General features: G+C 68.3%; 52 protein-coding genes and 2 pseudogenes (1 of these 54 running past the window's edge). 33 read left to right on the forward strand and 21 right to left on the reverse strand.

What is annotated here, in order from left to right:
* Positions 1-39 precede the first annotated feature (39 nt).
* Positions 40-1,155: an FHA domain-containing protein gene (locus tag OZ403_RS16370; RefSeq protein ID WP_237078327.1), complete on the reverse strand. Its 1,116-nt coding sequence runs from the start codon at positions 1,153-1,155 to the stop codon at positions 40-42.
* A gap of 145 nt (positions 1,156-1,300) precedes the next feature.
* Between OZ403_RS16370 and OZ403_RS16375 the strand changes: the two genes are divergently transcribed.
* Entirely contained in the window at positions 1,301-3,523 is a 2,223-nt protein-coding gene (locus tag OZ403_RS16375; RefSeq protein WP_140790979.1) for a RelA/SpoT family protein, read from the forward strand.
* A 70-nt stretch (positions 3,524-3,593) separates the two neighbouring features.
* Positions 3,594-3,989: a RidA family protein gene (locus OZ403_RS16380; protein WP_171410346.1), complete on the forward strand. Its 396-nt coding sequence runs from the start codon at positions 3,594-3,596 to the stop codon at positions 3,987-3,989.
* Positions 3,990-4,075: 86 nt separating this feature from the next.
* On the opposite strand, the gene OZ403_RS16385 is transcribed toward OZ403_RS16380, so the two are convergent.
* Positions 4,076-6,055, reverse strand: coding sequence for a DsbA family protein (locus tag OZ403_RS16385; protein ID WP_268784575.1), 1,980 nt, complete (start codon positions 6,053-6,055; stop codon positions 4,076-4,078).
* Between the two features lie 196 nt (positions 6,056-6,251).
* Here OZ403_RS16385 and OZ403_RS16390 point away from each other — a divergent pair, with 196 nt between their 5' ends.
* Positions 6,252-6,482 carry a sulfurtransferase TusA family protein gene (locus OZ403_RS16390; RefSeq protein WP_268784576.1) on the forward strand — a complete coding sequence of 77 codons (231 nt, stop codon included), beginning with the start codon at positions 6,252-6,254 and terminating at the stop codon, positions 6,480-6,482.
* 30 nt (positions 6,483-6,512) lie between these two features.
* On the opposite strand, the gene OZ403_RS16395 is transcribed toward OZ403_RS16390, so the two are convergent.
* Positions 6,513-7,421: an ABC transporter ATP-binding protein gene (locus tag OZ403_RS16395; RefSeq protein ID WP_140790987.1), complete on the reverse strand. Its 909-nt coding sequence runs from the start codon at positions 7,419-7,421 to the stop codon at positions 6,513-6,515.
* On the reverse strand, positions 7,418-8,335 hold the full coding sequence (locus tag OZ403_RS16400) for an ABC transporter permease (RefSeq protein ID WP_140790989.1): 918 nt from the start codon (positions 8,333-8,335) through the stop codon (positions 7,418-7,420). Before OZ403_RS16400 ends, OZ403_RS16395 begins: the two co-directional genes overlap by 4 nt.
* A gap of 120 nt (positions 8,336-8,455) precedes the next feature.
* Between OZ403_RS16400 and OZ403_RS16405 the strand changes: the two genes are divergently transcribed.
* Entirely contained in the window at positions 8,456-9,916 is a 1,461-nt protein-coding gene (locus OZ403_RS16405; protein WP_268784577.1) for a penicillin-binding transpeptidase domain-containing protein, read from the forward strand.
* An 8-nt stretch (positions 9,917-9,924) separates the two neighbouring features.
* On the opposite strand, the gene OZ403_RS16410 is transcribed toward OZ403_RS16405, so the two are convergent.
* Positions 9,925-11,079, reverse strand: coding sequence for a DUF4388 domain-containing protein (locus tag OZ403_RS16410; RefSeq protein WP_268784578.1), 1,155 nt, complete (start codon positions 11,077-11,079; stop codon positions 9,925-9,927).
* Between the two features lie 21 nt (positions 11,080-11,100).
* Here OZ403_RS16410 and OZ403_RS16415 point away from each other — a divergent pair, with 21 nt between their 5' ends.
* From OZ403_RS16415 to OZ403_RS16450, 8 genes are all read left to right on the forward strand, one after another.
* Positions 11,101-11,379 (forward strand): glutaredoxin family protein, encoded by a 279-nt coding sequence (locus OZ403_RS16415; protein ID WP_140790994.1) that lies wholly within the window; start codon positions 11,101-11,103, stop codon positions 11,377-11,379.
* A gap of 45 nt (positions 11,380-11,424) precedes the next feature.
* Complete coding sequence (locus OZ403_RS16420) at positions 11,425-12,453, forward strand: GGDEF domain-containing protein (protein WP_140798288.1); 1,029 nt, start codon at positions 11,425-11,427, stop codon at positions 12,451-12,453.
* A gap of 44 nt (positions 12,454-12,497) precedes the next feature.
* Positions 12,498-14,159: a sigma-54-dependent transcriptional regulator gene (locus OZ403_RS16425; protein WP_140790998.1), complete on the forward strand. Its 1,662-nt coding sequence runs from the start codon at positions 12,498-12,500 to the stop codon at positions 14,157-14,159.
* Positions 14,160-14,212: 53 nt separating this feature from the next.
* Positions 14,213-15,526 (forward strand): GNAT family N-acetyltransferase, encoded by a 1,314-nt coding sequence (locus OZ403_RS16430; RefSeq protein WP_268784579.1) that lies wholly within the window; start codon positions 14,213-14,215, stop codon positions 15,524-15,526.
* 113 nt (positions 15,527-15,639) lie between these two features.
* Positions 15,640-16,449, forward strand: coding sequence for an ActD protein (locus tag OZ403_RS16435; RefSeq protein WP_140874925.1), 810 nt, complete (start codon positions 15,640-15,642; stop codon positions 16,447-16,449).
* Positions 16,449-18,698 (forward strand): caspase family protein, encoded by a 2,250-nt coding sequence (locus OZ403_RS16440; RefSeq protein WP_268784580.1) that lies wholly within the window; start codon positions 16,449-16,451, stop codon positions 18,696-18,698. The genes OZ403_RS16435 and OZ403_RS16440 overlap by 1 nt, the downstream gene beginning before the upstream one ends.
* Positions 18,699-18,834: 136 nt before the next feature.
* Positions 18,835-19,401 (forward strand): tetratricopeptide repeat protein, encoded by a 567-nt coding sequence (locus OZ403_RS16445; RefSeq protein WP_140791007.1) that lies wholly within the window; start codon positions 18,835-18,837, stop codon positions 19,399-19,401.
* A gap of 159 nt (positions 19,402-19,560) precedes the next feature.
* Positions 19,561-20,679, forward strand: coding sequence for a 3-deoxy-7-phosphoheptulonate synthase (locus tag OZ403_RS16450; RefSeq protein WP_140791009.1), 1,119 nt, complete (start codon positions 19,561-19,563; stop codon positions 20,677-20,679).
* Between the two features lie 7 nt (positions 20,680-20,686).
* On the opposite strand, the gene pheA is transcribed toward OZ403_RS16450, so the two are convergent.
* The 5 genes from pheA to OZ403_RS16475 all read right to left on the reverse strand — a co-directional run bounded on the left by pheA (position 20,687) and on the right by OZ403_RS16475 (position 23,862).
* On the reverse strand, positions 20,687-21,508 hold the full coding sequence (pheA, locus tag OZ403_RS16455; RefSeq protein ID WP_140791011.1) for a prephenate dehydratase: 822 nt from the start codon (positions 21,506-21,508) through the stop codon (positions 20,687-20,689).
* Positions 21,501-22,640, reverse strand: coding sequence for a bifunctional chorismate mutase/prephenate dehydratase (locus tag OZ403_RS16460; RefSeq protein WP_140791013.1), 1,140 nt, complete (start codon positions 22,638-22,640; stop codon positions 21,501-21,503). Before OZ403_RS16460 ends, pheA begins: the two co-directional genes overlap by 8 nt.
* Positions 22,640-23,095, reverse strand: coding sequence for a GNAT family N-acetyltransferase (locus tag OZ403_RS16465; protein ID WP_140791015.1), 456 nt, complete (start codon positions 23,093-23,095; stop codon positions 22,640-22,642). The genes OZ403_RS16460 and OZ403_RS16465 overlap by 1 nt, the downstream gene beginning before the upstream one ends.
* Positions 23,096-23,143: 48 nt before the next feature.
* The gene (locus tag OZ403_RS16470) at positions 23,144-23,572 is read right to left on the reverse strand and encodes an EVE domain-containing protein (protein ID WP_140791017.1); all 429 of its coding nucleotides are present in this window, start codon (positions 23,570-23,572) and stop codon (positions 23,144-23,146) included.
* Between the two features lie 92 nt (positions 23,573-23,664).
* On the reverse strand, positions 23,665-23,862 hold the full coding sequence (locus tag OZ403_RS16475) for a hypothetical protein (protein ID WP_237078328.1): 198 nt from the start codon (positions 23,860-23,862) through the stop codon (positions 23,665-23,667).
* A 373-nt stretch (positions 23,863-24,235) separates the two neighbouring features.
* Here OZ403_RS16475 and OZ403_RS16480 point away from each other — a divergent pair, with 373 nt between their 5' ends.
* The 9 genes from OZ403_RS16480 (at position 24,236) to OZ403_RS16520 (ending at position 34,444) form a co-directional block, all read left to right on the forward strand.
* Entirely contained in the window at positions 24,236-24,808 is a 573-nt protein-coding gene (locus tag OZ403_RS16480; protein WP_140791021.1) for a polysaccharide biosynthesis/export family protein, read from the forward strand.
* Between the two features lie 65 nt (positions 24,809-24,873).
* Entirely contained in the window at positions 24,874-26,022 is a 1,149-nt protein-coding gene (locus OZ403_RS16485) for a hypothetical protein (protein ID WP_174258793.1), read from the forward strand.
* Between the two features lie 14 nt (positions 26,023-26,036).
* Positions 26,037-27,464, forward strand: coding sequence for a GumC family protein (locus OZ403_RS16490; protein WP_140791031.1), 1,428 nt, complete (start codon positions 26,037-26,039; stop codon positions 27,462-27,464).
* Between the two features lie 29 nt (positions 27,465-27,493).
* A complete protein-coding gene (locus tag OZ403_RS16495) occupies positions 27,494-28,231 on the forward strand; it encodes a CpsD/CapB family tyrosine-protein kinase (protein WP_013939805.1) in 738 nt (245 codons plus the stop codon).
* 93 nt (positions 28,232-28,324) lie between these two features.
* Complete coding sequence (exoE, locus tag OZ403_RS16500; protein ID WP_140798294.1) at positions 28,325-29,692, forward strand: polyisoprenyl-phosphate hexose-1-phosphate transferase ExoE; 1,368 nt, start codon at positions 28,325-28,327, stop codon at positions 29,690-29,692.
* Between the two features lie 93 nt (positions 29,693-29,785).
* Complete coding sequence (locus tag OZ403_RS16505; protein ID WP_140791037.1) at positions 29,786-30,865, forward strand: gluconeogenesis factor YvcK family protein; 1,080 nt, start codon at positions 29,786-29,788, stop codon at positions 30,863-30,865.
* Positions 30,866-30,904: 39 nt separating this feature from the next.
* A complete protein-coding gene (locus OZ403_RS16510; RefSeq protein ID WP_140791039.1) occupies positions 30,905-32,023 on the forward strand; it encodes a GNAT family N-acetyltransferase in 1,119 nt (372 codons plus the stop codon).
* Positions 32,020-33,189 carry a DegT/DnrJ/EryC1/StrS family aminotransferase gene (locus OZ403_RS16515; protein ID WP_140791041.1) on the forward strand — a complete coding sequence of 390 codons (1,170 nt, stop codon included), beginning with the start codon at positions 32,020-32,022 and terminating at the stop codon, positions 33,187-33,189. Before OZ403_RS16510 ends, OZ403_RS16515 begins: the two co-directional genes overlap by 4 nt.
* Positions 33,190-33,241: 52 nt before the next feature.
* Entirely contained in the window at positions 33,242-34,444 is a 1,203-nt protein-coding gene (locus OZ403_RS16520) for a GNAT family N-acetyltransferase (RefSeq protein ID WP_268784581.1), read from the forward strand.
* A 92-nt stretch (positions 34,445-34,536) separates the two neighbouring features.
* Here the strand turns inward: OZ403_RS16520 and OZ403_RS16525 are convergent, their stop codons facing one another.
* The 4 genes from OZ403_RS16525 to OZ403_RS16540 form a co-directional block, all read right to left on the reverse strand.
* Positions 34,537-35,505, reverse strand: coding sequence for a tetratricopeptide repeat protein (locus OZ403_RS16525; RefSeq protein ID WP_140854508.1), 969 nt, complete (start codon positions 35,503-35,505; stop codon positions 34,537-34,539).
* A 12-nt stretch (positions 35,506-35,517) separates the two neighbouring features.
* The gene (locus OZ403_RS16530) at positions 35,518-36,042 is read right to left on the reverse strand and encodes a cytochrome c-type biogenesis protein (RefSeq protein WP_268784582.1); all 525 of its coding nucleotides are present in this window, start codon (positions 36,040-36,042) and stop codon (positions 35,518-35,520) included.
* 99 nt (positions 36,043-36,141) lie between these two features.
* A complete protein-coding gene (locus OZ403_RS16535) occupies positions 36,142-37,053 on the reverse strand; it encodes a macrolide 2'-phosphotransferase (protein WP_268784583.1) in 912 nt (303 codons plus the stop codon).
* 155 nt (positions 37,054-37,208) lie between these two features.
* On the reverse strand, positions 37,209-37,970 hold the full coding sequence (locus OZ403_RS16540; RefSeq protein WP_268784584.1) for a hypothetical protein: 762 nt from the start codon (positions 37,968-37,970) through the stop codon (positions 37,209-37,211).
* A 140-nt stretch (positions 37,971-38,110) separates the two neighbouring features.
* Here OZ403_RS16540 and OZ403_RS16545 point away from each other — a divergent pair, with 140 nt between their 5' ends.
* Positions 38,111-39,307, forward strand: a complete 1,197-nt coding sequence (locus tag OZ403_RS16545; RefSeq protein ID WP_237080379.1) for an acyltransferase family protein — start codon at positions 38,111-38,113, stop codon at positions 39,305-39,307.
* A gap of 49 nt (positions 39,308-39,356) precedes the next feature.
* On the opposite strand, the gene OZ403_RS16550 is transcribed toward OZ403_RS16545, so the two are convergent.
* Complete coding sequence (locus tag OZ403_RS16550; RefSeq protein ID WP_140798300.1) at positions 39,357-40,115, reverse strand: 2OG-Fe(II) oxygenase; 759 nt, start codon at positions 40,113-40,115, stop codon at positions 39,357-39,359.
* Between the two features lie 120 nt (positions 40,116-40,235).
* Positions 40,236-40,676 (reverse strand): MarR family winged helix-turn-helix transcriptional regulator, encoded by a 441-nt coding sequence (locus OZ403_RS16555; RefSeq protein ID WP_140791057.1) that lies wholly within the window; start codon positions 40,674-40,676, stop codon positions 40,236-40,238.
* 68 nt (positions 40,677-40,744) lie between these two features.
* Between OZ403_RS16555 and OZ403_RS16560 the strand changes: the two genes are divergently transcribed.
* Positions 40,745-41,482 (forward strand): DUF1428 domain-containing protein, encoded by a 738-nt coding sequence (locus tag OZ403_RS16560; protein WP_268784585.1) that lies wholly within the window; start codon positions 40,745-40,747, stop codon positions 41,480-41,482.
* A gap of 90 nt (positions 41,483-41,572) precedes the next feature.
* On the opposite strand, the gene OZ403_RS16565 is transcribed toward OZ403_RS16560, so the two are convergent.
* Together OZ403_RS16565 and OZ403_RS16570 are read right to left on the reverse strand one after the other, a co-directional pair.
* A complete protein-coding gene (locus OZ403_RS16565; RefSeq protein WP_268784586.1) occupies positions 41,573-41,851 on the reverse strand; it encodes a hypothetical protein in 279 nt (92 codons plus the stop codon).
* A gap of 127 nt (positions 41,852-41,978) precedes the next feature.
* A complete protein-coding gene (locus OZ403_RS16570; RefSeq protein ID WP_140798302.1) occupies positions 41,979-42,722 on the reverse strand; it encodes a hypothetical protein in 744 nt (247 codons plus the stop codon).
* Between the two features lie 106 nt (positions 42,723-42,828).
* Between OZ403_RS16570 and OZ403_RS16575 the strand changes: the two genes are divergently transcribed.
* The 3 genes from OZ403_RS16575 to OZ403_RS16585 all read left to right on the forward strand — a co-directional run bounded on the left by OZ403_RS16575 (position 42,829) and on the right by OZ403_RS16585 (position 46,502).
* Entirely contained in the window at positions 42,829-43,944 is a 1,116-nt protein-coding gene (locus OZ403_RS16575; protein ID WP_268784879.1) for a TPM domain-containing protein, read from the forward strand.
* Positions 43,945-44,490: 546 nt separating this feature from the next.
* Complete coding sequence (locus tag OZ403_RS16580) at positions 44,491-44,694, forward strand: hypothetical protein (protein ID WP_268784587.1); 204 nt, start codon at positions 44,491-44,493, stop codon at positions 44,692-44,694.
* A 701-nt stretch (positions 44,695-45,395) separates the two neighbouring features.
* Entirely contained in the window at positions 45,396-46,502 is a 1,107-nt protein-coding gene (locus tag OZ403_RS16585) for a PAS domain-containing sensor histidine kinase (protein WP_140791069.1), read from the forward strand.
* 289 nt (positions 46,503-46,791) lie between these two features.
* Here the strand turns inward: OZ403_RS16585 and OZ403_RS16590 are convergent, their stop codons facing one another.
* Entirely contained in the window at positions 46,792-46,914 is a 123-nt protein-coding gene (locus OZ403_RS16590; protein ID WP_268784588.1) for a hypothetical protein, read from the reverse strand.
* A gap of 1,092 nt (positions 46,915-48,006) precedes the next feature.
* On the opposite strand from OZ403_RS16590, the gene OZ403_RS16595 reads away from it, so the two are divergent.
* Positions 48,007-49,077, forward strand: a complete 1,071-nt coding sequence (locus tag OZ403_RS16595) for an acyltransferase family protein (protein ID WP_268784589.1) — start codon at positions 48,007-48,009, stop codon at positions 49,075-49,077.
* A 192-nt stretch (positions 49,078-49,269) separates the two neighbouring features.
* Positions 49,270-49,629, forward strand: a pseudogene (locus OZ403_RS16600) (transposase); the annotation flags it as partial.
* Here OZ403_RS16600 and OZ403_RS16605 read toward each other — a convergent pair.
* Positions 49,627-51,224, reverse strand: a protein-coding gene (locus OZ403_RS16605; RefSeq protein ID WP_268784590.1) for an ISNCY family transposase whose coding sequence is annotated in 2 segments (ribosomal slippage) — positions 49,627-50,258 and positions 50,258-51,224 — 1,599 coding nt in all. Because the reading frame shifts where the segments join, the coding sequence is not laid out codon by codon here. The pseudogene OZ403_RS16600 and the gene OZ403_RS16605 sit on opposite strands and share 3 nt — an antisense overlap.
* Before the next feature lie 106 nt (positions 51,225-51,330).
* On the opposite strand from OZ403_RS16605, the gene OZ403_RS16610 reads away from it, so the two are divergent.
* From OZ403_RS16610 to OZ403_RS39735, 5 genes and pseudogenes are all read left to right on the forward strand, one after another.
* Complete coding sequence (locus tag OZ403_RS16610) at positions 51,331-52,155, forward strand: IS3 family transposase (RefSeq protein ID WP_268784591.1); 825 nt, start codon at positions 51,331-51,333, stop codon at positions 52,153-52,155.
* Between the two features lie 81 nt (positions 52,156-52,236).
* On the forward strand, positions 52,237-52,761 hold the full coding sequence (locus OZ403_RS16615; RefSeq protein ID WP_268784592.1) for a DUF1993 domain-containing protein: 525 nt from the start codon (positions 52,237-52,239) through the stop codon (positions 52,759-52,761).
* Positions 52,762-52,825: 64 nt separating this feature from the next.
* Positions 52,826-53,230 carry a transposase gene (locus OZ403_RS16620; RefSeq protein WP_442929784.1) on the forward strand — a complete coding sequence of 135 codons (405 nt, stop codon included), beginning with the start codon at positions 52,826-52,828 and terminating at the stop codon, positions 53,228-53,230.
* A gap of 345 nt (positions 53,231-53,575) precedes the next feature.
* A complete protein-coding gene (locus OZ403_RS16625; RefSeq protein ID WP_140791077.1) occupies positions 53,576-53,833 on the forward strand; it encodes a YjhX family toxin in 258 nt (85 codons plus the stop codon).
* A 606-nt stretch (positions 53,834-54,439) separates the two neighbouring features.
* Positions 54,440-54,583 (forward strand): annotated as a pseudogene (locus OZ403_RS39735) (IS3 family transposase); the annotation flags it as partial.
* A gap of 242 nt (positions 54,584-54,825) precedes the next feature.
* Here OZ403_RS39735 and tnpC read toward each other — a convergent pair.
* A protein-coding gene (gene tnpC, locus OZ403_RS16630) for an IS66 family transposase (protein WP_140795584.1) crosses the window boundary here: on the reverse strand, positions 54,826-55,862 show its 3' portion. It continues 484 nt past the right edge of the window; only the last 1,037 of its 1,521 coding nucleotides appear in the window; the start codon falls outside the window, past its right edge — the gene reads right to left on this strand; the stop codon is at positions 54,826-54,828.

The following is a 55,862-nucleotide window of genomic DNA, read 5'->3' on the forward strand; positions in this document are numbered from 1 at the left end:
GCTTCAGGGCGTATGCCCCACGGCACAGCCTGCCCCGCGTCAGCCCAGCGTCTCCACCTGAAGCACGTGCTGTCCCAGGCGGACGCGGTCTCCCGGACGCAGCGGACGCTCGACGCCGCTCGCGAGGCGCACATAGGTGCCCAGGCCTCCGGACAAGTCCCTCAGCAGGGCACCGGTGGGCGTGGGGGACAGCTCGCAGTGGCGGCCCGCGAGGCCCTCGTCGCCGGGGAAGCTCAAGTCACAGTGGGCCAGTCCGATGGTGAGCAGCGGCGCCGCCGTCATCACCGCGCGTCCCGCCCGGCCACCGACGAGCATCTCCTCCACACCGTAGACGGCCTGCCCCAGTGGCACCGGGGCGCCATAGATGACGGGTCGTCCCGTCACGGGGGGCTGGGGCTCCAGTCGGCCCGTGAAACGGAACAGCCGCTGGCCCGCGCTGAAGAGGGTGCGCGGGGTGAGGGCTTCCGTGCCCCCAACAGTGACGAAGACGCCCGAGGCGCTGGACTCGTCCCGCACGTACAGCGCGCCATCCTTCACCAGGAAGGTGGCGTGTAGGGGCGACACGAAGGCGTCGTCCGCGAAGAGGATGGCGCCGCGCTGGCGGCCCACGACGCACCCGGTGACAGGCAGCTTGTAGCGCTGACCCCGGGCGGAGCCCGCGATGACCGCGAGCCCGAACCGGGAGGCGGCCGGAGGGGCAGGGCGGGGCGCCGTGGTGGCCGCGCCGGCCCGGCCGGGCATCGCGCTGTCCGGAACCGGCGGGGGCGGACGGGTGGTGGCCGGGCCTGACGTGCCGCCCGTGCGGGCCATGATGCCCGGGGGCGCCGTGGGGGTGCGCTGCTGCGGCGGCCGTTCCACTGTCAGGCCCGCGGCGGTGGGGGGCGGCGTCCGGGCAGAGGGGCGCAGGCCCGGCGGAATGGCGCTGGGAGCGGGCGGAACCACCGGCTCCGCCACCTTGCCGCCGGGGAAATTGGACACCGCGACCGGCCGGCTGCCGGTCGGCGTACCCGGCCGGGCGACGGCCAGGGGCGGCTTCGTGGCGGCGGGTTCGCCGAGCGCCTGGCCGCAGAGCACACATGCAGCCGCGCGAGGTGAGTTGTACCCGTCACAGTTCGGGCAGACCACGGCGAGGGAGGACAGCAGGAGCTGTGACATGAGCGGAGGCGAATCTACGGGGCCGTAAAACACCGGGTCAACGAAAGCGAACGCACCAACTGGGGTGTCCCAGAGGGATGTGACGTCCAGGTGTGGGGCAACGTTGCCCCTCCGTTGGTGCAAAGTTACGATTGCTCCTCATTCGATGATTCGCCTGAACGACATCCTCCAACGGGTTTCCCAGTACCACCCCGACCCCGACCTGGACATCATCAAGAAGGCCTACGTCTATTCGGCCAAGGTCCATCAGGGTCAACTTCGGAAGTCAGGCGAGCCCTACCTCGTCCACCCGCTCGAGGTCGCCGGCATCCTGGGCGAGCTCAAGCTGGACGAGGCGTCCATCGTCACCGGACTCCTTCACGACACCATTGAGGACACGCTGGCCACCGCGGAGGAGCTGACGGAGCTCTTCGGTTCGGAAGTGGCCAATCTGGTGGACGGCGTCACCAAGCTGTCCAAGTTCTCCGCGTCCGCCAGCCTGTCGCAGGAGGAGAAGCAGGCGGAGAACTTCCGGAAGATGATCATCGCGATGGCGCAGGACATCCGCGTCATCCTGGTGAAGCTGGCGGACCGCACGCACAACATGCGGACGTTGGATCACATGTCGGAGGAGAAGCAGGCCCGCATCGCGCAGGAGACGCTGGACATCTACGCGCCGCTGGCCAACCGGCTCGGTATCTCCTGGATCAAGACGGAGCTGGAGGACCTGAGCTTCCGCTACGTCAAACCGCAGGAGTTCTTCGCGCTCCAGGAGAAGCTGAACAAGCGCAAGAAGGAGCGGGAGAAGTACATCGAGGACACGTGCGACCTCATCCGCTCCAAGCTGGCCGAGCGCGGGCTGAAGGGCGAGGTGAGCGGCCGCTTCAAGCACGTCTACAGCATCTACAAGAAGATCAAGTCACAGGGCATCGACTTCGATCAGATCCACGACATCATCGCCTTTCGCATCATCGCGCCCACCGCGCCCTCCTGTTACGAGGCGCTCGGTCTGGTGCACGAGATGTGGAAGCCGGTGCCGGGGCGCTTCAAGGACTTCATCGCGATTCCGAAGCCCAACATGTACCAGTCGCTGCATACGACCATCATCGGTCCGCTCAGCGAGCGCGTGGAGGTGCAGATCCGCACCTCGGAGATGCACAAGATCGCCGAGGAAGGCATCGCCGCGCACTGGAAGTACAAGGAGGGCAAGGCCGTCATCTCCAAGGATGACGAGAAGTTCGCCTGGCTGCGGCAGCTGATGGAGTGGCAGCAGGACCTGAAGGACCCGAAGGAGTTCCTGGAGACGGTGAAGGTGGACCTCTTCACCGACGAGGTCTTCGTCTTCACGCCCAAGGGCGACGTGCGCTCGCTGCCTCGCGGCGCCACGCCGGTGGACTTCGCCTACGCCATCCATTCGGACGTGGGCAACCGGTGCGTGGGCGCCAAGGTGAACGGGAAGATCGTCCCGCTCCGCTACAAGATGAAGAACGGGGACACGGTGGAGGTGCTCACCAGCCCCCAGCAGCACCCGTCCAAGGACTGGCTCACCTTCGTCAAGACGAGCCGGGCGCAGCAGCGCATCCGTGGCTTCATCAAGCAGCAGCAGCGGGAGAAGAGCCTGCAACTGGGACGCGAGCTGGCGGACCGCGAGCTCAAGCGCTTCCAGCTCAACTTCAACCGGTTGCTCAAGTCCGGCGAGATGAAGAAGGCCGCCGTGGACCTGGGCTTCCGCGTGGAAGACGACATGCTGGTGGCCATTGGCTACGGCAAGGTGACGCCGCAGCAGCTGTCGCACCGGCTCGTCCCTCAGGAGAAGCTCAACGCCGCGGAGGCGGGGACTCGCGGGGACGCCAACACCGCCGTCTCGGCGTCCTCCGGTGGAACGGGCAACTCGGTGCTGCCGGGCCTGTCCCGCGTCACCGACCTGGCGAAGCGGCTGGTGGGCCGCAGCAACCGCAGCGGCGTGCAGATTGGCGGCGTGGACGATGTCCTCGTGCGCTTCGGGCGGTGTTGCAACCCCGTCCCCGGAGATCCCATCGCTGGCTTCATCACCCGGGGACGGGGCGTCACGGTTCACACGGTCGGCTGTGAAAAGGCGCTGGCAACGGATCCCGAGCGGCGCGTGGACGTGTCGTGGGACGTCCGGGGCGACTTCAAGCGCCCCGTCACCTTGCGCATCCTCACCGCGGACCGGCCGGGCCTGCTGGCGGACATCACCAACACCTTCTCCAAGAAGGGCGTCAACATCTCCCAGGCCAACTGCCGGGCCACCGGAGATGACCGGGCGGTGAACACTTTCGAGGTCATCATCTCCGACCTCAAGCAGCTCACCGACCTGATGCGAACCATCGAGCGGCTTCAGGGCGTCTACTCGGTCGAGCGCATCTAACCGCCTTCGTCTTTCGTGGTAGAGCGCCCGGAAACCCCGGCGGCCCGATTCGGGCCGCTCTCACCCCGAGGTGCGCCGCATGGCTCGCAAGGCAATCCATTCCGACCAGGCCCCCAAGGCCATTGGCCCGTATTCCCAGGCGGTGCAGGTGGACGCCGGGAAGATGACCTTCCTCTCCGGTCAGATTCCCCTCGACCCCGCCACCATGGAGATGGTGCAGGGCGACGTCGTCGCGCAGGCGGAGCGGGTGATGGAGAATCTGAAGGCCGTGCTCGCCGCCAGCGGGCTGGACTTCTCCCACGTCGTGCGCTGCACCATCTTCCTCATCGATTTGGGCGACTTCGCCCGGGTGAACGAAGTCTACGGCCGCTACTTCACCGGCGCGCCGCCGGCCCGCGCCACCGTGCAGGTGTCCGCGCTGCCGCGTGGCTCCAAGGTGGAGATTGACGCCATCGCCGTCTCCTGAAGCAAGGGCTGGAATGACGAAGGCCGCCGGACTCAGAGGAGTCCGACGGCCTTTGTCGCGTCAGGGCACCAGGGCCCCAGCGGGAACTACTTCGAGTCGGCCACCGCGCCGCCGGTCTTCTTCAGCTCCTCGTCGATGACGCGCTTGAACGCGTCGACGGGCTGGGCGCCCACGAGCGTGCGGCCATTGATGAAGAACGTCGGGGTGCCGTTGGCGCCCACGCTGGACGCCTGCGCCATGTCGGCCTCGATCTGCGCGTTGAACTTGCCCTGGTCCAGCGCGGCCTTGAACTTGTTCATGTTCAGGCCCAGCTCCTGCGCGTACTTCTCCAGCGAGGCGCGGTCCAGCGCGCGCTGATTGGCGAAGAGCTTGTCGTGGTACTCCCAGAACTTGCCCTGCTCGTGCGCGGCCAGCGCGGCGGCGGCGGCCGGCTTGGCGTTGGCGTGGAAGGGCAGCGGCTGGTTCTTGAAGGCGACCTTGATCTTCCCGCCGTACTGGTCCTCCAACTGCTTCAGCGTGGGCACCACGCGGCTGCAGAAGGGGCACTCGAAGTCGGAGAAGGCGACGATGGTGACCGGCGCGTTGCTGGCGCCCTTCACCGGGGCGTTGCCCACGTCCACCTTCTGGACCGGGGGCTCGGCGGGGGCGCCAGGGGCCGCGGCGGCCGCCGTCGGGGCGTTGGCGACGTTCTCCGCGTTCAGCTTGGCGTAGAGCTCCTCGGGCTTGGTGCCGGCGGCGAGCAGCTTGTCCGCCTTGCCAATCTCCTCGTCGATGACGCGCTTGAAGGCCTCGAAGGGCTGCGCGCCGACGAACTCACGGCCGTTGATGAAGAACGTCGGGGTGCCGTTGGCGCCCAGGGCGCTGCCGGCGGCCATGTCGGCCTCGACCTTCGCCTTGAACTTGCCCGAATCCAGGGCGGCCTTGAACTTGGCGACGTTCAGACCCAGCTCCTGCGCGTACTTCTCCAGGGAGGCGCGATCCAGGGCCTTCTGATTGGCGAAGAGCTTGTCGTGGTACTCCCAGAACTTGCCCTGCTCGTGCGCGGCGTGCGAGGCCTCGGCGGCCACCTTCGCGTTCGGGTGGAAGGGCAGCGGCTGGTGACGGAACACCACGCGCACGTCCTTGGCGTAGCCGTCCTTGATCTTCGACAGGGTGGGGCCCACGCGGCTGCAGAAGGGGCACTCGAAGTCAGACCACTCGACGATGGTCACCTTGGCGGTGGCCGGGCCGAAGGAGGGCGAGTCCGAGGGGACCTCCACCTTGCGGACCGTGGCGGCGGGCTGCTGCTGCTGCTGCTGCGCCTTGGGCGCGGCGCGCTCGGAGCCCTTCTCGATGATCTTCGCGTACACCTGCGAGGCGGGCACGCCGCCCTTCACCAGGTTCTCCGCCTTGACCAGCTCCTCGTCGATGAGGGCCTGGAAGTTGGCGATGGGCTGCGCGCCCGACAGGAAGCGGCCGTTGATGAAGAAGGCCGGGGTGCCGCTGGCGCCCAGCTGGGTGGCCAGGGCCTGGTCGCGGGTGATGATGTCCTGGAACTTGGGGTTGCCCAGCTCGGCCTTCCACTTGTCCAGGTTCAGGCCCAGCTCCTTGGCGTACTGCTCCAGGGACGCGTCATCCAGCTTCTTCTGATTGGCGAAGAGCTTGGCGTGGTACTCCCAGTACTTGCCCTGCTCGCCGGCCGCCATCGCGGCGATGGCCGCGGGCTTGGCGCGCGGGTGGAAGGAGAGGGGGTTCTGCTTCATCACCACGCGGAGCTTCTTGCCGTACTGCTCCTGGATCTTCTCGATGGTGACGTTCGCCCGGCTGCAGAAGGGGCACTCGTAGTCGGAGAACTCGACCACGGTGATGAGCGCGTCGGCGCTACCGTGGGTCGGCGAGTTCTCGATGGGCACCTTGAACACGGTGGGATCCACCGGTCGGCGTCCACCGGGCGCCGGGGCGGCGGCAGGAGAGTTCGGTGCGGCCTTGGCGACTTCGGACTTCGTGGACGGGCCGGTGGTGACGCGGCCGCCAACGAACCCGAGCACCAGGCCGACCAGCAGGGCCACGATGACATTGGGCTTCATGAGTGGGTCTTGCTCCTTCGCCATGGGGCCGGCATTGTGGGCCCGAGCGGGTTTTCAACGAGGGCAGAGGGCGGCGGTCTTAACAGAGGGAATTCCAGACGCGCAAGCAAGCCGCTCTGGCCTTCCAGGGAGCCGCGCCCCCTCAGGGGCCCCAAAACTTGGGAGACTTCGGAAAAATTCCGTCAGAGTCTCGATCATGGACGCCGCCGTGCGCATCGACACTCGGGGGGCCTTGTGTCCCATGCCCATCCTGGAACTCGCCAAGGCCATGAGAGCCCTGGCGCCAGGGACGCTCGTGGAGCTCATCTCCACGGATCGCGGGTTGGAGGCGGACCTTCCCGCATGGTGCGAGGCTACGGGGAATCCACTGGTCCGCATGGAGCGCCGGGAGACCCTCTACGTGGGCTGGGTGCGCAAGGCGGGGTGAGCCGCCTGCCGCCACAGCCCACGCCTTGCTTCAGAGCATCTGCAGGACGCGGTCTTCCAGGCGCTGGCCGCGGCTGACGCCCAGGATGAGCACGTCGTGCTGCAGCAGGTGACGCACCACCTGGCTGATGACCTCTTCTGGCGCGATGCCGCCACTGAAGCGCACGCGCAGCACGGTGTCGCTCTCCATGCGCGCGTCCGTGACATGGGGCATCATGGTGAGCTCCGGGATGATGACGCTGCCACGGGCGATCTGGACGCGGAACTCGGCGCCCTGGCCGGTGAGCTCATTCATGCTCCCCGCCTGGGCGAGCGTGCCCTTGTCGAGGATGGCGGCCGCGTCACACAACTCCTCCAGCTCCTGGAGGTTGTGGCTGGAGACCACCACCGTCTGGCGGCCCTTCATGTCGCGGATGACCTGACGCACCTGGGCGGCGATGCGTGGATCCAACCCGGCGGTGGGCTCGTCCAGCAGCACCAGCGGCGGGCTGCCCATGAGGGCCTGGGCCATGGCGGCGCGCTTGGCCATGCCGTGACTGAGCGCCTGCGTCTGGACGTTCCAGGCCTCCATGAGGCCCACCTTGTCCAGGGCCTCGCGCGCCTCACGCTCCGGCTCGGCCAGGGCGGACAGCCGCGCCCAGTACGTCAGCAGCGCGCCCACTTCCCATCCGGGCGGCAGCACCGCGTCCTGCGGCAGCGCGCCCAGGCGGCCCTTGAGGGCGCCCGGGGTGGTGGGGTCCACGTCCATGACCTTGAGCGAGCCCTCGGACGGGTAGAGGTAGCCGCACATCATGGAGAAGGTGGTCGTCTTGCCGGCGCCGTTGGGGCCGATGAGCCCGTACACCGCGCCCTTGGGCACGGAGAAGCTGACGCCGTTGACGGCGACCTTGGGGCCGAAGCGCTTGGAGACGCCGAACAGTTCAATGGCCACGTCGCTCACAGGTCCCTCGCGCGCAGGATGCCGTAGGCCGCCATCAGGAAGACGAACGCGAAGACCGCGTAGGCGGCTCCGCTCGCGCCGAACTGCGCCAGGCCCGGATGCAGCAAGTCACTGGCGTAGTACGACGGGGACAGGTAGCGCAGGAAGCGCAGGTTGCCCGTGTCACCCGAGGCCCGGCCGATGGTGTCCATCAGCCAGAAGACGAACAGCAGGATGAAGTTGAAGACCAGGCTCACCGCTGGCGAGCGGAACATGCTGGAGCACAGCGTCGTGAGGGCCACGTAGGCCAGCGAGAAGACGATGGCCGCCAGCCAGAACTTCAGCAGGTTGAGCGCCACGGCGGCGAAGCTGAAGTCCGGGTTGGCCACGCGGGCGTAGACGAAGATGGCCAGGTCGATGATGAGCACCAAGCCGAGCAGCAGCGTCGCCTGCGTCAGGAACTTGCCCAGCAGCACCGACGAGCGCCGCGCGCGCACCGTGAGGTATCGCATGGAGCGTGGGCCCACTTCACCGCTGATCTGATCGAAGCCCATCAGCGCGATGTAGGCGGGCAGGAAGAAGAGGGTGATCTTGAAGACGATCAACACCTCCAGCGGCACCTGCGCCAGGGCCTCGATCATCGCGGAGTCGTTGCTGGTGAGGAATCCCAGCACGCCCTTGCGCATCTCCTCGTTGATCTGCACGGAGGCGCTCGAATCCGCGCCCGCGCCTTCCAACTGCTTGGCGACGGCGCTGCGGACTTCGCCCGCGAGCCAGCCGACCACCAGCAGCACCAACGCGGAGAACATGCTGTAGAGGCCGAGCAGCACCACCGTCCGGCCACTGCGCACGGCCCGGCGGAGCTCGGCGCTCCAGATGACCACCGTTTCTTTCAATCCGTCCAAAGTGTGGGCGAACCTAGCGGAGATGCACACCCCTCCGCCAAGTTTCTGATTTCACCGAGTGGCGGAAGCGACCAGGGAGGCATCCGTGGACAGCGCGCCCCCAGCCGGTAGGATCCAGGCGTCGCTCACCCCCCGGAGCCCCCCGTAGCAATGCGCTTCCACCGCCGTCTCCTGTCCGCCGCCGCGCTGCTCCCCCTGGTCCTCGTCATTGGAGCGACCGAGCCGGAGCAACCCACGTCCGCCGGTGCCTCCGAAGACGGTGGGGCAGGGGCGGTGGTCGCCGCCCCTGGCACGGCGTCGCAGGCCGCCCAGACGGACGCGGGTATGTCGGGCTCCGCCACGGCGTCCCAGGATACCGCCCAGACAGACGCGGGGACTTCAGGTTCCGTCGCCGTCTCCGCCGCCGCGGTGCTCGGGGGCGAGTCGCCGGACGGAGGACTGGCGGCGCTGGCCGCGGAGCCGGGGATGGTTCCCCCGATGCCCGTACCCTCGCGCGAGAAGGCGCCGCCCATCGCCACGGTGAAGCCGCTGGCCAGGTCCGCGGACCTCATGGCCCGCGCGACGCTGGAGGGCGGGAAGCTGGTGGTGAAGGAGAAGGGCGGCAAGAAGAAGCAGCTCACCATCGACCCGGTGCTGCAAGCGTCGCTGACGCAGATCCTCCGCAACTACGAGACGCCCTACGGCGCGGCCGTGGTGCTGGAGCCGTCCACCGGGCGGGTGCTGGCGCTGGCGGAGCACTCGGCGGCGCGGCCGGAGCTGCGAGGGCTGCCGGTTCGCGCGGTGTTCCCCGCGGCCAGCGTCTTCAAGATCGTCACCGGCGGCGCGCTGCTGGAGGCCGGCGTCACACCGGAGACTGAAGAGTGCTTCCACGGCGGCAAGCGGCGCATCTCCGAGAAGCACCTGCAGGACAGCGAGCGGGACGGCTCCTGCTATTCGCTGGCGCTGGCCATGGGCAAGAGCGCCAACGTCATCTTCGCCAAGCTGACGAACAAGCACCTCACGGTGGACTCGCTGCGCCGCATGGCGGCCCGCTTCCGTTTCAACCGTGAGATTGAGTTCCCCGTGCCGACGGATGTGTCGCTCGCCGCCATCCCCGAGGAGACGTTCAGTCTGGCCAACACGGGCGCGGGCTTCGGGGACGTGTACCTGTCCCCGCTGCACGGCGCGCTCGTCGCCGCGGTGGCCGCCAACGAGGGCCGCTGGGTGGACCCCATCCTCTTCGAGCCCGAGGGCCCGGCGCCGCTGCTCCCGGTGGAAGGCGAGCCCGTCCTCACGCCCGAGGCCGCGAAGGCCCTCACGGTGATGCTGGAGGAGACTGTCACCAGCGGCACCGCGCGCGCCGTGTTCCGCGAGCGCGGCTTCCGCGTGGACGCCGCCGTGGGCAAGACAGGCTCACTGGCGGACCGCGAGCCCTTCCGCGACTACTCGTGGTTCGTGGGCTTCGCGCCCAAGGACAACCCGCGCGTCGCCGTGGCGGCCATCATCGTCAATGACCCGAAGTGGCGCATCCGGGGCACCTGGCTGGGACGCGAGGCGCTCCGGCTGGGCCTGGAGCGGCTGCCCGCGCCGGTGGAGATGACGGCCCCGGCCTCCGCCGCCGGCAAGCACTGAGGCGTCCGTCAGCGCGGCGTCAGCTTCACCAGCCCCGCGTCCACGAAGCCGGCGAAGAACTTCAGCGCATCCAGCTCCTGCAGCGGCGACACGTGGACGATGGCGGCCACGTCGCGCCGTCCATCGATGCGTGACAGCAGGTAGCGCTCCGGCGCGGCGAGCTGGAGCGTCTTCAGATGCCCAGGCGCGACCTGGAGCGTGGGGACCCTGGGCGGGTCGGCCAGCTCCCGCCGCAGGTGCACCAGGAGCTTCTCCTGGGCCGACTTGACGAACTCCGCCGTGCGGGGGGAGGGCGACATCTCATGCGCCCGCCGCGCCAGCGCCTCGCCGTCCCGCGCGTTGCCCGCGTCGAGGAAGAGCTGCGCGGCCTGGAGCACCTCGTCCGACGACGTCTCCGAGCCGATGATGCCCCGCTCTCCGCCCTCCTCCTCCACCACGGACATCTCGGACTCGGGCGGCTCGTCGGACACCTTCACCGCGTCCAGGCGGTAGAGCGCATACAGCCGCTGGTAGAGGAAGAAGTCCGTGGCGTGCAGCGCCAGCGCGATGCCGTCGATGGTGAGGCCTTCCTTGATGAGCTGGACGATGCGCTCGTCCATGCTCCCGGGCTTTCGCTCGGGCAGCTTGCGCTCGTCCACCGTGAGCCGGACCGCGCCGGACGGGAAGACGGCGCGGATGGCCTGCCAGGCCGTCTCCCGGAACTCGCCCTCGCGGTGGACGTCCAGCAGGTCCACGCTGACTTCCAGGCCCGCGACCTCCGGCGCCGTGTCCGCCGCCTCGAAGACGAAGTCGCCGTCCTCCCAATGGAAGGCGTCGAGAATCATCTCCCGGAACTTGTGGCTGAGCGTGCCGCGCACGGTGGCTTCCGGCACCAGCCCCGTCATCACCAGAATCTTCCCCAGGAAGATGCGCGTCTCCGCCTGGGTCGAAAAAGCCTTCTCCAACTGGTCCTCAGTCAGGTGCCCCATATTGATGAGGAACTGACCGAAGAACTCGCGCGGCTGGTTGGAACTGGCGCTGACCACATGGCCTTCGCGCAGTTCGAGTTGCTTGCGCACGTCCCCACGCTCCACCTTCAGGGACCCCGTCGCTCGCCGGTTCCCGAGATAGACGACGAGGTCCTTGAGAGGCATCGTCGAGAAGTCGCCAGACAAGCCACGCATTAACCGTTCATCCTGCCCCGCATGCGCGTCGATATCTACTCGAAACCCAATTGCTCTCTCTGTGACAAGGCGGCCGCCGTCGTGGAGTCCGTGCGCGCTCGCATCCCCTTCGAGCTGCGGATCATCTCCATCCTGGAGGACGCGGAGGCCTTCACCGCCTGGCGTTACGACATCCCCGTGGTCGTCATCGAGGGGGTGCCTGCCTTCAAGCACCGCGTGGACGCCGCGGAGTTCGAGGCGCGGCTGCATGAGGTCAAAGGTGGCACAGCCATTGCTAAATCCGCTGCCCAGAATGGGTAGCCAGCTTCCCTTCTCTAGTAAATCCGAGGGGATGAGGAAGTCAGGATGGGGTTCGAGGCTGTAAATCCGGGGTGGGCCTCGAAAAGCGGCAGAGAAAAGTTCACGCGGGAAGGTGGAACGGTGGGTGTGCGAAGGAAGCGAGTGGGCAAGGCCGGACAGCCGCCCACCGTGCTCGTCGTCGAGCCACGAGCAGCAGACCTGGAGCGGACCCGGTTGCTCCTGGCGGAGGCCGGCTTCCGGGTGGTGCCGGTGACGCGCTTCGACGCGGCGGTGCCACTCTTCGAGGTCATCCGCCCGGCAGCGGTGTTGCTGGCCGCGCAGGCGCCTGACTTCGCGGCCGTCCAGGTCGCGCGCCGGTTGCGGCAGCTCAGCCATGGCGCGGTGCCGCTGCTCTACCTGGTGGATGAGCGGGACGCCGAGGCCCGGCAGTACTGCCTGGAGCGGGGGCAGTGCGTGGACCTGGTGCCTCGTTCGGGCAGTGGCTCGGAGCTGGCGACGAAGCTTCACGCCCAGCTGAAGCTGAAGGACGCGGTGCTGCGGGCCGCGGCGGGGGAGGAGGCCGGCACGGCCCAGGCGCTTCATGACCCGGTGACGGGGCTCTACAACCGGCCCTTCCTGCTGGAGTTCATCAGCCTGGAGGCTCGGCGGGCGGAACGCTACGGCGGCGGATTCTCCGTGGTGGCGGCGGAAGTGGGGGGCTGGTCGGCCTTCCGCAAGGAGTTTGGACGAGGCATGGCGGAGCGTCTGCTCGTGTACAGCGCGGTGGTGTTGGGGCAGACGGTGCGCGACGCGGACGCAGTGGCACGGGTGGGTGACTGTCAATTCGCGCTGATGCTCCCGGGAACGCCCGCGGAGTCGGTTCAGGAGGTGGTATCCCGCGTGGCGGCGCGCTTCGACACGGCCCGCTTCCAGGTGGAGGGGAAGGTGGTGCGCACGTCACTGGAGCTGGGAACGGTGAGCTTCCCGGATTCGGTGGGCACGCCCACGCAGCTGTTGAGCGCGGCGCAGCAGGACATGCGACGCGTGCGTGAGTTTCGCCGGATGGTCGGGAGCACCTCCCGGTTGTCGGTGTGAGGGTGGGTAGGACTTCGATGCAGCGGGCGAGTGGAGGCGAGGGGATGGACCGGATCGCGGTGCTGGTGGTGGATGACGAAGAGGCGGTGCGCACGTTTCTGTCCGAGCTGCTCGGAAGTGCGGGGTACCAGGTGCGCTGTGCCGCGAGTGGCGCCCAGGCGCTGGAGATGCTCTCAGGGGGCTCCTTCGACGCGGTGTTGCTGGACGTGGTGATGCCGGAGATGAGCGGCCTGGAAGTGCTGCGCCGTTACCAGTCCATGGGCGGCGGCGCGCCCGTCATCGTGCTCAGCGCGCTGGCGGGGGCGGACGACGCCGTTCGGGCGATGAAGATGGGCGCCAGCGACTACCTGGCCAAGCCGTTCGGCAACGACGAGCTCCAGGACGCGCTGGCCCGGGCCCTGGGGACGCGGGCGCCGGAGCGTCAGGCCGTGGCGCCCGTCCTGCCCTCACGCACGGTGATGCCGGTGGTGGATTCGGCGCAGGAGCAGCGCGTCCTCATCTCCACCTCGCCGGCCATGCGCCGCGCGCGTGCGCTGGTGGAGCGCATCGCCGACACGGACGTCCCCGTGCTGCTGCTGGGGGAGTCCGGCACGGGCAAGGAGGTCATCGCGCGGGAGATTCACGCGCGCAGCCAGCGGCGCAACCGTCCGTTCATCAAGGTGAACTGCGCGGCGCTGCCCGGCGAGCTGCTGGAGAGCGAGCTGTTCGGCCACGAGCGCGGCGCCTTCACCGGCGCCACCGCCGAGAAGCCGGGCAAGTTCGAGCTGGCCGACCAGGGCACCATCTTCCTGGACGAGATTGGCGAAATGGCCATCCGGCTCCAGGCCAAACTGCTCCAGGTGCTCCAGGACGAGGAGTTCTTCCGCGTCGGTGGCAAGAAGAGCGTGCGCGTGGACAGCCGCGTCGTCGTGGCCACCAACCGCGACCTGGAGAAGGAAATCGCGCTGGGCAACTTCCGCGAGGACCTCTTCTATCGCCTCAACGTGGTGGCCATCCGCCTGCCGGCGCTGCGCGAGCGCCGCGAGGACGTGGTGCCGCTGACGGACCACTTCCTCAAGAAGTACGGCCGCGGCTACCTCAGCGGCGTGTCCGAGCTGCCCACGGAGGTGCTGCACGCCTTCGCGGACTACGACTGGCCGGGCAACGTGCGCGAGCTGGAGAACATGGTCCGCCGGCTGTGCGTGCTGAAGGACCCGACGCTGGTGCTCGACGAGCTCCGGGCCGCGGTCCGCGCACCCGCGAGCGCGCCGTCCCTGCCCACGTCCTACGCGGGTGACGACGGTGGCCCCTTCGGCCGCGCGCACGACGAGGGCTTCCGCACGCCGCCGCCCGCCGTGCAGGTGCTGGAGATGCCGTCGCGCGGCGCCGCCTTCGGGCTGGCGTCCGTCGCGCCACTGGCTCCGCCCGCGCACGCGCCCATGGTGATGGAGTCCGCGAACGCGGTGGTGCCCGCGCCGCGCTACGTCAATCCCTTCGACGTGCCGCAGCCGCCGCCGCCGCCCGCGCCCACCGGTGAGCTGTCGCTGAAGGACATCGGCAAGCGGGCCGCGATGCTGGCCGAGCGCGAGGCGATTCTCGCCATGCTCCAACGCACCGCGTGGAACAAGCGGCGCGCGGCCACCAAGCTGCGCATCAGCTACAAGGCGCTCCTCTACAAAATCAAGGAGTGCGGCATCATCGACCCGCGCGCGAGCGCTGAGCTGTAGGCGAGCCGTAACCGTCGCTTGCACTGTCCCCGCGGTCTCGCTATCGCGGGGACATGACGCCTCCTCTCGTCCTTCTGGGGTCTGGGTACACGCTCACGCGGCTCGCCGTGGCGGAGGCCCGCGCCGGGCGCGACGTGCTGGCGGCCACTCGCGACGCCGTGCGCCGCGCCGAACTTGAGCGCGCCGGGGCCCGCGTCACCGACCTGGAAGACGCGCTGACTCGCACAGCGGGGGCTCACGTCGTCGTCTCGGTGCCGCCCGACGCGGGGTTGGACACGCGCATCGCCTCGGCGCTGGCCGGCCAGGTTCCAGCGCGGCTCGTCTACCTGTCCTCCACCGGCGTCTATGGCCGCGCGCGGGGCCACGTGGACGAGGACACCCCGGTGGAGTTGTCCACGCCGTCGTCGCGCGAGCGCATCGAGGCGGAGTCGCGCTACCTGCCGCTGGGCGCCATGGTGATGCGCATCGCCGGCATCTACGGGCCCGGGCGCGGCATTCACACGCGCCTGCTGTCGGGGGCGCTCCGGCTGCCCGAAGGTGGCGGCGGACGCATCTCCCGCATCTACGTCGATGACCTGGTGGAGTCCATTCGCGTGGTGCTGACGCGCGGCGAGCCCGGCGCTTTGTACTGCGTCGCGGATGACCGCTCCGCGCCCACCGAGGAGCCGGTGGCCTGGCTCAGCCAGCGCCTGGGCGTGCCGATGCCGCCCCGCATTCCCCTGGAGCAGCTCAACGAGACAGTGAGAGGCGACCGCGACATCTCCAACGCGCGCCTGAAGTCGTTGGGCTGGGCACCGCGCTACCCGGACTTCATCTCGGGGTACACGGCGCTCCTGAAGGCGGAGGGCCACGGCGCCGGACCGACGCAGCTCGTCATCCGCAGGCTGGTGGCGGAGGACGCGGAGGCGTTCAAGGCGCTGCGGCTGCGGGGGCTGCGGGACAACCCGGAGTCCTTCGCGGCCTCGGTGGAGGAGGATTCGGCGCTGTCCCTGGAGGCCGTGCGCGGCTGGCTGGTGGGGGCGTCCCAGTGTGTCCTGGGCGCCTTTGACGGTGGGCAGCTCGTGGGCGCGCTGGGGCTGAAGCGCGAGTCCCGGGCCCGGCTGGCGCACAAGGCAGTGGTGTGGGGCATGTACGTGGCGCCGGAGGTCCGCTCGCGGGGCGTGGGCCGGCGGCTGCTGACCGCGCTCATCGACGAGGCGCGGAAGATGGGCGGCCTCAAGTGCCTGCTGCTCGCAGTCTCGGTGGGGAACGCGCCCGCGCACGCGCTGTACCGCTCGCTGGGGTTCCGGACCTATGGCGTGGAGCCCAACGCGCTGAAGGTGGGGGAGACGTTCCTCGACGAGGAGTTGATGGTCCTCTCCCTGTGAGCCGAGGCGGGTGACAGATTCTTGAGGGGCCGGTGTTCCAGGAGACGCGCGAGGCCGGAGGCGGCAGGACACGGGAACCGAGGGCTTTTCGCCGCGCTGGAGACGCACTGCGCATGGCCCCTGGCACCCCTGACTGGCTTCTGGAGCGAATCATCCTGCGCGAGCTGCCGCCAGAGGCGCTGTCGGCCGCGCGAGCCCGGCTCGAGCGTGAGCCCGGTGGCGCCGCGAGGCTGGCCCGGCTGGAAGCGGACTCCCGCCAGACGCTGGCGCGTCATCCGCCCGCCGAAGTCGCCGCCGAGGTGGCCCGGCGCGAGCGCGAGTCCCAGGTCCGCACGGAGACAGCGCGGCGCGACAACTCGCAGGGGTGGCATGGGCTGTCACTCAGCGTCCCCGTGGCCGCCTCGCTGGCGCTGCTCTTCATGTCCGCGCCGGAGGAGCAGCCGGAGCCGCCCGAGTCACCGGTGCCGCTCATCGTGATGCTGGATACCGTGCGCATCAAGGGTGGGCCGCGCCTGCGGGTCCACCGCCAGGGCGCGGGCGAGCCGGAGTTGCTCGGTGAACAGGCCTGGGCGCGCCGCGGTGACGTCCTGCAACTCAGCTACGTGTCGGGTGGAAGCCGCCATGGTGTCGTGGTGTCGGTGGATGGGCGTGGCGCCGTGACGCTGCACCATCCCTCGACGCTGTCGGGAAGCACGGAGCTGGGCCCTGGCGAGGCGGTGCCGCTGGCCCATGCCTACGAGCTCGATGACGCACCGGACTTCGAGCGCTTCCTCTTCGTCACGTCCGATGCACCCTTGGAGGTGGCGTCGGTCCTGGAGGCGGCGCGCGCGCTTGCTCGGCAGCCCACCGACGCGCGCACCCTGCCGCTGCCACTTCCGGATACCCTGGGCCAGACGTCCTTCACGTTGGAAAAGGTGCGGTGATGACGCGGTCCCTCCTGTTTTCGCTCCTGCTCGTGCCCGCCCTGGCCGCCGCGGCTCCCGCGTCCTCGGCGCCGCAGGCGTCGGTGCGCCGCTTCGCGCTGCTGGTGGGCGTCAACGACGGGGGCGAGGGACGTGCCCGGCTCCGGTACGCCGTCACGGATGCGCGCTCGTTCGGCGACGTGCTGGAGGAGCTCGGAGGGGTGCAGCCGCAGGACAAGCTGCTGCTGATGGAGAGCGACCGCGCGGCGCTGGAGTCCGCCCTGGTTCGCTTCAAGGCGATGCTGGCGGCGGCGACCACGCCGGGCACGCGCATCGAGGCGCTCATCTACTATTCGGGCCACTCCGACGAGCAGGGGTTGCTCCTCCAGAAGGACCGCTTCGGCTACCGCGAGCTGCGCAAGGCGCTGGAGTCGCTTCCCGCCGACGTGCGCATTGCCATCCTGGATTCGTGCGCGTCCGGCACGCTGGCCCGCCAGAAGGGCGGAGTGCGGCGTCCAGCCTTCATGGTGGATGCGTCCTCCGCGGTGCGAGGCCATGCCATCCTCACGTCGTCTTCCGAGGACGAGGTGTCCCAGGAGTCCGACCGCATCGGCGGCTCGTTCTTCACCCACAACCTGGTGTCCGGCCTGCGCGGCGCGGCGGATGTCTCCGGGGACGGCCGGGTGACGCTGCACGAGGCCTACCAGTTCGCCTTCCACGAGACGCTGGCCCGCACGGAGGAGACGCGGGCCGGGGCGCAGCACCCCGCGTATGACATCGAGCTGGCGGGAACGGGCGACCTGGTGATGACGGACCTGCGCTCCACCGCTGCGGTGCTCGTCCTGGGGGACCTGGTGGATGGGCGGCTCTACGTCCGTGATTCCCAGGGACGCCTGGTGGTGGAGCTGAAGAAGTACGCGGGCCGCACCACCGAGCTGGGGTTGCAGAAGGGCCGTTACTCGGTGATGCGCAAGGTGCTGGACCAGACTTCGCAGGCGGAGTTCGAACTGGGGGAGGGCGGCCGTACGGTGCTGGCGGCCTCCGCCTTCCGTGCGGTGCAGGGGGAGCTGACGGCCATGCGCGGCGGTGGGCCCCTGCCTGAGACACTCTCCGCGGGCGCTGGCGTGTCGGAGGTCGCGGCGGCGAGCAGCGGTCGCCGGTCGCGCTTCGTCAACGTGGGCCTGTTCCCCGGCCTCCAGACGAATGACCTCATGACTTCCGGCGTGCCCGTGGACAACCACGTCTCCCTGTCCATGGGCGTGTCCCGCATGGCGCGGCTGGACGGCGTGGCGATGGCCCTGGGCGCGAACGTGGCCACGGACAAGGTGGATGGGCTGCAACTGGCCCTGGGCGCCAACGTGGTGCGGGGCGACATGTCGGGCACGCAGCTGGCCGTGGGCGGCAACTGGACGCACGGAAAGGCGGAGGGCATCCAGGCGGCGATCGGGCTCAATGTGGCGCGGACCAGCGGCTCGCTCGGGCAGCTCGCGGTGGGCGCCAACGTGTCCGGCACGTCGCTGGTGGGAGCGCAGCTGGCCGTGGGCGGCAACTGGACGGCGGGGAGCGTCGACGGTGTGCAGGGCGCGGTGGCGTTCAACCAAACGCGGGACCGGATGACGGGCCTCCAGGTGGCCGTGGGCCTGAACTGGGCGGCGGAGGCCCGGGGCGCGCAGCTGTCCCTCGTCAATGTGGGCGGTGACGTGAAGGGCGCGCAGGTGGGGATCGTCAACGTGGCGGGGCGGATGAGCGGCCTCCAGCTCGGGCTCGTGAACGTGTCGCGGGAGCTGGATTCCGGTGTTCCGGTGGGCCTGGTGAGCATCGCGCGCAACGGCCAATTCCACGTCGAGGCCTTCGGTAATGACTTCAACTACGCCAACACCGCCATCAAGGTGGGCAGCCGCTACCTCTACACGACGCTCGTGTTGGGCATGGGCACCATGGAGGGCGCGCGTGGCCCCAGCCACTGGTCGCTGGGACTGGGGCTCGGCGCGCACATCCCAATCTCCGAGCGCTTCTTCCTGGACGTGGACGCGGTGTCGAACACCCTCTACGACTGGAACGTGTCCTTCGAAGGCAACCGCCGCCTGCACCAGCTCCGGTTGGTGGCGGGGTTCCAGGTGGCGCGGAACCTGGCCATCATCGGCGGGCCCACGCTCAACGTGTTGCACGACTCCAACGGTGAGCCCGTGGCGAACCTGAGCCGTCTGTCGAACCTGGACGCGGGGGGCGTGCTCCTGTGGCCCGGTGTACAGGTGGGCCTGCGCATCTGACGCAGGGGCCAATGGCTCCCATCAGCGATACGAAAGCGCGCCCGGCAATGACGTCTTTCCATGGGGACTTCCCCGGTGACAGGCTGACCCTCCGGCCCGGGAGCGTGGCCGGTGTCACCCATTCGCTGGGGGAGAGATGTCCAAGTTGCTGTTCGCGGCCTTCAATGACGGCGTGAGCCTGTCCATGGCGGGCAATCACGAGGCGGCCATCCTCGCGTTCGACAAGGTGCTCGCAGTGGACCCCAAGCACGTCCCCGCGCTCACGGGGAAGGGGGCCTCGCTGGCCACGCTGGAGCGCTTCGAGGAGGCGCTGCGCTGCTTCGAGCGCGCCATCGAAGTGGACCCCACCGAGGCCGAGGCCCACCGCGACGCCGCCCTCTGCCAGTTGGAGCTGGGGGAGCCGGAGGCCGCCGCGCAGCTGCTCCAGCGCGCCATGCAGCTCAACCCCACGCCGGGCTACCGCGAGTCCGCCGCCGTTCAAATCTACAACCTGGGCAATTCGCTGCTGACGCGGGGCTCCCGCCGCCCGGACAAGGCCCGCTACCGCCAGGCACGCCACGTCTTCGAACTGGCGCTGACGCTGTCTCCCGGCTCCGCCGAATGCGCCCGGGCCCTGGCCGACGTGTGGGAGCACCTGGGCGACACTGCTCAGAGAGACCACTACGCCCAGCTCGCCACCCGGCTCCGCCCCGTGCCGGCCTAGCAGGCGGCCCGCCGGGGCCTGGACGACACGAATCCCCACTCCGGTTTCAAGTCCGGACGCGGCAAAGCGGTTCGAAGTGTTACATGTGACGCGGCCTTTTTCCGCCATACTTCACGCAATTCGCGTAAAGTCCGACAGCGCCGCCCGGGAGAACCGAAGATGATTGTCATGCTCGAGCCGGACTCGCCGGAGTCCGTGGTGTCCGCCGTCCTCCAGGTTGCTTCCCAGTACAAGGGAGTGACGCCTCGGACGCACGTCATCGGGGGCTCCGAGTACACGATTACGGAGGTCTACCTGCTGGGTTCCACCGCGCAGGTGCCCGTGGAGCCCTTCGAGCAGATTCCCGGCGTGCGGCAGGTGGTGCGCGTGTCACAGAAGTACCGCGTCATCGGCCGGCACAAGGGCCAGCGGACGTCCGCGGGCTTCGAGTACAACGGCATCAACTTCGACGAGCGCTCCGTGAATGTGTTCGCCGGCCTGTGTGCCGTGGACAACCCGGAGAATGTGGACACGATGATGGCGGCGCTTGCTCGCTGCGGCATCCGCACCACGCGCATGGGCGCCTACAAGCCCCGCACCAACCCCTACGAGTTCCAGGGCCTGGGCGCCGCCTGCCTGCCCTGGGTGTTCGAGTCGGCGGGCAAGCACGGCATCAAGGTCATCGCGATGGAGGTGACGCACCCGCGTCACATCGACGAGATTCGCGACGCGCTGGAGCGCTCCGGCAATGCCACGGGCGTCATGCTCCAGGTGGGCACGCGCAACGCGCAGAACTTCGAGCTGCTCAAGAGCATTGGCCAGCAGCGCGTCTTCCCGGTGCTCTTCAAGCGAGGCATGGGCATCACCCTGGAGGAGTCGCTCAACGCGTGTGAGTACGTGGCGAGCGAGGGCAACCCGAAAATCATCTTCTGCCTCCGCGGCGTGAAGACGCACCTGGGTGACCCGCACCGCAACATGGTGGACTTCGCCCACGTGCCCGTGGTGCGCCGGCTGACGCGCCTGCCGGTGTGCGTGGATCCGTCGCACGCCATTGGCCAGGCCGCGCCGCCGCCGGACGGGCTGCCGGACGTCTTCCACGCCATTGGCCAGGGCATCATCGCGGGCGCGTCCATGGTGCTGGTGGACTTCCACCCGCATCCGGAGGCCGCCCTGTGCGACGGCCCCCAGGCCCTGCGCATGGAGCAGCTCTCCGCGCTGCAGCGCTACGTCCAGTTGGTGCGCACCGCGTACGAGACGGCCGTGCAGCACGGTGACGGGCTCCAGGCGACCAGCGCCTGAGCGCGCCTCACACCACGCCGTAGCTTCCGAGCACCCGCAGGGTGATGCAGGCGGCCTGGGCCGCGGCCACCGCCTCGCGCACCCGCGGGTCCTCCAGCGCGCCGTCCACGTCCAGGCACCACACGTACTCCCAGGCGCGGCGCTGTGGCCGGGACTCCAGCCTCGCGACGTTGAGGCCGCGCGAGGAGAAGGCGCTCATCACGCGGTACAGCGCGCCCGGCCCGTTCTCCACGGTGAAGGCCAGCGCCGTCTTCCGCCGCGTCCACGTCCGCTCGGGCGCGGGCCCCAGGGCGATGAAGCGCGTGAAGTTGTCCGGCGAGTCCTCCACGCCTTCCTCCAGCACGGCCAGTCCGTACAGGCCCGCGGACATGCGGCTGGCGATGGCGGCCGTGTGCGGAGGCTTCTCCTCCGCCACCTTCCGCGCGGCGATGGCGGTGTTCGTCTCCGGCATCGGTGTGATGCCCCGCCGGCGCAGGTAGCCCGCGCACTGCGCCAGGGCCTGCGGGTGGGAGAGGGCCTGCTGGACGTCGTCCAGTGCCAGCCCTGGTGGGGCCAGCAGGCAGTGGCGGATGCGCAGGGACAGCTCGCCCGTCACCGGCACGTCATGCTCCAGCAGCAGGTCCACCGTCTCCGCCACCGGCCCGCCCAGCGAGCTCTCCACCGGCACCACGCCGCCGTGCACGCGGCCTTCTGCCACGGCCTCGAAGACGGCGCGGAAGGTGAGGCAGGGGACAGCCTCCACGTCGGCGCCATGCAGCGCTCGCAGGGCCTCTTCTCCATAGGCGCCAGGCTCGCCCTGGAAGGCGATGCGCCGCGGCGACTCAGGCATGAGGCGCCTCCGCGCGCGCATACGTCCCCAGCACGCGCAGCGACGAGGTGAGCGGACGGATGTCGTCCAGCGCCGCCGTCACCGCCGCGGAGGCGGCGTGGCCCTCCACGTCCAGGTAGAAGCGGTACTGCCACGGCTGTCCCGGGATGGGGCGCGACTCCAGCTTGCTCAGATTCACGCCGCGCAGGGTGAGCCGCTGGAGCATCTCTCCCAGCGTGCCGGGCTTGTGCTCCAGCACCACCAGCAGGGACGTCTTGCACGGCACGCCGGGCGACAGGGGCGTAGCCTCGCGGCCCACCTCCACGAAGCGTGTGTAGTCGAAGGCCGGCTGCAAATCGCCCGCGAGCACCTCCAGGCCGAAGCGCTGCGCCGCCGTCTCGCTGGCGATGGCCGCCACCGACGCGTCGTTGCGCTCACGGACCTTCTGCGCCGCGCCGCCGGTGTCCACGTCCGGTACCGCGCGGGCCCAGGGCACCTTCTCCCGGAGGAACGTCTCGCACTGCGCCAGCGCCTGCGGATGGGACAGCACCTCCCGCAGTCCTTCCAGCTTCGCGCCCGGCAGTCCCAGCAGGCGGTGGTCCACCTGGCTGACCAGCTCCGCGGTGATGACCACGCCGCCCTCGGCGAGCAGGTCATACGTCTCGTTCATGCTGCCCGCGGTGGTGTTCTCGATGGGCAGCAGCACCAGGTCCTGCTCACCGCGGCGGAGCGCCTCCACGGCCTCTCTCGCATGGTCGAAACCGGACAGCAGCACGCCGCCCGTGCGGTGCCCGTAGCGGCGGCGCGCGGCCAGGTGGCTGTAGGAGCCCTCCACGCCAGGGTAGGCCACGCGCAGGGGCGTGGTGTCCAGGCGGGTGACGAGCTCGTGCTGCCGGGCCACGGACATGTCGATGAAGAGCCGCCAGATGCGCTCCACCTCGTGCGGGTCCAGGCCGTGCTCCGCGGCGCGGGTGCGGATGCGGCGCAGGAGCAGGTCCTCGCGGCGCTGGTCTCGGAAGGGCGCGGCGGCGGCCAGCTTCGCCCGGGCCACGTCGTCCGCCAGCGCCATGCGGCGGCGGAGGGCATCGAGGATTTCCTCGTCGATGCGCTCGATGGAGGTCCGGATGAGGTCGAGGTCGGGGAGGGTGGTCATCACGAGGTTCCAAGGTTGCGCCACATGAGGTGGTGCGGGCCGATGCCGGGCAGGTCGAAGGGCTCGCCTCGCTGCGCGAAGCCCTGCGCGCGGTAGAACCCGGAGGCCGTCATCCGCGCGTTGCACCACACCTGGGAACCGCCCTGCCGCGCCGCATGCTCCATGCAGGCCTTCAGGAGGGCGGCGCCATGGCCGTGCCCACGCAGGGTGGCGTCCACCGCCATGCCTCGCAGACGCCAGGCCGTGGTGGCGCGCAGCGCGTCCGGCGGCGGCTCCCGATATAGAGAGGCCACGCCCACCAGGCGGCCCTCCGTATAGACGCCCAGGTGGAGCGTGTCCCCGTCGTCATCTCCGGGGTAGACGGCCATCTCCGGAGGCTGGTTGGGACGGAGGATGGCGTGGCGGAGGCCGCGCGTCTCCTGAGCCGGAATCTTGCGGATGTCAGTGGGACTCACGGCGCCGGAGTATGCCTTCGGGGGTGGCGCCCCACCAGCGTCACCGTACTACTTCGGTAGTACTGTCTTCCCCATCTTCAACACCTGCTTGAAGTGCGTGGCGGTGACGGGAGCCACGCTCAGCCGGCCGCGGGTGACGAGCGGAAAATCCTTCAGTGCGGCGGTGGCCTTGATGGTGGCCAGGTCCACCGGCTGCGTGAAGGCGACGACGGGCCCCATGAAGGTGGCGGCCCAGTTCTCATCGGGAACGGTGGAGTCCGGTCCCGGCGGCGTGAGCACCTGGGCCACGCCCACCACGGCCTTGTCCTCGTTGGAGTGGTAGTAGAGGCAGAGGTCCCCGGGCTTCATCGCCCGGATGTTGTTGCGCGCCTCGAAGTTGCGCACGCCGGTCCACTCCGTCTTCCCGTCCTTCTCCAGTTGGGCGTAGGCGTAGACGGAGGGCTCGCTCTTGATGAGCCAGTACTGTGGCTTGGCCATGGTGGCGCACCTTATTTGTCCGAAACCGTGCGCGCCAAATGAAAGAGGCCGGCGCCACGCGTGGGCACCCGGCCTCTTTCATCACATCCGGACTACGCCTGCTTCGCGACGCTGGTGGCCGGCGTCGCCGGCGCCTTGTTCGTGAGCAGCGCGCTGCTCGCGTACAACGCCAGGCCCACCACCGCGACCACCGCGGCCTCCATCTGCGTTGCGAAGGCCACACCCATCAGGGTCATGGCTCCCGTGCCCATCGCGAACGACGCCGCTACCGCCCCAGCCGCCTTCCTCATCCGACCATCCCCCGTTCTCGCGAACTCATCACGCGTTGTGGACTTCATTGCCTCGCGCGAACCTCAATCCAATACGCGTGCCAGCCGCCAGCCCCGGGAAATGGGAAGCGGGAGGGGCCGCGGAGGGAAAAGTCGTTCCCTGTTCAGCGCAATGCCTGAAGAAAGCACCGGGTGCGACGCGGGTACGATGCCGGAAAAATTTCCTGAACCCCATGGGGTCTCCCAGGAGGGCACTTCGTAACCCACTGCTATCCAAGGGCTTTCCCTCCCTCCAGTACGTGGCACACGCGCTGCTAAGGCATCGCCGCCGGAAGCAACGTCCGGCCGCGGTAGGGCCGGGAGCGCGACACACGCTTTTGAGGGAGAGCTGACGATGGGCAAGACGAGCGCGGGGTTCTGGACGGTGTTGGGCGTGATGCTCCTGGGGGGCTGCGCGCACCAGTCGCAGGTGAAGGTGGACAACACGGAGCAGCCCTACCGGATTGGCCGCGAGGACGTGCTGGACATCGCGGTGTGGCGTGACGCGGAGCTGTCCCGGACGCTGCCGGTTCGTCCGGATGGCTACATCTCCATGCCCATGGTGGGCGAGGTCCACGCCGCGGGCAAGACGCCCACGGAGCTGGCCGAATCCCTGAAGGAGGCCTTCCAGCCGTACGTGCAGGATCCGCGCGTGACGGTGATTGTCCGCGAGGTGAACAGCAGCCGCGTGTTCGTCACCGGCGAGGTGGCCCACCCGGGCGCCTATCCGCTGCGCGGCCGCGTGTCGCTGCTGCAGGCCATCGCGCTGGCGGGTGGCTTCACGGACTTCGCCAACTCGGACGGCATCGTGGTCATCCGCACCGACAGCAAGGGCGGCCAGATTCCGGTGCGCTACAGCGACCTCATCTCTCCGGATGGCGGACACGAGGTCATGCTCCGGCCGGGTGACACCGTCGTCGTTCCGTGAAGGGTGATGACGCAGTGGGCGTCGTGGACATGGGCGGTGGTTGGCGTGCGGGACGGAGGGCGACGGTGAAGGGTAACTGGAAGAAGTGGCTACTCGCGGGCCTCATGTTCGGTGCGCCTGCCACGCAGGCCGCGACGGTGTGGGAACCCCGGCTTCGGCTGACGGCCGAGGAGCGGTTCGACGACGACCTGCGACTGGGCGGTGGTGACGGCACCGGCCAGTTGATGACGAAGCTGACGCCGCGGCTGGGACTGGAGGCGAAGGACGCGCGGCTCACGCTGGACAGCTTCTACGCGGCCGACCTGCTGATGCGGCATGGGTCGGGCAGGACGACGCTGGACCACCGGGGCGGGCTGGCGGCCCGGCACCAGATGACGCGTCGCCTGCGGCTGGACACGGCGATCCAGGTGTTCCGTGTCACGGACCCCAGCTCGCTGCCGCGTGACGGCCTGGCGCGCTCCACACAGCCCACGTTCTTCACGCAGGCGACGCTGGGCGTGACGAACCGCGTGGCGGAGCGGCTGGACGTGCGCGCGGGCTACCGCTTCGAGGCGGTGCGCATCATCGACGTGGGGCAGCGCGCGGGGTACGCGCACACGCCCTCCATCGAAGGCTGGTACCGCGCCACGCGCCGGCTCAGCCTGGGCCTGGAGTACCGGTACCAGGGCTTCCTCTATGAGGGGACGCTGACCCAGTCGCACGGCGCGGCGCTGGGGTTGCGGTATCGGCTGACGCGGCCTACCACCTTCACCGTCCGGGCGGGCCCCGTGCGGTACCTGGCGCCGGTGGGCCAGCAGGGTGGTTGGGTTCCGCGAGTGAACGTGGAGCTGCAGCGCGAAGGGGAGATGTTCGACGTGGGCGTGTCGACGGGACACGACCTGGTGGGCGCGAACGGTTTCACCAACGCGCTGTGGGCGGACTACGCGTCGGTGATGTTGGCGCGCCGGTTCACCCAGAAGTTCTCACTTTTTGGCGCGGCCAGCTTCTTCCGCAACGGGCAGGCCCCGTCGCTGGATTGGGCCGTGTTCAGAGGAGCGCCGCGGGTGTCGCAGGGCTACGCGGTGAGTGGTGGTGTGGAGTACCGCATTGACCGGCGCCTGTCGGCGCAGGGTGCGGTGGATCGGATCGCTCAGGTCGGGCTGGCGGATTCGGCGAGCGCGGTGGACCTGACGCGCAATGTGTTCGCCGTCCGTTTGGTGGTGACGCCTTGGTAGCTACAGCGCGTGGGATGGAGGAGGAGCGGAACATGGAGCGAGGGATGACGGCAGACCAGCTTCTGGGTGCCCTGTGGCGGCGCAAGGCCCTGGTCGGTGCCATCGCAGCAGCGGTCTTCTTGGTGGGCGCAGCCATCGTGATGACCCGGCCGAGCATGTACGAGGCTTCAGTGGTGGTCCGCGTGGAGCCGCAGCGGCCGGGTGAGGAGATGGTGCAGCGCACGGTGAGCGAAATCATCGAGCAGCGGCTGCTCACCGTTCGACAGGAGCTGCTGGCGCGTCCGGTGCTCCAGAAGGCCATCGAGGAGATGAACCTCTATCCGGACATCGTTTCGGAGAAGGGCATGGAGTCCGCGGTCACGCAGATGCGCAAGGACCTCACGGTGCGCGTGGAGGGTGAGACGGCCTTCGAACTCACCTACGCCAACCGCGACCCGCAAGTGGCGTCGCAGGTCGCCAACCGCCTGCCGACCATCTTCTCCGATGAGACGCTGAAGATTCGCCAGGCGCAGGCGGCTCGCGCCACCGACCTCTTCAACGAGGAGATGGTGCAGCTGGGCAAGGCGGTCAGCGCCTGGGAGGGCAAGATCTCCCAGTTCAAGGTGGACCACCTGGGCGAGCTGCCCGAGCAGATGGAGATGAACATGCGCGGCCTGGAGCGCGTGTCGCACCAGCTCCAGACGAAGTCCGAGGAGCTGCGTGTCGCCGAGGGCCGCCGCTCCGACCTGGCCCGCGCTCGCAACGCCGTGGACAGCGAGGCCGGCAGGCTCGAGGCCGCGGAGAACGGGCTCACCCGCTCCCTGGTCAACGCGCGCACCACCTGGACGGAGGACCACCCGGAGGTGAAGCGCCTGCAAACGGAGCTGGACGGCATGTCGACTCGCCGCAAGGAGGCCGAAGGGCGGCTGTGGGCCGAGCGCGCCGAGCGCACCCGAGTGGCCACGCTGATTGGCAACATCCAGCAGGAGATTCAGGACCTCCAGAAGCAGGCCGAGGCGTACCAGGGCCGGCTGAACAACACCCCGCGTTGGGCGCACGAGCTGGCGGTGATGAACCGCGACTACGAAATCGCGCGCACCAAGTACCAGAGCGTGGTGAGCCGCAAGGTGGAGGCGGAGATTGCGCAGGAGCTGGAGGCCAAGAGCGCCAAGAGCCTGTTCAACGTCATCTCCCCGGCGGGCGTGCCGGCGGCCCCGGCCCGGCCGGATCGCATGGCGGGCATGCTCATCGTCTTCCTCCTGGCCCTGGGCCTGGGTGTGCTGACGGGGGCGGTGCTGGAGATGCGTGACGACAGCCTGCGCGATGGCACCGAGGTTCGCCAGCGCCTGACGCTGCCAGTGCTCGCGGTGGTCCCGGAAATGCAGGGCAAGACGGAGCGGCGGATTCTGATGCCGGCTTCGGGGGCTCGAAACAGCGTGTCTAACCCCACGTCGTTGAACTGAGTCTCGCCGGAAAAGGACGGAGGACGGACATGGATCAGACGATGGAGCGGGCGGGCAACTTCCTCCCCCGAGTGGACGACAACCCGACGGGTGGCAACGCGGTGGACCGCCGGGTGGTGACGCTGACGGCGCCGGCATCGGCCGCGGCGGAGCAATACCGTAGTCTTTACTACAGGCTCGAGCGGATGCGGGACCTGCGGCCGATGAAGGTCGTCGCGCTCACCTCGGCGATGCCGGGGGAAGGCAAGACGGTGACGAGCGTCAACCTGGCGCTCGCCGCGGCCCGGGCGAACCCGGAGCGCCGCATCCTGCTGGTGGATGCGGACCTGCGCCGGGGCGGCGTGGCGGCCACGCTGGGCATGCGCAACAAGACGGGCCTGGCGGAGCTGCTGGCGGGGGACTGTGAGGTGCGGGACGTGGTGCGGCGGTTCAACTCCACGCGCCTGGCCCTCATCCCCGCGGGCGTCACGCCCGAGGACACCGCGCAGGTGCTGGCGAGCGGCCGGATGAAGCAGTTCCTCAAGGCGGTGCGTGAGGGCTTCGACGAGGTCTACATCGACCTGCCGCCCACGCTGCCTTTCGCGGACGCGGCCATCCTGGGCCACCAGGCGGACGGCGTGCTGATGGTCATCCGCGCCAACGTGACGTCGGGCAAGGCGGTGCACCAGGCGGTGGAGAGCCTGGGCGGCGCGCCCATCGTCGGGTGCGTGCTGAATGGCGCGGAGGTCCACTCGGCGCCGTACCTGAAGAACTACGAGAAGAAGTAGCGGCGGGTGGCTTTGGTTTCGGTTCCCGCCTCCTGGTGACAGGGGGCGGGGCCGGAGGTGGAAGAGGGTCGGGCGGGTAGGTTGGAGGGGCACGTGCTCCGCGTTTTTCACCACTATTTCTCTGCAAAGAAACTGACGTTCTTCCTCGCCGAGAGTTCGGCAATCGCGTTGGCCTGCGTGATGGGCGCGGCGGCCTGCGCGGCACTCTTCGCGCCTGATGGGACACACACGCCGCTGTCGCAGCTGTGGCCCACGCTGCTGTGGCTGGGCGCGGCGTTCGTCATCACCTTCCAGTTCACGCTGTACCTGTTGGACTTGTATGACCTCCGTGTGGCCGCGGAGGACCGGGTGCGGGGATACCGGTTCCTCAAGGCCGCGGGTGTCACGGCGATGGTGGCGGGCGGCGTCATGCTCGTCACCCCGCTGGTCGTGCCGATGCAGCTTCCGCCGGGCACGCTGCTGGGCGGGGCCATGGGCGCCCTGGCCGGGACGTTGATGGTGCGGGTGTCCATCCGCGCCCTGGTGGGAGCGCCGCACTCGGTGCTCCTCGTGGGCGAAGGGCCCAAGGCGCGCGCGGTGGCCAGCGCGATTGATGCGGGCGGGGAGGGCACCTACCGCATCGTGGGCCTGACGGACCCTCGCACCTCGGGCGAGGCGCTGGAGCAGACGGCGGCCCGGCTGAACGCGGCTTTTGTCGTGCAGGCCGCGGATGACATGCGCGGGGCCAACTGGGTGGACGGCCTGCTGCGCTGCCGGCTCCAGGGCCGGCGGGTGTATGAGGCCACGGGCTTCTGCGAGCGGGTGCTGCGCCGGATACCGGTGCAGTTCCTGAGGGCGAGCGACTTCGCCTTCGCGGACGAGCTCACCGTGTCCCCGCTGCGCCGCACGCTGAAGCGGGGCTTCGACATCGCGGTGGCATCCCTCCTGCTAATGCTGTCCGCGCCCTTCCTGTTGCTGGTCGTGGTGGCCATCAAGCTGGATTCGAAGGGACCCATCTTCTACCGGCAGGAAAGGACCGGGCTGTTCGGGAGCACGTATCACCTGTGGAAGTTCCGCAGCATGCGCACGGACGCGGAGAAGCATGGCGCGGTGTGGGCGAAGGCGAACGATGACCGTGTCACGCGGGTGGGCCGCTTCATCCGCCGCACGCGCATCGACGAGATTCCCCAGGTCTTCAACATCCTGACGGGAGACATGAGTTTCGTGGGGCCCCGCCCCGAGAGGCCAGTGTTCGTCGAGCAGTTGAAGCAGCAGATTCCGTTCTACGGTCTGCGGGAGGCCGTCAAGCCAGGCCTGACGGGGTGGGCTCAGATTCGCTACCCCTACGGCGCGTCGGTGGAGGATGCGCGGAACAAGCTGGAGTTCGACCTGTACTACGTGAAGAACGGTTCGCTGTTCCTGGATGTGGGAATCATCTTCCACACCGTGAGGCATGTGCTTCTCGGTCGTGGGGCGCGGTAGGGCATTTCGCTTTCCCGGCCTCCGCTGAGGCAGGCCGGGAGGTGGGCTCGCCTGGGGAGGCGGGCTGGGGCGTCGTGGATGGGGGTTAGCGTCATGGTGGGAATGGACATGGAAGCGCCGCTGCCCGCGGAGTGGGCGGAGGCCCGCCGCAGGCTGGAGTTGGAGCGCCAGGGCAACGAGGTGCTTCAGGGGCAGGTGGACCGGCCGACGCGCATCGTCGCCATCGGCGGAGGCACGGGGTTGCCCATGGTGCTGCGCGGCCTGGCCCGGCGCGCGACACCGAAGGCCCGGGAGCCCGGCATCGACATCACCGCGGTGGTGGCCATGAGTGACGACGGCGGCAGCTCGGGCCGTTTGCGGCGCCAACATGGCGCGCTGCCTCCGGGCGACATCCGCAACTGCCTGGTGGCGCTTGCGGGTGGAAAGAACGCGCTCAAGGACGTCTTCCAGTTCCGCTTCGGCGGGGCGCGCGGCCTGGCGGGCCACGCGGTGGGCAACCTGCTCATCGCCGCGCTCGCGGAGCTGAAGGGGGACTTCATGGAGGCGGTGCGCATGTCCGGGGAGCTGCTGGGCGCCCGGGGCCACGTGCTGCCGTCCACGCTGGCGTCCGTGCAGTTGGTGGCGCAGATGCATGACGACACGGAGGTGGTGGGGGAGCGCAACATCTGCCGCGCGCACGGCCGGGTGCGCCGCGTCACGCTGAGCCCCCGCTCGCCACCGCCCACCGAGGGACTGATGGAGGCCATCTACACGGCGGACCTCATCGCCATCGGTCCGGGCTCGCTGTACTCGAGCGTGCTGCCCAACCTGCTGGTGGACGGCGTGGCCCAGGCGCTCAAGGAGACGCGCGCGCTGAAGGTCATGGTGGCCAACCTGATGACGCAGCCGGGTGAGACGGACGGCATGTCCTGCCTGGACCACGTGCAGGCCGTCACGGACCATGTGGGGCCGGTGCTGGACGCGGTGCTCGTCAACGGCACGCTGCCCACGGAAGAGGCGACCCGGCGCTATGCGCGGCGCGGCTCGTTCGTGGTGTCGGCCAACCCGCGGGACTTGATTGGCGCGGGCGTGGTGCCGGTGCAGGCGGACCTCCTCAAGGCAGGGTCCAGGATCCGACACGACAGCCGCAAGGTCGCCGCCTGCCTGCTGAAGATGGCCCGCAGCGGGTTGTAGCCGCGAACCTCCATCACCACCTTGGGCGCCCGACACCTCATGGAAGCAAGAGACCTTTCTGCATCGCCGCGCGTCACCGAAGTCACGGGACGCGCGGCCTTCATGGCCCTGGAGTCCGAGTGGAACGCGCTCGTGGAGGCCACCTCCAACGAGCTGTTCTTCCGACATGAGTTCATCCGTATCTGGATGGACAACTTCGTACCCGGTGTGAATCCGCGCGTGCTGACGCTGCGGGACACGGACGGGAGCCTCGGCGCGGTGCTCCCGCTGTGGGAGGAGCGCACGACGCTGCTGGGGGTGCCGGTGCGGCAGCTGTCCGCGGCGGCCAACGCCCACTCCTGCCGGTTCGACCTGGTGGCGAGGGAACCGGAGGTCGCCGCGGCGGCCTTCGTGTCCCACCTGCGCTCGGCCGGTGGCTGGGATGTGCTGCGGCTCACGGACGTCCCCGACAGTGGGGCCGCCTGCCGGCTGCACGCGGCGGCGCGCGAGTCCGGCCTGCCCGTGGGCGAATGGGAGTCCCTGCGCTCGCCCTACGTGCCGCTGCCGGCGACCCGCGACGCCTTCCAGAAGACACTGCAGTCCAAGTTCAAGGCCAACTGCCGTCGCCGCCGCCGTAAGCTGGAGGAGAAGGGCCAGCTCACCTTCGAGCGGGTGGACAGTGGGCTTGGCCTGGAGGGCACGCTGGAGGAAGGCTTCCTGCTGGAGCAGAGCGGCTGGAAGGGCGCGCGGGGTACGGCCATGGCGCAGGATGCGCGCACGCGCGGCTTCTACACGGAGCTGGCGCGGGACTCAGCCTACCGCCAGCGGCTGGCGCTGTACTTCCTGCGGCTGGACGGCCGGCCGGTGGCCTTCCAATACGGCCTGGAATACGGCGGGCGCTACTTCCTGCTGAAGCCCGGCTACGACGAAACCCTGCGTGAGTGCAGCCCGGGCCAGCTCCTGGTGGATGAGGTCATCGCGACCTGCATCGACCGGGGCCTGCACGAGTTCGACTTCCTGGGGCCGGACATGGTGTGGAAGCGCGACTGGACGAACGAGGTCCGGCGCCACACCTGGCTCTACGTGTTCAATGACTCCCCCTTCGGCCAGGCGCTGTGTGCGGCCAAGTTCCGGTGGGGGCCCGCGGTGAAAGAGGTGGTGTCGCGATGGAGACGATGAAGCACTCTGGCCGGCTGTTCGTGCCGTCACTGCCCACGCTGTGGCCGCACATGCTGCTGTCTCGGCCGAAGCCCGGCGCGCTGCCGCCGTTCTCCTCGCCCAACGTCCGCTACTTCTACTTCGCCCGCAACGCCATCTGGCTGACGGTGAAGATGCTGGGGTTGGATTCGGGGGAGGTGTTGATGCCCGCCTACCACCACGGCGTGGAGGTGGAGGCCTTGGTGGACGCCGGCTCCACGCCGCGCTTCTACCGCGTGGGCAGCCGCTGGGACGTGGACCTGGACGACGTGGCCCGGCGCATCGGCCCGAAGACGCGGGCCTTGTACCTGACGCACTACGCGGGCTTCCCGGGCCCCGTCGCGGAGATGCGCAAGCTGGCGGACCAGCACGGCCTCATCCTCATCGAGGACTGCGCGCTGTCGCTGCTGTCCTCCGACGGCGCGGTGCCCCTGGGGTCGACGGGAGACGTGAGCATTTTCTGCCTCTACAAGACGCTTCCGGTTCCCAATGGGGGCGCGCTGGTCGTCAACGGCCCGCGCCAGTACAGCCTGCCGGAGCCGCCCGCGCCGCCGTCCGTGTCCACCTTCAGCCACACGGTGTCCGCGCTGCTGCAGAACCTGGAGCTGCGCGGCGGCCTGGCCGGCCGGGCCCTGCGCGGCGCCGTGCGCACGCTGGGGCATGGCACCGTGAAGGCGGCCAGCATCGAGCGCGTGGCCACGGGGACGCAGCACTTCGACCGCAAGCACGTGGACCTGGGCATGAGCCCGCTGACGAAGCGGATTGCCCTGGCCCAGGACCTGGAATCCATCGTCGAGCAGCGGCGCCGCAACTACTTCTTCCTGCTGGGCCGGCTGCGCGACATCTCCGCGCCGCTGTTCAACCAGCTGCCGCCGGGCGCGTGCCCGCTGTTCTACCCGCTGGTGGTGCAGGACAAGGCGGAGGTGCTGGCGCGGCTGCGCGCGAAGGGAATCGACGCCATCGACTTCTGGAAGCGCTTCCACCCGGCCTGTGACGCATCGGCCTTCCCGGAGGTGGCGCAGCTTCGTCGCTCCATCGTGGAGATTCCGTGCCACCAGGACCTGACGCCGGAGGTCATGGCGGACGTGGCGCAGGCGGTGCGCGAGGCTGTGAAGTCGGACCATCGGTCGAAGAAGCGCGCGGGGTGAAGTTCATTCGGGGCACAGGGGAGGGGCGGCTGCCCCTCCGGGAGGACGGGTGTTGATTCGGGAGGATGAGCTGTCGCAAGGATCGTGGGCCGCGCACCCGTTGGAGGTAGGCGCCGTGGGCAGCCTCTCCACCCTTGCGGGGATGCGGGAGGAATGGGCCACGCTGATGGACGCGAGCGACGCGGGGCCCTTCAACGCCTGGGAGTGGGTGTACCCGTGGTGCCGGCGCATCGCCACGGGCCGGCGCCCGCTGGTGCTGACCGCGCGCGACGCGGCGGGCACGCTGGTGGGTCTGATGCCGCTGGGCGTCGAGTACCTGGGCGTCACCGGCGTGCCGGTGCGGCGGCTGAGCTTCCTGGGGGAGACACACGTTGGCAGTGACTACCTGGACGTCGTGGCGCGGCGGGGCCGTGAGCGCGAGGTGGCGGGCGCCTTCGCGCGGATGCTGCACGCGCTGCGCGACGAATGGGACGTGTTGGACTTGTCGGACCTGCGCGAGGACTCGCCCACCGTGGACGTGCTCCGGGAGACCTTCACCAGGCAGGACGTCCGCGTGGCGCCGCGCTACGTGTGTCCGTATGACACGCTGCCGCCGGACGAGCCCTTCGACGCGTTCCTCAAACGCACGGGACGCCGCGACAACTTCCTGCGGCGGCGCAAGTGGCTGGAGAAGCAGGAGGGCTACCGCATCGAGCGCACGGACGTCCCGGGCGAGCTGGCGGCGCCGCTGACGGACTTCTTCCGCCTGCACTCGGCGCGGTGGGCCGCGGATGGGGGCTCACAGGGCATCAAGGGCTCGGGCGTGGAGGCTTTCCACCGCGATGCCACGCAGTTCCTGGCGGAGCGGGGACGGCTGCGCCTCTACACGATGAAGGTGGGCGGCCTGGCTGTGGCGTCGGTGTACGGCATCCTCCACCGCGACACCTTCGTGTACTTCCAGTCCGGTTATGACCCGGCGTGGCGCAATCGCAGCGTGGGCCTGGTGCTGGTGGGCGAGACGTTCCGCGACGCGATGGAGGCCGGCCTCAAGGAGTACGACTTCCTCCGCGGCACCGAAACGTACAAATCCGACTGGGTGTCCAAGCAGCGGCGCACGCTGTCCGTGCGCGTCCATGCCGGGACGTGGGAGGGGCGCTGGTTCTCCCAGTCCGAATCCCTGGCGCGCCTGCTGCGCAACGGCGCCAAGGCGGCGATGCCGGACACGTTGGTGGAGAAGGTGCGGCGCTTCCGCCGTCGGCGGGCCGCGGTGCACTGAGCGTCGAAAACGCCAGCGGCGCCTGCCTCGACCACTCCAGGTGGTTGGGGCGGCGCCGCGGGCGCTTGCCGGTGAGAGCGGGGGGCTGGGCGTCAGGGCATGCCGCCAGCGACCTCCGCGCGAAGTTGGGCAATCGCGGGGCCGAGCTGCGGCGGCTGCATGTTGCGCGGCACTTCCACGGAGAAGCGCTCGAAGTGGGCCAGCGCGGCGGCCTTGTCGCCGCGGCGCAGGGCGAGGCTGCCCAGGAAGATGAGCGCCTCCTGCGCGTCCGGCCAGGTGTCCACCAGCTCAGTCAGCTCCGCCTCGGCGCCGGCCATGTCGCCCTGAGTGGCGCGCAGCACGCCGCGGTGGACCTTCAGCTCGACGTTGAAGGGGTCCGCCGCCAGGCCCTTCGCGGTGACCTTCACCGCCTCGTCGAACTGCTGACGGCGGATGAGCTCGTGGCTCAGCAGCGCCGCCGCGTCCACATCTCCGGCGTTGGCGTTCAGCCGCGCGCGAGCCTCCTGCATCTCCGGGCCTTCCTGCATCTGCTCGTCCATGCCCGCGCCCTGCTGCTGCGCGGCGGCGCCGCCCGGGGGCATGCGGCCAGTGGCCTCCATGCCGTCGGTGCGCGTCTGCTGCTCGGAGACGAGCAGGTAGCCCAGCCCACCAAAGAACACCACGATGCCCGCGCCCCACAGCGCGCCCACCAGCTGCGGATTGCGAGACGCCCACCCGGTGGGGGCCGGAGCCTGGGGACGGGCGCGGACGCCCTCGCCGGAGGCCTTGCGCTTGAGGTGCTCGTCCTTCGCGCGCAGCGCCGCGGCGGCCTCGCGCTCCAGGCGGGACTTCTCGGCGGCATACTGCTCGGCGCTCTGGTTGTGCTTCTCCGCTTCCAGCGCGCGGAGCTGGTCGATGAGGGACTGCGCGCGCTGGGTCAGGTCATCGAGCACGCCGTCGCGGGGCTCGGCCGACGCCAGGGAGCCCTTGCGGCGCTGCAAGAGGATCCAGCCCGCCGCCAACACGAAGGTGACGGCGAGCACGATGATTCCGGGCAACCAATTCGTCGTCTGCGGCTGCATGGCCTGGCGCTCCTAGCGCTCGAGCTCCCGGCGCACGGCCTGGAGGTACGGGTCTTCTTCATCCGCCGGAGGCGTTCCAGCGGGCGCGGCCGGGGCCGCCGTTTCTTCTGAAGTCTTGGCCGCGGGCGAGGTCTGCTCCGGGGGAGCCGCGCCGCGCTGGAGCTGCCGCCAGATGACGAAGGCGCCCACGGCGACGAGCCCCACCGGGCCCAGCCACACGAACCAGTTGAAGCCTTCCGCGCGGGGGGACAGCAGCACCCACTCACCGTAGCGGGCGACGAAGTACTCGACGATTTCGGCGTCGCTCTTCCCCTCGGAGACGAGCTCGCGAATCATGTCGAGCTGGGCGCGCGCCATGGAGGACGGGCTGTCCGCCACGGACAATCCCTGGCACACGGCGCACCGGAGCTGCTTGCCCAGCGTCTGGGCACGCGCCTCCAGCTCCGGCGCGAGCGGGTCGCTTCCCGCCTGCTGGGGCGCGAACTGGCCGGTGACGAGCGTGAAGGCGAGGGACAGGGTCAGGAGGGCAGCGGTCATCGAAGCTCCATCGAGCCGTCCCTACCTAGCGCCCCAGGCCGTGATTGGACAGTGAAACCTGAGCGGCGGGGGCCCGGCCCGCCGCCCGGCCTGCTGTGCCTACATGGCCGCTTCGGGGTTCAACTGCGCCTGGGCGGCCGCCCGGTGCTCTGGCAGGCCGGTGGTCAACGCGAAGAGGGCGTAGCCGGCGGGTGAAGCCGCGAGCAGTTCCTCACAGTGGTCGCCCAGGCGGTCTGGGACCTGTCCGCCCGCCTTCACATAGGCGTCCACGGTGGCCTCGAACACGGCGTCCACGCCGAGCATCTTCTGGAAGACGAAGTCGCGCGCCGGGTCTCCTACCTTCGCGGTTGTCCAATCGAGGACGCCGGTAATGGTGTCGTCCGGCGCCAGCAGGACATGGGCGGGGTACATCTCCCCGTGCGTCAGCACGACGAAGCGGGGCCAGTAGGAGTCGTCGCCCAGCCAGCGTTCCCAACGCTGGAGGAGGGCGGGCGCCACGTCGAAGGCCTGATTGATGCGGGCGATGTCGGAGGCCCAGTTGGCGCGGACCTGGTCGGGCGTCTCGACGATGAGGCCCGCTCGCCGGGCATCCTCGACGTCGATGGCATGCATCCGGGCCAGGAGCTGGCCGAACTGACGGGCATAGACGGGGGACTCGCGGTCGAAGTGCCACACGGGCTCGCCCGAGGCGGGGTCCAACGTCAGCCCGGGCCTGCCCGGCAGCGCCGGATAGGCGATGAGGTCCCGGTGGGCGACATGCCACCTGGGCACCGCCACGCCGAGCCGGGGACCGACGAAGTCGAGAATCTTCTTCTCGTCCGGGAGCTTCGCGGAGACGTCTTCACGCCGGGGGATGCGGAGGACCCACTGGGTGTCTTCGAGGTCGCGCGCCATCACGACGCGATAGTCCAGTCCGGCCTCGTTGACCGACAGGGTGTCGGGTTTGAGCTTCAGTCCGTGGTGGCCGGCGAGCTCGACAATCTGGGGGGCATCGTTCGGGGCGGAGGGCATCCAGGGCGTCCTTTCGGGCCTGCACGGTCATCACGCCGGCAGCGCGGGCCACGGCTTCGGGGGGACCACGGTCGCCGGGGAGACGGGCTCCGGCGGGCCATGGGTGAGGCGCCCCGACCCGGCCGGGGCACTCTTCCTGACATCGCGGCCGGGAATCAGAAGCGCCCGTCCACCAGCAGTCCCCCGGAGTTCGGGCCGATGACAGGCGTCAGGCGTGCCTGGATGACGTTTGGCCGCTTTCGTGGGCCTGGGGCTGGAGCGGGGACATCCGACAGGCCCAACTCCTGGCGAAGGCGCTTGTTGTGGCCATCCGCCAGTTCGCGGGCCTCGCTGGCGCTGATGGGATGGGGGTCGTAAAAGATGCCCCACCCCAGCAGCCCTGCTCCCACCAGGCTCACGCCCATTCCCACGAGGAACATGTTCCGCTCCCGGCGGTTGGTCGCGAAACTGCGGTCGATGCAGGCCGAGAAGTCGGGGCCGAGCTCGCAGTCTTCGGACTGAACGCCTGGCGAGGCGATTCCGTAGACGAGCCCGCCAACCATCACGATTCCCCCGACGATCTTCAGGGTGAGCTTCGTGGCGCTTCTCGACTGATACTCCGCCACGAGGTCGTCTCGGCCGAGCTTCTGATAGAACGCCTCACCCTCCAGTGGCTTCTTGTATTTCCCCTCGTACGGGACGGTCCAGCGGCTCGGCGGGCTCCTGACGGCCAGTGGCGAATACGAAAGCGTCACGGCGATGTACTCATCGAACCCGATGTGCCGGAGCTCATATTGCTCCAGCGCCTCTTCAGGACTGAGGGTCGGGCCGCTCTCGGCGATGGGGGCGGGGCTTTCCGCCTCCTCGTTCGCGAGCGTATGAGTGGTGAACAGGAGGGCAATGATTGCCACGAATCGGAGCATGAGCGCGCGCTTCATATGGGAAGTGCCACGACGACTGCAAGGCCATGGCCTGACGTGCTTGCCTGCCGCGATGTGCGAGGATTTGCCTCGGTGTACAGGTCCTGAAGGGCTCGGGTGGGGCGCCTCCACCGTTTCCAGCTATGGTCCGCCCCAAGATGAAGACCGGACCCTCGGAGCCGCTGCACCTGCCGGAGTACCTTCCCGCGTTGGACGGACTGCGCGGCGTGGCGGTGCTGATGGTGATTGCCTATCACTCACTGACAGGGCTGCGCAGCGCGTCACTGGGCTCGCTCTTTCAGGTGGGCTGGGCGGGCGTGGACCTCTTCTTCGTCCTCTCTGGCTTCCTGATTACGCGCATCCTCGTGCAGACGCGTGAGCGTGGAGGCTACTTCCGTACCTTCTACGCGCGGCGGGCGCTGCGCATCTGGCCCCTGTACTTCCTGGTGCTGGCCTTCACCTTTGGCATCATGGGGCGGCTGCTGCCGGCCCTGGCCTTCGATACCCAGCGTTACTCCTGGACGACCTACGCGCTGTACCTCCAGAACCTCTGGATGACGGACTTCGGTCCCGCGCCCATCAACGTGACGTGGTCCCTGGCCATCGAGGAGCAGTTCTACCTGGTGTGGCCGCTGCTCGTGTTCTTCCTCCGGAACGGGCAGCTCCGCGTGCTCCTGTGGGCGTGCGTGCTGCTGTCCCCCGTGGCGCGCCTCGCGGCCTTGTGGGCGGGCGCGGCGCCCATCCAGGTCTACACCTTCACACTGTTCCGTCTGGATGGACTGGCGCTCGGTGGACTGTTGGCGCTGGGCGTGGTGGATGGCCGCGCCACGGCGGACGGCCTGTCACGGTGGGGCGCGCGGCTCGCGGTGCCCGCGTTGCTCGTGGCCTGCGGGTTGTCCCTCGTCTACTTCGGCCAGGGCGCCGCCATTCACATGGCAACGGCGCTCACGGGGCCGGGCGGCCCGCAGGTTCGTGTGCTGCTGGTGGCGGGTCTGTACACGCTTTGGGCGGTGGGCTTCGCCAGCCTGCTGGGGTGGGTGCTCTCCGGGCGCGCGCGGGTGCTCCAGTCCGTGTTGCAATGGCGGCCGCTGCGCTTCGTGGGGCAGGTGAGCTACGGGCTCTACCTGTTCCATGCGCTCGTCATCCCCGCTGGCGGCCATTACACGCGGCCGCTGTTCTACCGCTTCATTCCCTCGACCTTCGTCGCTACCGCGGTGGGCATCCTGTTCGAGTACGCGGTGCTGCTGGCGCTCACGCTCGTGTCGTGGCGCTTCTTCGAGAAGCCCTTGCTGCGTCTCAAGGACCGTTTCACACATCCGGAAGCCGCGGGGAAGGCCGTGGCTCCCACGGCCTGATGGCTGGCGTTGGCGTGGGGGAGTGCCGTGCCGCGTATCGACGCGCCAGCTACGAGCGTGGTGGTGCCCAGATGGCGCTGTGGGGCTCCGGCGCGTTGGGGGCTTCCTCCGCGGTGTAGAAGTAGGCCGCGACCGCGGCGCGCCCTCGTCCTTCGGGGCACTCCAGCGCGTTGGGGTGTCCGTGCCAGTGATCGTCGCCGTGAGCCATCACGACCAGGCGATCCAGGAGGGGGGCGATTCGCGTCTCGCACCGGGAGAGGTCCGCGCTCCACAACTCGAGGTCCCCTCCCCAGGCGGGTTCCCAGCCGGGGTTCAGGTAGTAGAGGACGGTGAGCCGGCGGGAGAGCGCGCGGAAGCGATCGCGGTTGAAGTCGGCGTGCAGCGCCAGATGCCCCCCACGCAACGTGAGGTGCAGCCCGGCGCCTCGGAAATGGGGATCCGGGATGAGCCCTTGCACCCCGGTGAGTGACTCCAGGAAGTCGATGAACGCCATGCCGGAGAACTCAGAAAGCAGGTGCCGGAGCGCTCCGGGGACGTCTTCAAACGCCTTGCGCTGAAGCTGTCCCAGTCGAGCCGCCTGTTCGGGGTGGTCGCGTCGCTTCCAACTTGCCTCGGTCGCGCCCGGGAAGACCCCGGCCAGTTCGGACGCCAGCGGCCCCCCCAGGAAGCCATCGATGACGGCGTGGGGATGAGGCCGCGCGGCGCCGTAGCTGGCGCGATGGGCCAGCGCGAGCGAGCGGAGCGCCGTGCGGCTGAAAAAGAAGCTCGGTCCTCGCAACGGGCCTTCTTCGTGGGTCGCGATGCTCACGTGCCCCCTATAGCAGAACGTGCGGCGCACGCTGCCGATGCCAGGGCACCATGGCGCAGGCGACCGAGTCTGGAGCCGCTGCCTCCAGGAGCATCATCGCTCCGAAGGCTGGAAGAGGGCTCAGGAGAGCGCCCGCAGTCCAGCCCGAAGGGCGTCGACATCGGTTTGCGCCAGCAATCGCTCCGTCTCCTCGTTCATCCGCTCCCAATGGGGCAGCGCGGATTGAAGGAGCTGGAGCCCAGCGTCCGTCAGCGTCAGCAATCGCCCGCGGCGGTCGGCCGGGTCGACGGTGGTCTTCACCAGCCCGCGCCTTTCGAGCGGCTTCAGGTTGGCTGTCAGCGTGGTCCGGTCCATCGCCAGGAGCTCCGCGACGGGGCCGATGGACGGCGGCTGGGGGCGATTGAGCGACATCAGCAGCGAGAACTGTCCATGCGTGAGGCCCACGGGGCGCAGGGCTTCATCGAAGCGCCGCGCCAGGGCGCGCGCGGCCTGCTGGACCACCAGGCACAGGCAGTGGTCACGGACGTGAAGCGTTGTGGCGAATGGGACGGCTCTGGACATTGACAAGGGTTATTATGTTGATATCAACTCTTTTGTCAAAGCAAGATTGCCCCCGCTGGAGAGTTGCCATGGCCTACATCGACGGATTCGTGATCGCAGTCCCCTCGGCGAACAAGGAAGCGTACCGGCAGGCCGCTCTTGCCGCCGCGCCGCTGTACAAGGAGTTTGGTGCGACGCGCTTCGTTGAGAACTGGGGGGACGACGTCCCCGAAGGCAAGGTCACCGACCTGCGGCGCGCGGTGAAGGCCGAGCCGGATGAGGTCATCGTCTTCTCCTGGATTGAGTACCCCAGCAAGGCGGTGCGCGACGAAGCGAACGCGAAGGCAATGCGTGACCCAAGGATGGAGGAGATGGGCGCGAACATTCCCTTCGATGGGAAGCGGATGATCTTCGGAGGCTTCGTTCCCAGCCTCCATGAGGGCGGAGCGGGCAGGCCCGGCTATGTCGATGGCTCCCTCGTGCCGGTGCCGGTTGGAAACAAGGAGGCCTACCATGCCATCGCGTCCCGTCTCGCGGCGGTGCTGCTGGAGCATGGTGCCACGCGCGTCGTCGACGCGTGGGGAGACGACGTCCCCGACGGGAAGGTCACTGACTTCAAGGGCGCGGTGAAGGCCACCGCGGATGAGCAGGTCGTCTTCGCTTGGATTGAGTGGCCGTCGAAGGAGGCGCGCAACGCCGGGTGGGGGAAGGCCATGGCCGATCCGCGCATGCACCCGGACAGCGTGCCCTACGACGAGGGCCGCCGGGCCCACGGCGGCTTCGTGCCGATTCTGGTTGAGACGGCGGCGACGGGCACGGGCGCATAGGTTGCCTCGTCATGCGCCTCCGCCTGGTTTCGTGAAGCGCGGAATGGGCGGAGGACACAATCGAGGAAACGCCGGTGGGCGCCAGCGGCCTCACCGGTCCCATTTCATGAACGCCGACGGGTACCAGACTCCGTAGAAGACCGGCGGCGCGATATTGGGCAGCACATGGTTGGGATCGAGGGACGAGACGTCGACGTCCTCGATGATGCGCTCGATGCTTGGCACGGGGCTTTCCTTGAAGACCTGCTGGCCAAGCACTCGCACAGCATCATCCAGGCTGAACGCCGTCACGCCGACGCCGTACCCCAGACCCTCGTGGTGCGCCAGTTGCCGGTCGGAAAACCCAATCCAGTATCGATGGAGCTTCATTCGCGCTCTCGGGGATGTCACCGGCGGAGTTGATTCGGACGAACGCCAGGGGGCCGGCCCGTAGGTTTCCAGGCCATCGCCCGATGACGTTCATCCGAATATACCCGCGTTGATGCGCGACCGCTGCTCAGAGGAAGCGGATGAGCCCGATACCGAGGGTGACCTCGACGACCGGCCGGGGGCTGAACCCAAGCCGGATGTCATCCCAGCCACCGCGCCCGACGAGCATGAGGTGCAGCATGTGAAGGCGCGTCTGGAGGCCGAGACTCGCGCGCAGGGGCACTTGGAGCTGTCCCGTCGACGGCGACATCACGGTGGTGCCCTGCACACCCACGAAGGTGCGGATCTCTTGCAGGCACATGCATTCTGGCGGGACGAGTTCGTGTGAGACGGTGAGGCCAACAGAGGGGCCCAGGCCCGCGTCTTCGGTCGTGCGCGTGGCGGTACGGACGTGGAGCCCCAGTTGGGCGGAGACGCCGACAGGGCGTTTCCGGTTCTGATGCGCGAACTGCGTCCAGTATGCCGCGTCGACACTGATGGCGGCGTTGTCGTAGCGCTGGCGGGTCTCGAGGGCGAGGCCGTCAATCTCCTCGGTGCAAGGGAAGGGGAGGACGAGGCCCATCCCCATTTGATGGGAGCCGACGAGCACGTCGGTCAGTATCTCGTCATCGGCCTTGGCTCCGAGCGAGAGCAGCGGGAGTTCCGCCGCGGCGCGGCTGGGGCTCAGGACGGCGAGCCAAAGCACGGTGCAGAGAATGACGCCCCATCGAGATTCAACCCACGAAGCACACGACTCTCGCTGCCAGAACATGGCCTTGCTCCCTCCTGTGTTGGATGAGAACAAGGTAGAGAACTGGTGGGAGCGCTTCATCACCGCAGCCTCATGATTGCGTCATGAGCGCTTCGACCGCAGGGACATGGCAGCCCCTTACCCGCCGACCCTGAAAGGGATAGCGTCGACACCCATGCGTACTTGGATGTGCTGGGTGTTCCTGGCTTGTTGGGCCCTTGGCGTTCCAGCCCTGGGTGCCACCGTGGAGGAAGTGCCGCGGCTCGCGGCCAACGCGTGGTCCGTGGACACCACCAGGACTCTCACGCCGCAGACGCTGGCGGAGGTGGACCAGCTCGGCAATGCCCTGGTCCGTGATGGCCAAGGCCAGCTCGCGGTGGTGGTGGTCGACACGACGGGGAGCCAGCCGCCGCGCGCCTTCGCGCTGGAGCTCTTCAATCGGTGGGGGCTGGGCACGGCCGGTCGCGACGACGGCGCGCTGCTCTTCATCGCGCTCGAGGACCGCGCGGCGGAGATCATCCTGGGTGATGGCGTGGATGGCCCGAATGAGCAGGCTCGCAGTGACGCCATCATGGCGAACGACGTGGTTCCCGCCTTCAAACGGGGCAGTCCGGACGACGCGGTGCTGGAAGGCGCACGCGGGCTGCATCAGCTCATCGTGACCTCGGAGCTCAATCAGCCTCGCAACGCCCAGGAGGCCGCATCGGCATGGGATCCCAGGCTCGCGGAGTCCGCATGGTCGGAGGACTCCGCCGTCACCATCGTGTCTGAAGGACCGAGGGAGCCGGAAGGTGCCCTGAACGTTCCCGCACTGGCGGGAGGGGCGGGGCTCGTGGGGACCGTGGGGTTGGCGGGCCGGGCGCTGCTTCGACGCAGACCGCGCCGGTGCCAGAAGTGCCGCAACCCGAGGACGCGGCTCGATGAGGATGCCGACGATGTGCACCTGATGCCGGGGCAGGTTCGTGAGGAGCAGTTGGGCTCGGTGGATTACGACGTGTGGTGGTGCGAGCCATGCCAGGACGCGGTGGTGGAGCGCTTTGGAACGCTCTTCACGCGTCATGTCCGGTGCAAGAAGTGCCGTTATGTGACAGCGAACAAGACGAGCCGGACGATTCGCAGCGCGACGTACTCCTCGGGCGGAGAAATCGAGGTCACGGTGCGTTGCACGCACTGTCACCACACCGCGACTTCCCGCCACTCGACGCCGAAGCTCACGCGGTCCACGTCGTCGAGCTCATCCAGCCGGAGCAGCTCTTCGAGCGGCGGGCGTTCGTCGGGCGGTGGCTCGAGTGGGCGCTGGTAGTTCGCCGCGTTCACCCGCGCCGCCGCTGACGCCAGGCGTCAGCGGCTTCGACGTGGCCGAGTTCCACGGCGCCCACGGCTACCTGATTGACCGGTTCTTCTGGGGCCCCGCCGTGAATCCTCGCCGCCTGGCCTTCTCCACCACCTCGGTCTCCCTGACCCGAGCCTCTTCCACCACTGCGCTCATCGTCCCTGCCTGGGGCGCCCTGCACACTCAACTGCTGGGTACGAACTGTCTCACTGACGTTGGCAGAGAGGGATTGCCCGTGCACTGTTTGTGCGGATACCTTGCCTCTCATGGGTGACTCCTCTCAGATTGTTGTGGACAGGGACGCATCTGCGGACGTCGCCCCTCCGTCGTGCGGCGCATCATCTCCTGCTGCCCCTCCTCGTCGCTGTGGGCCCGTTGGCGGGCTTCGCCCAGACGCCACCGACCATTCCTGCCGGCAAGGGAGGTGGCGATGCGGGAACGACGGTGCCCGTGGTTCCGCCACCGCAGCCACTGATCTGCCCTGCCGAACGTCGCGTCACGGTGTCACCTGACACGTTGAAGAAGCAGCTGCGCGCCGCGACGACGACCGCCGAGGTGAAGAAGTTGCTCGCGCCACTGCGCTTCGAGTTCGGGTGGGACCAGGCCGATTCGTGCAAGGCGGAGAGCGCCCCCGCGGCCGTGACGCTCGATGTCTTCCGAGCGCGCATCATGTCCTCGGAGACGGTGGATGTCGTTCTCCAGATGCGTTGGGGGGGCTGACCGGCGTTTCATCAGCCGTGGTCAGTACCTCCGTCGAGATGAGCATCCTCGCGGAGGGGAAGGAGTTCCCTCGCCGACTCAGGCTCAGGGAGCGGGCTCGGAACTGTGGGAAGGAGGTCACGCTCCCGTCCGGTGCGGTGCAGTACGTTGACGAGTGTTCCGAGGCCTCGAACGAAGTGGTCTATTGCTACAAGCGCACGGGGCCACAATCCCCCGGAGTCTACGTGGAGTGTGGGTGACGGCGCCCTCTGCGCCGCCCGCCACGAATAGCATAGACAGGGCGAACACCTTCTGCTGCTCAGCCTCCTCCTGGTAGCTGCCTAATCTCCTCACGTGTCGGGACGTCCCGCCAGGCGCCGATAGGGTGCTCGCTCACCCAGTGCGTCAAGAAAGCGGAGCGGCCTGACTTGGAAACGCAGCCCATTGCGTGCCAGGTGGTGGCGGTTGGTTCGAGAGAGGCGCGAGCGGCGAATCGTTGAATGGATGGGGGAGACGGGGTTTCGAAGGCAGATGCCGACGCTGTCAGTGCACATCTCCCGCGCCTTTCGTTGAGTGAAGAACGCGCTCGGCCGTGCACGACTCACCGCTTTCGGACCGTCCCGTGGCGAGAGGCCGTCATCGTTGTCACTAGCGTCCTACCTTCATCGCCACCAACTGGGCGTGACGAAGGTGCGACGCAAGTCCGGAGGATGGGGTGAGCGATGACCAGGGGCACGATGGCCGCGCAAGTCACGGAGGGAGAGTCGCTCCAGTTCGCCCTGGATGACATCAAGGACTACGCCATCTTCATGGTTGACCTTGAGGGGCGCATCGCGAGTTGGAACGCGGGCGCGGAGCGAAGCAAGGGCTACAGCGCGCAGGAGATTGTCGGCAAGCCCTTCAGCATTCTCTTTGCGCCCGAGGACATCCAGAGCGGGCAACCCGCGCGTGAGATGCGCTTGGCGCTCGAACGAGGCGTCTACATGGGCGAGGGTGTACGCGTCCGGAAGGATGGCTCTCGCTTCGATGCGGAGGTGACGCTGCGACTTCTCTTGGACGATGCCGGCCAACCTCGTGGCTTCGTCAAGGTGACCCGGGACATCACAGAGCGCAAACGAGCCCAGGAGGCCGAGCGAAAGCGCATCGAATTCGAGAAGGAGCTCATTGGCATCGTGAGCCACGACCTGCGCAATCCCCTCAACGCGATCCTGCTCTCCGCCACCCAGCTCCTGCGTCGTCAGGAGATGGACGCCCTACAGGCCCGGGGCCTCGTCAGAATCGTCTCCTCGGCGGAGCGAGCGGCGCGGCTGATTGGTGACCTGCTCGACTTCACCCAGGCTCGCCTCGGGGATGGCTTGGCCATCCATCGAAGACCCACCGACCTTCAAGGGCTTGCCCTGCAGGTGGTGGAAGAGGTGCGCCTGAGCAATCCCGGAAGAGAAGTACAGATGGAACACAGCGGTGATGGCACGGGGAACTGGGACATGGACCGTATTGCGCAGTTGCTCGTCAATCTCCTCAGCAATGCGCTGAAGTATGGAGCGAGTGACCGCCCCGTGCGACTGATAACCCGAGGGGACGCTGATGGCAGCGTGGACATCGAGGTCCACAACTGGGGCGAGCCGATTCCTCCCGGTGAACTCCCGTACTTGTTCGAGCGACTGTCGCGAGGGCCCAGCGTGACGGGCAAGCCCCAGGGAGGTATTGGGCTGGGCCTTTTCATCGCCAATCAGGTCGTGCGTGCTCACGAAGGCACCATTCAGGTGTTCTCAAGCAGGGAGAATGGCACGACGTTCACCGTCCGACTGCCTCGCCAAGCTTCGTCGTGAGCGCGAGCGGCCTGCTCACACGAGCGACTGCGGTGCCCAGATTTATCAGCAGACGGGATGCTACAAAGCGGCTCTCAGATTCAGCTCGCCGGCAGCCCCTGGAGTTGCCCCCGTCAAATCGGACAGCTTGGGCTTGGACAGGAGGCTGAGCAGGTGCGTGACTGGAGCACTGCGCGTGAGCTGATGGGCCTCGTGTACCGGTCAGCTTCGTCGTGAGGGGCGCGACCTTGCTCGCCTCGTTCGTCGGGTTGGCGGAGGGGTTGGTGACGATGAGGCCCGAGTAGTTGGCCTAGGCCGGGTTGTTCGTGTTCTGCATGCGCACCACGTAGAGTCGCTCTGAGAGGCTGAAGCCTCCGGTGGCCGCCACCTGGGTGCCGATGGGGGTGTACTCGACGCACTTGTCCGCGGCCACGTTGGTGAGGAGCGCGCGCAGTCGGGGGTCCGTTGACGAAGGCCGCGCGCCGCAGGGGAATCTCCATGAGCTTCGTGGGGGCCGCTTTCAGCGGCGCGAACAGGACGATCTCCGGCAGGCCTCCGGAGAAGGGCTGCTCGTCACTGTTGGAGGGCGTATCGAAGAGGGTGAGGGGCTGGTTCTGGCGCCGCCAGCCGAAGCGCGGGTCGATGTTGAGCGTGCCCAGGCGCGCGAAGCTGACGACGAGCCCCTGGGGCAGGGTGAAGGCACAGCCGTCGGGGGTGGTGAGCACCAGCAGCTTGACGAACCTGTCCAACGAAATCGGGGCAAGCCCAGACCGGCACCGCGCTTGTTCTGTCACATGCACGATAGTGGTTTCTCTCCGCACCTGGATGCCTCGCGGCGCGTCGCTCATGCTCGTACCGTGATGGACTCCGTCCACCATGTGCTCCCTGGCTCGGGGGTGAACCGTGATGAGTCGACACGGAATGATGCGGTCAATCGCCATGGCGCTGGCGCTCGTCGCTTCCCTGTGCAGTCGAGGCGCCGAGGAACGCCCGGGCTTGCTTCGCCAATAGGACATGGCGCCGGTCAGCACCGTCATGCTCGCCGGGGGTGGGCGGCACACGTTGGCGCTGAGGGCGGACGGCACCGTGCGGGGAAGGGGGCTGACTTCTATGGTCAGCTCGGAGATGGGACGAATCTCAATCACTCCGCCTTGGCGCTATGCGTAACCACGCCTTCATCCGCGAACCACTCATCGTCGACCCCATGGCCACGGGCGGCCAAGGCGTCACCGACTGCCAGCACAGAGCCTGCCGAGCCGCTGTTGGGATCCGGAGCAAACTGGGCTGCCACGAGGAATCGCATCACTTGAATTCATAGGACAGGACTCCGTGCCCTGGTGATAGGTTTCGCAAGGGCTCGTTCACGGACAGTCATCCCGGGAGCGAACGGGCAATCACGGAGGCATTTCCGTCCCCGAGCCCATGTGAAAGACAATGCGAGGCGCCCTTCATGCCCTCTCCTCACCCGAAGACCTCAGACTCGGGAGTCATGGACTCAGGGCCCTCACGCAAGGACGGCCTGGACATGCTTCGGGCTTTGGCCATCGTTTCGGTGCTCTGTTTCCACTCCCCGGAGTCCGTGCGGCGGGCCCTGCCGGAGGTGCTCCGTGCCGGCTTCGACGTGGGCTGGGTGGGCGTGGACCTGTTCTTCGTCCTCTCCGGCTACCTCATTGGTCGGCAGGTGTTCGCGACGGAGGACGCAGCGCCTCTGGGACTTCAGCTCCGCACGTTCTGGATCAAGCGGTGGATGCGAACGCTTCCGCTCTACTTTCTCGTCCTCGCCTTCCATGGACTGAAGCCATGGTTGCTCGGGACACCCTTCGTGGGAGGAGGTTGGCACTACCTCGTCTTCCTCCAGAACTACGTCGGCGTGCGCGACTTCGTGCAGAGTTGGTCGCTCTGTGTCGAAGAACATTTCTACGTGGTCCTGCCGCTGCTCGCCTTCGGCCTGCGCGCCCGCTCCGCCCCCGCCTGGGTATGGCTGATGCCCTTGCTCCTGAGCTTGGGGGCCCGAGCCTGGGAGGTACACACCGCGGCGCCGGGCCAGTTGCCCGCGGAGCAGTGGGTGCGTTTGCAGTGGCGCACCCACCTCCACCTGGATGGACTCGCGGTGGGTGTCTTTCTCGCGAAGACCGCGCCGCGCTGGCAACGGTGGCCCCAGGCTTGGCGAGGGGCCTGCGGCGCGATGGGCGCCCTGTTGCTCGGGGTGACCTTGGCAGTGTGCGTGCCTCACCTGCCGGACTGGGGAGGCGTGTGGATCTTCGCAGGGCTCGCGGTGGGATTTGGCGGGCTGCTCGTGGCCACGGAAGCGGTTGCGCTGCCCGTACCGCTGAGAGGTCTCGTGTACCAGACCGCGGTCCTCTCCTATGGCACCTATCTCTGGTTCTGGGTCGTGGTGCGCGTGTTCGAGCGGCAAAGCCTGACCTTGGGTGTGTGGGGATTGGATCTGCTCGCGTTCATCACGGTGACGCATGGGCTCGCATGGGTGACGTACGTCGCAGTGGAGAGGCCTGCCCTGCGGCTGCGGGATAGGCTGCTTGCGTGGCAGTCCTCGCGGGCGGAGGCGCGTGACGGGGTGGTGGCACCCGGGCGCTAACGGCTCGGCAGTACAGACATCAGAGCAGGACCATGCGGGTCACCACTCACTTCGCCCTCTGGTTGGCGGGCAGGGTACCCGCACGATAGGCCTATGAAATGACGAGGGTGAGGAGGTGGGTGCGGTAGGTGTCGTTGGTGTAGCCCCCTGAAGAGTCGGACAGGCTCGTTCGGCTAGAAAGCGAGTCTGATGATGGAGAAGAAGACGACAGAGGACGCCCCGGAGGCGGATGGTGCCGAGCCAGGAGGACGGCGGCGCCGTTACTCGGCAGAGGAGAAGCTGCGGATGCTCTCCGAGGCAGAGTCGCCCGGCAGCAGTGTGTCGCTGGTGGCGCGCAAGTACGGCGTCAACCCCAGCCAGTTGTTCCGCTGGAGGCAGCTGAAGGAGGCCGGCAGCGTGTCGGGGCTGAAGGCCGGCGAGGCCGTGGTGCCCGAGTCCGAGATGCAGCAACTCAAGGCGCAGGTGCGCGAGTTGCAGCGGATGTTGGGCAAGAAGACGCAGGAGGTGGAAATCCTGCGGGACGCGATTGCCCTGGTGCGCGAAAAAAAACTACGCCGGCAAAGCTCTCCTGAGCTCCCGCTCAATCGCTGCGAGGTAGGCGTTCGGATTGGCCCGGAATCGACGGCCCAAGACTCGCGCGTGTTGCCGTCTTCGAAGGGAGGCACGCAGCTTCCTCCACGCGATGATGTCTTTGGGGGCCAGTTCCGCGCCGACAGTGGGGGCAAGTCGGGTCGCCACTGCGGCGACGACTCGCACCTGTCCGCGCACCACCAGGCCCTCGCTTCCGCGGCGCCGACCCGAGGCCCGGCGCTCGTGGTAGCGGCAACTGCCAAACAGGTGCTCCAGGTCATTGTCCGTGCGAGGCAGGCCGGGTACGTCGTAGCAATGGAAGAGGCCGGGCCAATAGCGACGCGTCTCCAGGAGGAAATGTGCGAGCGCCGCGCGGTGGGGGGAGCGGGTGCGTCGCACGGCATGCTCCAGTGCGCCGACAAGGCCGGCCATGCGCCTTTTGACGTGACAGCCTTTCTGGCCGGAGGCATTGGTAAGGATTTCGGCGACACACTCTACCCACCGGTAGGCCGCCTTCAGTGGTGGCCACATCCTCGCCGTCTGCATCAGGCCGCGCCTCAATAGCAGGCGCAGCCGTGTCAGCCCTCTGGCGCGCGCCCCCCTTTTTCTGCCCGGCGGAGACTCGCTTCAATCGCTCGCAGTCGCCGGTGCAACTCCAAACCGGAGGGCTTCAGGGGTGGGCGCCTGTCGTCCGTCAAGGCGCTGCGCACTGCGGCGCAGTAGCCGCGGACGGCTTGTGATTGGGCGTCCTGGCGCCCTTCGACGGCGCGCTCGATAACCCGCACTCCTCGCACATGACTCTTCAGCAGCTTCTTGGCGTGCCGGTCCGCTTCGTAGAGGGGGCGGGCCGCCTCACGCAGGTAGTGGAAGTGGCAGAGTTGGTGAGGCACCCCAGGCAGCGCCGAGGCCACCGCGTTGCGGATGGAGCGCTGGCCATCCGAGACGACTCCGGCAATGGGCACCGCCAGCGCCGCTTTCACCTCCAGGAGCAGCGGAGCCAACTCAGCCTCACCACTGCCCAGCAAGCTACGGGCTGCCAACACCTCGCCGGAGAGGCAGTCGCGCACCACCCACAACACCTCATGGCCTACCTCGGGCTGCAATCCGTCCATGGCCAGCACCACCCGGCCCTGTTGACGTGTCACCTGCTGCAGTCGCCGACTGTCTGTCATTCGCAGTGCCAGCAACTCATCGTGCCGGTCGAGTTGGTTGGTGACACTGCGCTCGGAAATGGAGACGCCCCGTGCGCGAAGGACTGCATGGATTTCCGGGACGCTGCGATGCTCGTGGTAGCGCAGTGCCCCAATCAAGGCGATGACGTCCAGGCCAAACTCATGGTCCGGCAGCGCCCACCGGCCCTCTTCTTCGGCACGCACAGGTCGCAAGTACAACGGGCACCCCTTCCGGTGGCACACTCGCACCTGTACCTTGAGGGCGACCACCGCCTCCAGCGTCACCACGTTCCGCCGTGCCCGGTAGTCCGCTGGGGCGGGCCCTCCGCACGCGGAGCACCGCCGTCGATGGTTCTCCAACCCCACCTGCCTGCTCGCCGGTGGGTGGGCAGTCGTGCGTCCCATGGTGCTACCTCCCTATGGAGGCAACACCGCGGAGGGCAGGAGGTATTTGCCGGCGTAGAAAAAAACTGCTGTCGCCCGCGGCCTTGTCGAAGCTGGAGGGCATGCTGTGAGTGCGGTGTCTCGGGTGCTGGGCGTCTCTCGCTCCAACCTGATGCGCACTCCGGGACCTCGGCGGCCCCGGGCGACTGACACCGCTGCCGACCACCAGGCGCTGGAGGAACTCAAGGCCGTTGTCGGCCAACGCGCCACCTACGGGTACCGCCGAGCCGGCACCGTCCTCAACCGGCAGCGCCGCCAGGAGGGCAGGCCCGCCCTCAACCACAAGCGCGTCTACCGTCTCATGCGCCAAGGCCGCCTGCTGCTGCAACGGCATACCGGCAAGCCGACGCGTACTCATGAGGGCCAGGTCGTCACCCTCAAGTCCAACCTGCGGTGGTGCAGCGACGGCTTCGAGGTGCGTTGCTGGAATGGCGAAGTCGTTCACGTCGCCTTCAGCCTCGACTGCTGCGACAGGGAGGCCATCGCCTTTCAGGCCGCCGCCCAGCCTCCCACCTCGCTCACCATCCAGGACCTCATGGCCGAGACGCTCGAAGCCCGCTTCGGCCCGGGCATCTCAAAGGCGCCCCACCCGGTGGAGTGGCTGTCTGACAACGGCCCCGTCTACACCGCCAAGGACACCCGTGACTTCGGCCTCAGCCTCGGCCTGCGGGTGTGCACCACGCCCGCCTACTCCCCCCAGAGCAACGGCATGGCCGAGTCCTTCGTGAAGACCTTCAAGCGCGACTACGTCTACGTCAACGAACTGCCCTCGGCCTCACACGTCCTCGCCCAACTGCCCCTCTGGTTCGACGACTACAACCGCTGCCAGCCGCACCGCGGGCTGAAGATGAAGTCACCCCACGAGTTCCGTACTGCTAACTCTCATCCCTGAGCTGTCCGATTTGACGGGGGCAACTCCAGGGCGCATGCTGAAAAGGCGGAAACGCGAGCGCCAGAAGGCGAGGGAAAACCGATGGCGACATCACTCTACGACCTCAGCGTGCCCACCTTCCTGCAGACCGTGAGGGCCGTCGCAGGCTTTCTCGACCGTGCGGCCAAGCACTGCGCTGAGACGGGTGTTGATCCCGACGACTTCGTGAACGCGCGCCTTTTCGACGACATGGCGCCCTTCCACTTTCAGGTCGAAGCCACATGGCACCATTCCGTGTGGGGGGTGGAAGCCCTTAAGACCGGTGTGTTCGCCCCGCCGGCCTTAGTCGGACCGGTCCCTTTCGCCGCCCTGCAGGCGATGATCGGCAAAGCGGAAGTGGCGCTGGAAGCGTTCACGCCCGACGAGGTCGACCAATGCGCGGGCAAGGACCTGGACCTTCAGATCGGGCCGCGGAGGCTCGCCTTCACGTCGGAGACGTTCATTCTCTCGTTTTCCCTGCCGAACTTCCATTTCCACGCCGTCACTGCCTACGACATCCTCCGCTCGCGCGGTGTACCGCTCGGCAAGCGTGATTACGAAGGCCGGCTGCGCACTAGATCAGCCTAACAGCGCCTAACGAAAGTGTGGACCGGACTGGCCAGTAGCAAGGGCCGTCTCCAGCTTGAGGAGCATGGTCCGCGAACTCGTTCCCGACGCCTTCTGGCAGCGCGTGGCGCCGCTGCTGCCTTCGCCTCGGCCCAAGAAGAAGCTGGGCCGGCCTCGTGCGGACGACCGGGCGGCGCTGGAGGCCATCGTCTTCGTGCTTCGAAGCGGCATCCCGTGGGAGATGCTGCCTCGCAAGCAGTTCGGCCTGTCGGGGATGACTGCCTGGCGCAGACTGGAGGAATGGACCCGCGCAGGCGTGTGGGAAAAGCTCCAGGAGCGGCTGCTGGATGAGTTGGGCCTGCGCGGCAAAGTGGACCTCTCCCGCGCCTCCATCGACTCCTCGTCCGTGCGGGCGTCAAAAAGGGGGCCCTCACGGGCCCAAGCCCGACGGATAGAGCGAAGGCGGGCAGCAAGCATCATCTTCTCGTAGAGGCCCACGACCTGCCGCTGACCGAGTCCGTGACGAGCGCAGGGACGACGTCGACTTCGGCTTCCTCGTCCTCGGCTGCTGCGTCATGCTCCTTCGCCGCCTCTGTCCTGGCATTTGTTAGGAGCTGTTACCTCCGAAGTGCTCGCCAGGGACGCGGGCCCTGTCACTTGACAACCCAAGGTGCCCCCGTTACCACAAGGCAAACCGCTGACGTTCGAGGTTGATGCGCAGGAGGCCTAGATTACCCTGAGGCCCCGCCCACACACTGGGCGGACACCGGCTGTTGAGACAGCCGAAGGGGGGGGCGTGTGCCCCTCTCCCGCATCAAATTGGTAGGATTCCTCCGTGAACGTCTCACGCAAGGAGCTGCGCGTCCTGAACGTGCTGGCTCAGGGCGGGCGTATTCTGAAGCACAAGGATGAGAACGGGCAGTTGACCCATGTGGCGTGTGTCACGCCAGAGGGCTGGCAGTTGTCGCTCTGCACGCTGGAGGTCTTCCAGCAGTTGAAGCGGCGAAAGCTCATCTCCTCGGTGAAGGGCGGCCCGTACCTCATCACCAGGCTGGGGCTTCAAGCGCTCTGCGGAAGTTCAAAGACACGCTAGAGGCGATCTCAGAATTGCCTCAAGAGGATGAGGATGCACCCGAGTCACCGTTCAGGGGGGGGGTGAGGTCCTCGTCGCTGTGTGCAGCCCGTGGAGGATGCGCACGAAACCCCTGCGACGCTGGAAGCGAAGATTGAAAGACTGGTTCGCGAACATCTGGTGGCGCAGCAGCTCTTGGTGAAGGCGGCGGTGAGTGCGCATTCTCAGCGCTGACTGCCTCGCCAGATGTGGCGACGCAGCGGCGAAGGAGGGGAGTCCGACGGCCATCGAGCGCGGTCGCCGACCTCGCGAAGCGGTTGCTCGAAGCGGTACAGGCGTGCCCAGGCGAGACGATGACGCGGTGAACGTCAAGGTAGTTGTCGCGTGAGAGGGGGCAGCCCATGCGCTTCATCTCCTGCACTGCCGGGGTGAGGTTCGGAGAGGGGCCGAGGCGGACGGGGCCAGCTGGCGTCCCGTCGCGCGTGTCACGACTCCAGCGCTCGGGATGCCGGACTCGGGCACGTTGAGACACTTGGTGGCGCTGGGCGAGGTGCGCCATCTCGCGGCCGAAGTGCCTGTCGTCGGGCGTGGCGAAGCGGATGGCGGAGTGGCGGCTTCTCAGGTCTGCAGGCTGGCGAAGCCGTCGTCCCTGCGTCTGAAGTGCAGGCCCTCAAGGCCCAGGTGAGAGAGCTCCAGCGGCTTTTGGGCAAGGAGACGCAGGAGGCGGAAATCCTCCGGAACGCGGTGGAGTTTGCCCGCGAAAAAACTATGCCGGCAAAGCTCTCCTGAGCTCCCGCTCAATCGCGGTGAGGGAGGCGTTCGGATTGGCCCGGAATCGACGGCCCAAGAGTCGAGCGTGTTGCCGTCTTCGAAGGGAGGCACGCAGATACCTCCACGCGACGACGTCTTTGGGGGCCAGTTCAACGCCGGTAACCGTCCGGTCAGTGACGTGGCGCGAGCGGTTGCAGATGGACGAGGACCGTGGTCGGCGAGCGCCGCAAGGAGCGAGCTGTTCAGAGGCTGGGCTGGAGGGGGGAATCGGGCGGGTCGGCGGCGCGTCTCCGCTTCCACTCGTGAGGCAGCAGCTCACTGATGCGCGAGTTGGGGTGCGACTGCACACGCAGCATGACGTCCGCGAGGTACTCCTCGGGATTGACTTGGTTGGCCTCGCAGGTGGCCACCAGGGCGTAGAGGCCCGCGAGGTTTTCGCCCGCGGCCTCGTGGCCGACGAAGAGGAAATTCTTCCGGCCCAGGGCAGCCTTCCGCAGCGCCGATTCCGCGCGGTTGTTGTCGAGAGGAAGTCGCTCATTCTCGACGAAGCGAGTGAGGGCCTCCCACTGCTTCACCGCGTAGGAAATGGCCTGGCCCAGCGGACTCTTGGGCGGGTGGTGCGGGGCCTGCGCCTCCAGCCAGGTACGCAGTTGCGCGAGGACGGGGGCGCTGTGCAGTTGGCGCAGCTCCCGGTGGACGGCGGTGCGCACCACGTCCGCCTCACGTGCCTGCGCCTCCACGCGGTAGAGCTCGAGGATGAAGGCCAGTGCCTCTCGCGCCTCGGGGGCGGTTGCCAGCGCATCGAAGAATCGGCGGCGGCAATGGGCCCAGCAGCCGACACGTACCCGGCCCTTTGGCAGCGTCACCGCGTTGTAGCCGGTGTACGCGTCCACCACGAGCGCGCCTGTGGTACCGCCCAGGACTTCCTTGGGCGTTTTGCTAGCCCGGCCCATGCTGAAGCGGTAGCCGATGAGCCACTGGCCTTCGTCGTTCTGGGTGAGGAAGGTCCAGAGGTAGCCCAGGCGCGTCTTCTTCACGTCCAGCACCCGCAGCGGCGTCTCGTCCGCCCACACCACGTCCGCGGACGCAATGCATTGCAGCAGGTGACGGGAGAGAGGCAGAAGCACCGAGGCGGCCTGATGGAAGAGGTCCGTCAGCGTGCTGCGACTCATGGGGATGCCACCGCGTTCGACTCGTTGAGCGAGCCGGTGCAAGGGCATGGCATCGGCGCACTTCGACGTCACCACGTGGGCAATGAAGCCGGGGCCGTACTCGCCCC

The organism is Myxococcus sp. NMCA1, assembly GCF_026810205.1.
GTDB lineage: Bacteria > Myxococcota > Myxococcia > Myxococcales > Myxococcaceae > Myxococcus > Myxococcus xanthus_A.

Coding starts and splice junctions, on each gene's coding strand:
- OZ403_RS16515 (WP_140791041.1), top strand. CDS start 32,020: ATGAAGCACTCTGGCCGGCTGTTCGTGCCGTCACTGCCCACGCTGTGG.
- OZ403_RS16425 (WP_140790998.1), top strand. CDS start 12,498: ATGGACCGGATCGCGGTGCTGGTGGTGGATGACGAAGAGGCGGTGCGC.
- OZ403_RS16595 (WP_268784589.1), top strand. CDS start 48,007: ATGCTTCGGGCTTTGGCCATCGTTTCGGTGCTCTGTTTCCACTCCCCG.
- OZ403_RS16430 (WP_268784579.1), top strand. CDS start 14,213: ATGACGCCTCCTCTCGTCCTTCTGGGGTCTGGGTACACGCTCACGCGG.
- OZ403_RS16525 (WP_140854508.1), bottom strand. CDS start 35,505: ATGCAGCCGCAGACGACGAATTGGTTGCCCGGAATCATCGTGCTCGCC.
- OZ403_RS16530 (WP_268784582.1), bottom strand. CDS start 36,042: ATGACCGCTGCCCTCCTGACCCTGTCCCTCGCCTTCACGCTCGTCACC.
- OZ403_RS16615 (WP_268784592.1), top strand. CDS start 52,237: ATGGCGACATCACTCTACGACCTCAGCGTGCCCACCTTCCTGCAGACC.
- OZ403_RS16470 (WP_140791017.1), bottom strand. CDS start 23,572: ATGGCCAAGCCACAGTACTGGCTCATCAAGAGCGAGCCCTCCGTCTAC.
- OZ403_RS16420 (WP_140798288.1), top strand. CDS start 11,425: ATGGGGTTCGAGGCTGTAAATCCGGGGTGGGCCTCGAAAAGCGGCAGA.
- OZ403_RS16480 (WP_140791021.1), top strand. CDS start 24,236: ATGGGCAAGACGAGCGCGGGGTTCTGGACGGTGTTGGGCGTGATGCTC.
- OZ403_RS16555 (WP_140791057.1), bottom strand. CDS start 40,676: ATGTCCAGAGCCGTCCCATTCGCCACAACGCTTCACGTCCGTGACCAC.
- OZ403_RS16390 (WP_268784576.1), top strand. CDS start 6,252: ATGGACGCCGCCGTGCGCATCGACACTCGGGGGGCCTTGTGTCCCATG.
- OZ403_RS16570 (WP_140798302.1), bottom strand. CDS start 42,722: ATGAAGCGCTCCCACCAGTTCTCTACCTTGTTCTCATCCAACACAGGA.
- OZ403_RS16460 (WP_140791013.1), bottom strand. CDS start 22,640: ATGACCACCCTCCCCGACCTCGACCTCATCCGGACCTCCATCGAGCGC.
- OZ403_RS16575 (WP_268784879.1), top strand. CDS start 42,829: ATGTGCTGGGTGTTCCTGGCTTGTTGGGCCCTTGGCGTTCCAGCCCTG.
- OZ403_RS16435 (WP_140874925.1), top strand. CDS start 15,640: ATGGCCCCTGGCACCCCTGACTGGCTTCTGGAGCGAATCATCCTGCGC.
- OZ403_RS16495 (WP_013939805.1), top strand. CDS start 27,494: ATGGATCAGACGATGGAGCGGGCGGGCAACTTCCTCCCCCGAGTGGAC.
- OZ403_RS16585 (WP_140791069.1), top strand. CDS start 45,396: ATGACCAGGGGCACGATGGCCGCGCAAGTCACGGAGGGAGAGTCGCTC.
- OZ403_RS16370 (WP_237078327.1), bottom strand. CDS start 1,155: ATGTCACAGCTCCTGCTGTCCTCCCTCGCCGTGGTCTGCCCGAACTGT.
- OZ403_RS16545 (WP_237080379.1), top strand. CDS start 38,111: ATGAAGACCGGACCCTCGGAGCCGCTGCACCTGCCGGAGTACCTTCCC.
- OZ403_RS16565 (WP_268784586.1), bottom strand. CDS start 41,851: ATGAAGCTCCATCGATACTGGATTGGGTTTTCCGACCGGCAACTGGCG.
- OZ403_RS16540 (WP_268784584.1), bottom strand. CDS start 37,970: ATGAAGCGCGCGCTCATGCTCCGATTCGTGGCAATCATTGCCCTCCTG.
- OZ403_RS16375 (WP_140790979.1), top strand. CDS start 1,301: ATGATTCGCCTGAACGACATCCTCCAACGGGTTTCCCAGTACCACCCC.
- OZ403_RS16410 (WP_268784578.1), bottom strand. CDS start 11,079: ATGCGTGGCTTGTCTGGCGACTTCTCGACGATGCCTCTCAAGGACCTC.
- OZ403_RS16535 (WP_268784583.1), bottom strand. CDS start 37,053: ATGCCCTCCGCCCCGAACGATGCCCCCCAGATTGTCGAGCTCGCCGGC.
- OZ403_RS16445 (WP_140791007.1), top strand. CDS start 18,835: ATGTCCAAGTTGCTGTTCGCGGCCTTCAATGACGGCGTGAGCCTGTCC.
- OZ403_RS16385 (WP_268784575.1), bottom strand. CDS start 6,055: ATGAAGCCCAATGTCATCGTGGCCCTGCTGGTCGGCCTGGTGCTCGGG.
- OZ403_RS16490 (WP_140791031.1), top strand. CDS start 26,037: ATGGAGGAGGAGCGGAACATGGAGCGAGGGATGACGGCAGACCAGCTT.
- OZ403_RS16440 (WP_268784580.1), top strand. CDS start 16,449: ATGACGCGGTCCCTCCTGTTTTCGCTCCTGCTCGTGCCCGCCCTGGCC.
- OZ403_RS16510 (WP_140791039.1), top strand. CDS start 30,905: ATGGAAGCAAGAGACCTTTCTGCATCGCCGCGCGTCACCGAAGTCACG.
- OZ403_RS16405 (WP_268784577.1), top strand. CDS start 8,456: ATGCGCTTCCACCGCCGTCTCCTGTCCGCCGCCGCGCTGCTCCCCCTG.
- OZ403_RS16560 (WP_268784585.1), top strand. CDS start 40,745: ATGGCCTACATCGACGGATTCGTGATCGCAGTCCCCTCGGCGAACAAG.
- OZ403_RS16475 (WP_237078328.1), bottom strand. CDS start 23,862: ATGAGGAAGGCGGCTGGGGCGGTAGCGGCGTCGTTCGCGATGGGCACG.
- pheA (WP_140791011.1), bottom strand. CDS start 21,508: ATGCCTGAGTCGCCGCGGCGCATCGCCTTCCAGGGCGAGCCTGGCGCC.
- OZ403_RS16505 (WP_140791037.1), top strand. CDS start 29,786: ATGGTGGGAATGGACATGGAAGCGCCGCTGCCCGCGGAGTGGGCGGAG.
- OZ403_RS16415 (WP_140790994.1), top strand. CDS start 11,101: ATGCGCGTCGATATCTACTCGAAACCCAATTGCTCTCTCTGTGACAAG.
- OZ403_RS16450 (WP_140791009.1), top strand. CDS start 19,561: ATGATTGTCATGCTCGAGCCGGACTCGCCGGAGTCCGTGGTGTCCGCC.
- OZ403_RS16620 (WP_442929784.1), top strand. CDS start 52,826: ATGGTCCGCGAACTCGTTCCCGACGCCTTCTGGCAGCGCGTGGCGCCG.